Below are 57,671 nucleotides of genomic sequence, written 5' to 3'. Positions count from 1 at the left end.
CTGAGCGGTGTAGAAGATGATGGTTGAATGACAACTGTATTACCTGCCGCAAGTGCTGGTGCCAACTTCCATGCTGCTAATAACATTGGGAAGTTCCATGCAACTACTGCACCTACAACACCGATAGGCTCATGACGTACAATACTCATGACATCCTCGCTCATATCATTGACTGTTCCTTCATCTGTATCGATGACACTTGCGAAGTATTCGAAGTGGCGTGCTGCTAATGGAATATCGATTGTTGATGTTTCACGGATCGGTTTACCATTATTTAATGTTTCAATCATTGCGAAACGGTCTTTTTGTTCGCGTAATTTATCTGCGATTTGACGCAATAATGTTACACGTTCTTCTTTTGGTGTTTTACTCCAGCTGTCAAAAGCTGTTTGTGCAGCTTTTACTGCTTTATCTACATCTTTTTCAGATGCTTTCGCAACTTTTGTTAAAACTTCTCCTGTAGCTGGATTGGATACTTCAATTGTACTTCCTGAATCACTAGGTACAAAATCACCATTAATAAATAAATCATAACTGTCTTGGATATAATCTCTAACATTTACACTCATGATTGAAATCCTCCTCATAAAGTTGATTGATTTATAGCTCAAGGCGATAGAAATAAGACATTCACCTTGTTAAAACCGTGGGTAATTCGTTTTTCGTTGTATTTTTATTATCACATAACTAAATATGTTCGTCATATAAAGTGCTTACAAACTGAAATACAACGAAAAAACTCTGCCAAAACAGCAGAGTTTAAAAGTGTCGATCAGATTATTTAACATGTGTTAATTCTAATTGATGCACAAGATGTTTCAACATCGCATTTGTTGGTGTCGGAATACCGACTTGTTCGCCATAAGCTTCGATTTGACCGTTAAGGTAATCTACCTCTGTAAGACGGCCGCTGTATAAATCTTGGTGCATTGACGGATGATGCAAACCTTGTTTATCAGCTGGATACGCACCTTCGATTTTATGGATAATCGTATCATTATCAAGTTCAATACCTTTGGCTTTTGCGACCGCAACAATTTCACTTACAACAAGTTGCACCATTTCTCTTGATGCTTTGTATTGCGCAAACTCGATCAGATTTTTATCTAAGATCGTACAAAGTGGATTCAATACACAGTTCAATGCTGCTTTATACCATACTGACTGCATCACTTGCTGACTGATTTTAGGATTCAAACCTGCATCTTCAAAGACTTTATTGATTTCATGTGTACGTTCACTTTCTTTGCCGTCGATACGTTGGAAATCAATTGTACCTGTACCTTCTAATAACAATTGGCCCGGTCCTCTTAATCCGGCAGTCCACATTGTTACTGCAAGGTAGATTTGTTCTGGCGGTACTACTTTTGAAAAGCGTTCGTCATGTCCTAAACCGTTCATCATTGTTAAGACTGCTGTATCTTTTGTAATAGCACCTTTGTCTTTTAATTGCGTTAACATTTCAATTGAATGCATCGCTTTCGTTAAGATAATCACTAAATCATATGAATGTTTTACATCATAAGGTGTAATCATATTGGCATCTACAGTATACGTATCTGTTTCTGTTTGAATTTCAAAGCCGTTTTTTTGAACAGCTTCTACATGTGGTTTCCAATCATCGATAAATGTAACATCATAACCTGCTTGTTGAATTTGTGTCCCTACACGGCCACCCATAGCGCCTGCTCCGGCAACTGCAATTTTCATTTGAATCTGCTCCTTATTTTGTTATTTCGATAGAAACATTTCTATCGAATCTAATGGTGTTCATTTACATTTTAGCACAATCATTTTACTTTGTTAGAATTTTATGACAACTACAAGTTAAAAATAAGCCGGCATTTTGCCGGCTTAACCCTACTATTTATTAGTTATTTTGTTCTTTCTTCTTCGTATAATAATAGATTGGAATACCTAATAATGTAATCACAATACCGATCATCGCAAGTAATGTTTGTGTGAACAGTGTATTGATTAAAACAAAGATACCGGAAACAATTGCGATTAAAGGTACAATCGGATAAAGCGGTACTTTGTAAGGACGTTCCATTTCAGGTTCTCTTCTTCTCAACAGAATGACTGCCACGAATGCCATTGTGTAGAATGTCCAGATTACGAAAATCAACATATTCGTAATTGTATCGAACGCACCTAATGACATCATAATATAAGCAATAATCAATTGTACTAAACCACTGGCCCAAGGTGCTTGGCCTGGTGTTAATTTTAAGAAGAAGTTTTTGAACGGCAATCCATTACGTTCAGCCATTGCATACGGTACACGCATACCTGTCATTAAATAACCGTTAAGTGCACCATAAACTGACACCATAATACCGATTGTGACAATCTTGCCTCCGCCGTCACCGAAGATCATTCTTGATGCTTCACTTGCAGCGTTTAAGTTGCCGCTGATTTCTGATACCGGCAATGTCATTAAGAAGACAGCGTTGATTAATAGATAAACAACCATTACTGCCCCTAGTCCGATTGTAATCGCACCCGGCAAGTCGCGTTTAGGATTCTTCAACTCTCCTGCAATTGTTCCGACGTGCATCCAGCCGTCATATGCGAACATTGTTGCAAGCAAGCCTGCACCTAACGCTGTAAAGAAGCCTTGATGCTGACCTGAATCAATCGGGAAAAGCGAGAATTCAACTGTCGTATCTTGGAAGAAGCCTACGGCTACAATCAAGATAATCGGAATCAATTTGATTACGAGCGTAATAGACTGAAGCATTCCGCCTGCCTTTGAGCCTAAGCAGTTAATGAAATAAATCGATAACGCCGTCAACATTGCGACAGGAACGATTAAACTGTCTTTCATATCAAACAAGTTTACAAATTGTGTCGCAAAGACGATTGCTAATGCTGCAATATTGGCCGGGAAATAAATAAATGCTTGCGCCCAGCCTGATAAATAACCCCAGAAGTTGCCGTAAGTATACTCGATGTATTTGATAAGTCCGCCTGTTTCTGGGATTGCGGCTGCTAATTCAGCTGCTGTTAAACCTGCACAAATGGTCACCAAACCACCCAGCAGCCATACAAACATTGCCATACTTGTTGAGCCTGTCGCTTCGGCTACACTGGAAACTTTGAAGAAGACACCTGCGCCTATTACAGTTCCCATTACTATAGAAATCGCTGAGAAGAAACCTAAATTTCGTTTTAGCTCATTCTGATTACTCATTTCTATCTATCCTCCATTTACTCATACATGATAAGCAACTAGAGAGACGCCTTACATTATTAAGACAGTATGTCGCAGCAAAAATAAAAGACCGCTCGCACAACTTCTATCCGATGAAATAAGATCGATACCATCTGTTGTGTTACACAGCCGCTCATTTTACTAACCCCGTTGAATTCGCTGTTATACTGAAAAATAACTCCTATTTGTCTCTGGTTACTTTTTCCCCTTCTATAATGTGTGAACAACGCATTCTTTTACAGTTTAACGTACGCCAGTATAAACGGCAATAACAATATGTTTAAACCTATTTCAATCACATATCATTAACATCTTAATACTATATCGCCATCCATTTTATTTGTTATTTTTTCATCTCCTTTTAAAATTGACGGCTTTTCAAATTTCTTACACAGGTTGTATTTCCACTTATCACGACATATTAATCACAAAAATTTTTATTTCACACATATAAAATGAAGGCACCCTCTGCTGCACAAGCAATTGGATACCTTCACTTTCGGTTATATTTTATTTTCTAATGTCGCAGCTTTTTCTTCTTTCACCGCATAGTTATTCAATACCATCGGATATAAGGTATTTCTTCCGACAATGATTCGAATGTAAGGGAAGAAAGACAAGACAATCGCAAGTCCCACACAAAAGCCTAACGTAAAAATAGTAGTCAGCGGGAAGAAGAGCACTGGATATTTAACAAATGATGCTAAGCCTCTTGAAATATGTTCTACAATAATCTGATGCGACAAGTAAATGAAAAACGATATCTCACTGATCATATAAAACGCTGTTAAGTGGAAGCGTCCCAGCATTTTCGATAAAGCAACCACAAGCAAGAAGAATGCGACTGTAAAGATAAATAAGTCCGCACGATTCGACTCGTTTAATTTAATTTCCAAATAGAAGAAGTCAAATGCAATCACTAACGCGCTGAGCACGAGTATTAAAACAACATACCAAATTTTAGCTTTGACATAGGCCATTACTGTATCGTAGTACTTTCCTAAATAAAAGCCGACAACAAAATAAAAGAGCCAGTTTAAAATAATCGTACGATTATACGGCGGATAAAACTGATCCCAAAAATGCAAATACGCTGTACTGTAATACATTAGTACTGCATGAGTAAAACTGATAATCAGCGATATCACTATCGGAAGTAATGGTTTCATCTTGTTTAGAACTTTGTAAAACAACATGTGCAAAACAAAGAATTGGAAGATAACCAACACAAACCATCCGAAGAATTTTCCTTCCAGCAATATGTTAATCAACAAATATTTCAGTGTGAAATGCTTGCTCGGGTCAAAATAAATTTCAAAGATGACAAACAATGCAAAACAAAGATAAGGCACTAAAATAAACTTGATGCGTTTGGTCAAAAAGTTCTTGGGTATGTAATTAGAGTAGCGCATACCCAGCAGCATCTCAGATAACATGATGAAACATGGCGTTGCACTTAACAAAATCACTTGTGTATAGCTGACGGCTTTCTTTTGAAATTCAGAAATATGCGGATCATTGATAAAGCCGGTCATCGCATGCACAATTACAATAATCACACAGAAAATGGTCCGTGCATAAGTCAGTTCTATTTTCTTCTTCACTTTGACGACTCCTTCGTTCAAATTTTTAAAACGCTTTCTTATTTCAGCACATAAAAAAGCCTTTAAATATCTCCAATGAAATATTTAAAAGGTGCTTACTTCTATCAAATGTACATAATCCTCTTTATTGTATGTAAAAATCAAAGTTTCCGCAATATAAATCGCAATATTATTAAGTTCTCTTCGATTTTTAAAGCGCATTAAAAAAGGCTTGCACTCACGTACAAACCTTTTAGAAAAATTTATAGTAAATCATATAATTCTTGCAGCGCAATTTCATTGTGCTTTTGACCTTTAAACGTTTCATATGGCGGAATTTGACCATTCATAAAGCTCTTAATACTTTCACCTACAGCTGTCGGTGTATTCTCCGTCAACATTCCGAAATCACCATATCTCAATACATATCGGTTAGCCGGAATGTTAGAAGCCAATGTATGCACACCGATTGTCAACGCTTCAAGCAAGACCATAGACTGTCCTTCATAATGCGATGTTAACGCAAATAAGTCACATTGGTTCATAATATTGAATGGATTGCGTTTTTGCCCGACTAAGAACACATGCGCTTCTAAATCTAATTTGGCGATCAGCTTTTCCAATTGGCCGCGCAAAGGACCATCGCCTAAAATATAAAGTTTCGCATTTGGATTTTCTTTTACCGCATCCGCAAAACCTTCAATTAAAATATCGAAGCCTTTCTCAGGTGATAAGCGCCCCATTGCCATCACTTTAAAGTCTTCTTCATTAAACGGCACACTCGCAATTTCACCCTTGTTTAAATAAGCTAAGACCTTTTGTCCTTTATGCATAAAGAAGTCTGTTGCTTCATCTTTTAATTGATTAATGCGTGTCAGGTTAATGGTATTCATCGCTGAAGTAAATTTATCTTTAGTTTTGGATGTGGCCAAGCTTTCTTTATTAATACGACATGTTTCTTCAGATACACTCACTAAATAATCAAAGCGATTGTAAAGACTGATGACACCTTTTAAATTTTGATAGTGAGGACGGACACCATTCACCGTACGATTCATATCGCTCTTAATATCACTGTGCAGATAAATCAGTTTTCTCTTAGAGTTTGTGGCTAATAAAATCTTAGACCAAAACATAGAGTATCCGCTGAAATCAATCACATCATCAAACTCTGAAATACCAAAAATCTTTCTGAACTCGCGTTCAAATGCCTCATCAGGATAAACCGCTTCTTCCAACACTGACTTAACTCCTCTGTTCTTCACAAAGGTATCTCTGTACTTCTCAAGTGTAGTTGCTAATAAAGGTCCTTTTCGTAAAATAATACGAACATTCTCATTCACTTCTTTTAAGTTGCTGATGATTTCACGGTTTTTCGTATTGTTTAAAAAGATCGTCACGTCGTAGACATTGTAATCAATGTTCTCAAGCAGATTTATCGCTGAAGTCGTAATACCATTATTCTTCATTCCGCCTGGATACATTAAAATTTTCTTTTTGTTATTGATTTGATTGCTGGTAATCGGTTGGAACATCTTTTCAACTAAACGTTGTGTGACCTTTCCATCTTCATAAGGAACATAAAGTGATTTGAAGCGTGCATATTTGTCGCGATATACCGCTTCGTTATCTTCTGCCGCATTTACCGCAGATACTAAATCTTCCACATTATAAACAGAAGGGCCTGGTAATAAATCCGTTTCAATATATAAACCGCGATCACTGTGATAATCTTCATAGTCTGGCGCATAGAAGACAATCGGCTGATCTGTAACTAAATAATCAAAGAAAATACTAGAGTAATCTGTGACTAATAAATCTACTGCACCAAGTAATTCATTCGTATCAAAAGCATCCGGTACTAAATACGGTTTCAATTCTTTATATTTCAAGGCTGTTCGATATACAAACGGATGTACTTTCACAATCACTTGATAATCTGTTTGTTTTTCAAGCTGCTGTACCATTTCATAAACATCTGCGACACTGTCTTCTGGTTGATTTACATTAGTACCGCGCCAAGTAGGTGCGAATAATAATGTCTTTTTCTTCTTAAGTTTCAAGCCGCTTTGTTTCAATCGCTTATGCACAGCTTTTTTATCACTATTTAATGTTAAGTCAATACGCGGATAGCCGATTTCAGCTAAATCTCCGTTATATAAACCTTTTAGACTGAACGCTCTTTTGAATACTTCAGTCGTATGCGGATTAGGACTGATTAAAATATCCGAACTCAAGAAGTTCTTAATGATATTTTGAGAACCGACTAAATTATCTTCTACATCAAGCCCCATTGCTTTAATCGGTGTCCCATGCCATGTATTCACATACACTTGATTCGGCTTTTTCGTAAAATAAGCCGGAAACGTTGAATTGTTAATAATATATTTAGCAGTTGTCAGTGCATCTAAATATTCATCACTTTCCTTAACAATAAAACGGACATGCTTCAATGATTTATATTTTTTCGTATACTCTTTTTGTTTCTTTTGTGAATCCACGACCCAAATATGCTCAAGCTTTTTATATCGCTTATCTTGAAGCAAATACTTGAATACCGCATAAGGACTATCTGTCATACTCTTGCCGTTTCTAGCTTGATACAACACTTGATAATCCTTCACTTCATTCTTCTTATAGAAATTGGCATATTTTGTTGTTTTTGCCACATACTTGCTTTTCAATTTTGACCTTACCGGCTGCTCGATAAACTTATATTTCCTTTTCGCTTGATTAAGTATAAACCCACTGATTTTATTCAATGAAAACACCTCTATCTCTCTTTATGTTCATATCATCGAAAACATTTGACTTGATACCTAAAAACATATGTAAAATATTAAACCCTCATGTTTTTTTGAAAATACATTAAATTTAAGAATACATCTTAAATTTCACTTAAATCATAGTTTCTTTCATAAAATTATAACACTTATTGAAAGCATTTACATTCAATTATAAAAAAAAAACTCTGCTTAAAATTTGCAAGCAGAGTTCATTATCTGGAATATTATTTTAGCAATTGATAAAACTGTTCAATCGCTTCTTTATTATAAGCTTCATAGTTGAATGCACCGTACTCTGGCACTTCATTTTTAATAAATGCTTCAATATTTTCAGCAACAGCATCTGTCGTATTTTCTGTCAGTAAACCTAAAGCACCATCTTGCAAGACATATCTATTAGCTGGAATATCAGATGCGATAATATGTTTGCCTAAAGTCAACGCTTCTAACAGTACCATTGATTGTCCTTCATAATGCGATGTAAGCGCAAATAAGTCACACTGCTTCATAATATAGAAGGGATTGCTTTTCTGTCCTAATAAAAATACGCTGTCTTGCAAGTCGTAACGCTCAATTTGTTTTTGCAGTTCATTTCTAAGCGGACCTTCTCCCAGTATATAAAGCTTGCTGTTTTGATTTGTCTGATTCACTTTGTAAAATGCAGAGATTAAGATATCAAATCCTTTTTCAGGAGATAAGCGTCCCATCGCCATGATTTTAAAATCAGTTTTATTGAAAGGAACAGACTTCACTTCAAGATTTTTTGTATATGCTAATACTTCTTCGTTATTTTGAGTAAATAAGTCACTATCATCATTTGATAATTCATGAATCTTTTTCAAATTGATCACATTCATTGCCGAAACAAACTTGTTTTCAGTTAACGGCGTACTGATTTTACTTTGGTTAACCCTTTTCGTTTCTTCTGAAACACTTACCAGATAATCAAATTTGTAATATAAACTCATGACACCTTTTAAGTTTTGATAATGTGGTTTGACCCCGTTTACAGTTCGGTTCATATCATTTTCCATGTCACTATGGAGATAGATTAATTTTTTACGAGAGGCAGTACCTAAGAGTATTTTAGACCAAAACATTGAATAGCCGCTGAAATCAATTACAGTATCAAAAGCGACTCTTCCAAAAATCTTTCTAAACTCTCGTTCATATAACGCTTTTGGATAAACAGCTTTTTCAATATCAGTTTGAAGCCCTCTATTTCTTACAATAGTATCTTGGTACTTTTCGAAAGTCGTTGCTAGTAAAGGACCTTGTCTTAATATGATTCTCACATTAGAGTTGACTCTTTTCAGGTTATTCAATGTTTCTATTTTATTCGTAAACCCTAAGAATAATGTCACATCATATTTTGTGTAATCAATATTTTCCAGTAAGTTCAACATCGATGAAGTAATACCGTTATTAATCATTCCGCCAGGATAAATTAAAATATTTTCCTTCTTCTGCGGTCTATGGACAGGTTGTGTTTTGAACATTTTCTCTATCAATTTATCCGTAACATTCCCATCATCATACGGCACATATAATTCTTGGAAGTTTGCATATTTATCTTGGTAATTACTTTTAACCGCATCAATATCTTTAACCGCTTCGATAAGCTGTTTTGCATTGGTTGTAGTAGGACCAGGCAATAATTTTGTATCAATATAAAGCCCTCTATTATGTTTGTACGCTTCAAAATCCGGTGCATAAAAGATGATTGGATTGCTTGTTACAAGATAATCAAAGAATATACTCGAGTAATCCGTCACTAATACATCTGTGACACTTAATAATCTGTTTGTATCAAATGCATCAGGTATCAAATACGGTTTTAACGGTGCATATGATTTTGCTTTATCGTAAATAAAAGGATGCACTTTGATAAGCGGTTTATAGCGTGTTGTTTCAGATAATGATTCTATAATCTTATAAAGATCCTCTAGGCTGTCTTCAGGATGATTATTATCATCACCACGCCAAGTAGGCGCAAATACTAAAAGCTTTTTACCCTCTAGTTGAATGCCATATTGTTCAAGTTCTTCAATCACTTTTGATTTATCGCTGTTAATTGTTAAATCTATTCGCGGATAACCGATTTCTGCGATTTCACCGTTATACAAACCTTCTAGTTTGTATGCATTTTTAAAAATATTAGTTGTATGTGTATTAGGACTTACTATAATGTCTGCACTTAAAAAGTTTTTAATGACATTTTGAGATGCAAGCAAGTTATCATGCATGTCCAATCCCATTGCCTTGATAGGAGTTCCATGCCATGTATTGACATATACTTGGTCTGGTTTCTTTGAAAAATAATTTGGGAAAGTAGAATTATTAACGAGATATTTTGCAGTTGCCAGCATTTTGAGGTAAGCATCACTGCCCTTAATCACGTACTTAATCGTTTGCTTATCTGAATTCAACTTTTGCTCAAATTCTTTTATCTTTTGTTTAGAATCTGCCACCCATACATGCGTTAAATCTTTATATTCATGTGATGAAAGCAGCTTTAAAAAGACTGCATAAGGGCTGTCGGTCATGCTTTTACCATCTCTTGACTCGTACAAAATCAATGATTTATTCGTATCAAAATGCTTATAGTAAAATGCATATTTTGATACCTTAGAAACTAAATTGCTTTTTAGTTTTGCTTTCAAAGGATCGCTTATAAATTTATATTTGCGTTTAACTTGGTTCTTTAAAATTTGTTTTAAACTATTCACTTTTACACACTCCTGATGTCTTATCTGTTCAATGTTTTTTCTGGTGTTTATTTTTCTTTATTTTACATCCTTGCCATAAAGTTCCCTTTTGATTTGAGTTGTTGAAATACCTTCTGTACGTTTTAAATAAATGACTTCGCATTGGTCTTTTAAGAAATCGAATTCACCTTCCCAATCATGTCCCATGATAAAAGTATCGACTTCATATTTTTCAACATCTCTGGATTTTTGACCCCATTCATTTTCAGGGATGACCAAGTCTACATATCTGATAGACTCCAACATCATTTTTCTTTGTTCATAATTATAGTATGATTTCTTATTTTTAAGCTTATTAAATTCATCTGTCGAAAGTGCGACAATTAAATAATCTCCCATTTCTCTTGCTCTTCTTAATAATTCGATATGGCCATAATGCAGTAAGTCATATGTTCCATAAGTAATTACGCGTTTCATATTATCACTCTCTCATTTGTTGTTCGCTTATCATTGCTCAAAATTTAATAAATACTATCTTTTACAATTCCTTTACAAAATTATATCACTATATGAAATGATGCTCCACTCTCTTTTTGCCAAAAAATAACGACGCACCTGTTCTCCACAAATGCGCCGCTTGCGTTTAACAATATTCACTTTCTACTGCTTCGATAACTTCTTCAAATGCCAGGCCTGTTGAGATGTTGACACTGGCTAAGAAACTGCCTTCAACGATAGGTGCTTCTACTTTTTCTACACGATATGCGCCTTCATACATTTCAATGGCCATATCTAAATTCATTTCGGCTGAGCCTAAATCAAAGAAACAAATTGCGTCGTCTTTTAAACCTTCTATTGCTTGTTGGATGGGTTCGAAGGATGTTCCGATAGTCCCATCGCTTCCGCCTACTGGAATAACTTGTACACCATCAGCCATTTGACCGATTAACTTTTTGATGCCGTTTGCAATTTCTTCGCTATGACTGACTACAATAAGCGTTGTCATTTACTTATTCATCTCCTATCAATGCATTTAAAATATATACACTGCTTTGTGCACCAGGATCCGTATAGCCTCTAGATGCTTCTTTGAAGTAGGCTGCGCGTCCTTTTTTTGCGACCAAATCTAATGTGTTGTCTGCTAATGTCTGCAAGTAAGCAATATCGACTTTTTCGCCTTCTTCAACAGCTTGTCTCGCTCTTTCAATGACATCGTACATTGTCTTCTCATCTAACTCGACTTTACCTCTTTGATGTACTGCTTCAGAAAATGCTTTTAATAATTCCGGTAAATTGTCTTCAGTAATTTCATCTTGTGCAACTTGAGCCATTTTAACGAAACTAAAGCCGTATAAAGGACCAGATGCCCCTCCGATCTTAGACATTAATGTCATACCTGTTGTTTTAAGTATATCTTGAACCGTTGTTTTGTCTTCCAAAGCATCAGGCAGCGCATTAAAGCCTCTGACCATATTGACACCATGGTCTCCGTCGCCGATTGCTCGGTCTAACTCAGTCAGTGAATCTTCTCTTTCTTGGAATGTTTCTTTTAATTGTATTAAGCGCTGTTTCAGCGTTTCTGCATTCATAAAAAATCCTCCTTGTGTTTATCCGAAATAGCGGCTTTTTGTCGGTGCTTGTAATGCGGCTAAGCGCTCATCATTACTTTCAAGCAGTGTTAATGAGAAGCCTTGCATATCTAATGAAGTCATATAATCTCCGACAAACCAATGTTTGACCGCAATATCATGATCCGCAAGCACTTCATTCACATATTTCGCAGTAATATTTAATTCAGATAACGGTGTACCTCCCATACCATTGACCATCACAATCACTTCAGATGACTGGATTTCTTGTTGGAGAGCTTGCACTAATTCCGTCACAATCGTTGTAATCGGTTGTACCGCTTCTCGTTTTAATCCGCGTTCGCCATGAATCCCGATACCGATTTCCATATCCCCTTCTTCTAAATCAAAGCCGTATTTGCCAGTAGAAGGTACCATCGGCGGTGTTAAAGCCATGCCGATTGTACGCATATCAGTAAGCAGCTGTTCTGTTTTCTTAACAATGGTATCTAAATCTTCCCCTTGCTCAGCTAAATAGCCTGCAAATTTGTGCACAAAGACAGTACCTGCGACACCGCGGCGCATATCATGATCTTCTACAGCAATATCATCGCGTACAATCACTTTATTGACTTTAATGTCTTCCATTTCAGCCATTTCTTGTGCCATTTCAAAGTTCATGACATCTCCGGCATAGTTTTTAATAATCAACAAGACACCGTCGCCGTTATCTACTGCTTTAATCGCATCTAAGATTTTATCTGGTGTCGGAGAAGTAAAGATTTCTCCGCATACTGTCGCATCAAGCATACCTTCTGCGACATAGCCTGCATGTGCCGGTTCATGACCGCTGCCGCCGCCTGATACCAAAGCCACACCTTTTTGTTTTTTATCTTTACGTACTACTACTGTTTCTGAAATCACTTCATTGTCTGCGTTTGATAATGCGAAGCCTTCCAGCATATCTGAAAGTATTGTCGTTTTATCTTGAATTAATTTCTTCATCATCCACAACCCCTTTAATGTAAAGATACTTTCTTTAATTTCATGTATACACTTCTATTATATAGTTTGAAGTAGCATTATTCATGCAAAAAGAAGTTAATGTCTCGTTTTCATCTTTTAGTATTCATGTTATATTACAAATAAGACAAAATTTAAATTTTGTATCAATCGGAGGTGCATCACAATGAAACATTATGCGATTCAACACCCTGTTGCTAAACGTATTGCGGATATCATAACGATTGTCAGTTTTATCGCTATGATTGCACTGATTGCATTCAATTTTTACTTCCATTCGCATGCTGACGGTTTTAGTGCTGGTTTCCAATTGAATAGTACGGCTCAAATCTCATGGCTCATTGCACTATTAGTAATCAGTATAGCCAGCGATATTGTCAGCACGATTTTAAAACGTCAAAAACTTCAAATGATGTAAACAAAAAGGACAACCTCTTGTTCATATGAAATGAATAGGAGGTTGTCCTTTTTAAATACTGTTATTTGATTTTCTTTACGTAAATGGATTTCAAACCGATTTGGCCGAATCCTGGAATTTTACAATCGATATCATGCCCATCATCAGGGTCCACTAAGCGGATACCTTTTACTTTAGTTCCTTGTTTGATTACATTTGAAGCACCTTTTACTTTCAAGTCTTTAATGACTGTGACCGTGTCTCCGTCTTGTAATTCTTGTCCGTTGGCATCTCGGACTTTCAAAGCTTCCTCTGCTTCTTCCACTGAATCTTGTGTCCATTCATGTCCGCACATCGGACATACAAATAACGCACCATCTAAATACGTATATTCCGAACCGCAGCTCGGGCAATTAGGTAATGTTTGTTCCATTTTCTCCTCCATGATCAATAATAGCCCTCTTAATCTAACATATTTCTCACTAAAAAGATATATCCTTTAATAGAATCAGATAGATTTGGATTGACTATAACTTAGATAATCAGCCAATATCTTTGCGTTTGAATCCAATGACTCCGAATACAAGCAGCAGCAATGCGATAGCCAGCATGACCAACGCTGCCGGCCAATCCATATCCGCAATCGGCAAACGCGGCACATGGCCAAAAGGTGTTAAATCTTTCATCCACTGTTTCACATTGAGCAGTTGTCCAAGATAAATAACGAAGAAGGTATAACCTAAATATAAATACACTAATAAACTTGCCTTTTCAATCCAGCCGATAACCAACACAGCTAAACCTAAGAATATTAAGATAGCAGGAATAAAGACCCAGCCTGCATACATAATCTTTTCGAAAGCAATCGGGGTCTTCATACTGGATGCTGCACCAGCATACATACCTAACGCAGCAAAGCTGATCATCGCAATACTATTGAACAGCCCAATCCAAATAAAACTCATCACATAGCGTACGCGTGAAACTGCATGCGACAATACAATTTCCGTATGGCTTAAGCGCATTGCTTTGCGGATTTTAAATACAGCCATTAAGACCGGTATCGTAGATACCATTCCCATAATTGCCATTAAAATCGGTACAAATTGTTCGGCATAGTTATCTCCTTTGCCTGTCAGCATGCGCTGCAGCATCGGATTTGTCTTAAAGAAGCTTTCCAAGTCTCCAAAGACCGAACCATAAGACAATCCTAAGACCAGCATGCCGATACTCCATACAATCAATCCTGTACGCTGTAAGCGCAGTTGAATCCCTAAGGGCGACTTCAATAATGAAGATGCATGCGCATGTCCTTTACGTTCAGGCAGCAAACCTGCTTGTGCATCACGCTGTCCGTTTAGGACAAATGCTGAAATACATAACACTGCAGCTAATCCCAGCAATGCAAAAACCGGCCACCAATTGTTCTCGCTGTAAACAGCAGTTTGCGGAATCCATCCAAGCGGCACAACATCAGATAACCAAGACAGAGATACATCTCCAACAGCACGAAGCAAATACATGATTAATAACAAGCCCATACTGATCCCCATCGTTTGGCTATACGTTGAAGCCAGCTGAGCGATAACTAATGTCATCATGCCCAGCATAAAACCGGATGCAGTTAAAGATAAACCGTAAAGCCAAGCACCTTCAGCTGTAAAATGATCAATACCGGTAAACATCAGTCCTAATGCAATGACACAGCCTAATACAACGTTAATCAAGACTTGTTGGAACACCGTACTTAAAATCACTGCATGGCGTCCAATCGGCAAAGCACTTAGTATTTCTAAACGTCCGTCCTCTTCGTCGCCTCTCGTATCTTTCGACACAAACAAGATATTCATTATGCCGACTAAAATTACTGTAAACAGCTGCATTTCATAACCGAACATGGTCGCAAGATTGACTTGGCTCAAATGCGCTTTGCCTAACATCGCTTCCATCGCAGGGCTTTTAAACATTTCAAATACAGGAATCAATTCCTTCTCATTCGGGTATAAATTCGCAAATGATTGCGGAATAATCAACGTTAAAACAATTAAACCCAGCAGCCAAAAAGCCGTTTTCCATCGATTGCGCTTCAAATAAAACTTCATAAGTTTGAATGTATGATACGTCGCTTGTTTCATTTTATTCACCTTCTTTAAGGCTTTCTCCATAATGACGCATAAACAAGTCTTCTAATGTCGGCGGCTGGCTTTCTAATTTCTTAATATTAAAACGGCTTAAATATTGAAGCACATCCGCTGTTTTATCAGCATCTACTTGGAAGCGATAGACACCTTGTTGCTCACTCACATCATGAATGCCCTCTTGTGCCTTTAGCTGTGTAAGTGTTTCATCTGTTTCAACGGTATAACGCATACGTGTTAAGTGGCGCATTTCATCCAGTGTGCCGACTTCTACTAATTCGCCTTTTCGTATAATACCGACTCTGTCGCACAGCTGTTCAACTTCTGACAAGATATGACTGGATAATAAGACCGTCTTGCCCCGTGCTTTACACGCTTTCACATGTGATTGGAAGATTCTTTCCATCAATGGGTCCAAACCTGATGTCGGCTCATCGAAAATATACAAGTCCGCTTCCATACTCAACGCCGCAACCAGCGCTACCTTTTGTCGATTTCCTTTTGAATAGGCACCGCATTTTTTGCGTACATCTAACTCGAAGTCTTTTATCAATGCTTGTTTGCGTTCATGATCAACATGCTTTTGAAGACTCAATAGAAAGTCGATTACTTCTCCGCCAGTCAAGTTCGGCCATAAATTCACATCACCGGGTACATATGCAATACGTTCATGAATTGAAACCGGCTTCTTAAATGCATCTTGACCAAACAGTTGCACACTGCCTTGACTTGGTTTCAGCATACCTAACAATGTCTTAATCGTTGTCGATTTGCCGGCACCATTCGGTCCGATAAAGCCAAAGATTTCTCCCTCATGAAGTGTCATATTTAAATGCGATAATGCTTCAAACTTCCCAAAACGTTTTGTTAAATCTTCTATCTCTACTACATATGACATTAGAACCACCTGCCGATTTTCTATTTTTAAAGCGTTTTCAATAATTAACTTGACTCCATTATACACCTCGCATTCAAAGTTTGCAAAGGGACGTAAAACCAGAGATACACGGATTAAAATACGTCAAACTAAACATTGTTTCCATCGTTTCAACAACCTGCTCAAACATTAATGACAAACTGAAATAGAGCAGAAAAGCAAAAGAGCTGAGATCATCTCCCAGCTCTTTCATACACATTATTTAAATGCACGTGTATCAATTTGTTCGTCTTCCACAAATCCTTTAATCTTTTTTTGTTCTCTTTCACTCATCGTATCACTGCCTTTTGCGATATCGCCGATTTCTTGTTTAGACAGACGTTTGCCTTTTGAAGCAGCTAAAGCATTATCAATCTTTTCATCGATATCTCTTAAATACTGATTAGATGACATAATATAACGATTGATTTTATGCAATTTGCCGTCGTAACCTTTAGGCATTCGATTTTCATTAATATAATTGGCAAAGTTGTTATCGTTATCACCTGCTAGTTGGCTTGCTTTCTTCAGCTGTTTAGCATCTTCTTTAGACAGTCCCTTATCCGAATGCAGTTTTTGTTGGTAATGTTCGTAGATACGTGTAATATCATGATCCGCATTCAAGTACGTTTGAATATCTTTTTTCATTTCTGCTTTAGATATTGTTTTGTTCTTCACATCTTTTTTAAAGATTTTCGGATTTAAATCGAGTTTGCTGTCTTGAGGTTCTGATGAGACTGCATCTTCTTTTTGTTCTTGTCTTTCAGGCGATGATTCTGTCTGTTTCTTTGTCGGCGCTGTTTGTTGAGCGCATCCTGCAGATGAAAACACTAAGAGTGCTGCGATAAGTGAGGATACGATTTTCTTCACTGTGACATTCTCCTTTTTGTCTGATTCACTCGAATTCAACTTTTCTCCCAAAGTACGATTCATAACACTATTACCCTAATTCAGAGCTGCGAAAGGTCTTCATTAAGAAAAATTTAAAATATAAACCGCTTTCATTTACATAATATTTAGAAAAAATTAAAAATAGACACGCATCTCATTAAAGTTAGTGTATAATACTTCCATACACAGATTCTATTCCGTGCAACATAAAAAGAAAATAGATGAAATGCAGCTGAGCAGTTTTCCTGCACGCCATCCATTCTCTGCATAAACTACAAAGAGGTGTAACATCATGGAAAACAATGATTTAAAACGCAGTATGACAAACCGGCACATTCAACTGATTGCCATCGGGGGCGCTATCGGTACAGGACTCTTCTTGGGGGCCGGGAAAAGTATTGCGTTAGCTGGACCATCTATCTTATTAGCCTACATCATTATCGGGTTCTTCTTATTCATTATGATGCGTGCATTAGGCGAATTGCTGCTGTCTAACAGCGAATACAATTCCTTCATTGACATTGCTGAAGATTACTTAGGCCATATGGCCGGCTTCTTCACCGGTTGGACTTATTGGTTCTGCTGGGTCGCAACAGGTATCGCAGATATCACAGCCGTAACCAAATATATTAATTTCTGGTGGCCGAATGTTCCGCCGTACTTAACTGCCATTGTCACTGTTATTTTATTGCTTGCTTTGAACTTAATGACGGTTAAAGCGTATGGCGAAGTCGAATTCTGGTTTGCGATTATTAAAGTCATTGCGATTTTATTCTTAATCGTAATCGGATTGTACCTTATCTTTACAGGTTTCCAATCACCGAACCATATTCAAAGCGGTTTTTCTAACCTTTATTCACACGGCGGCTTCTTCCCTAACGGGGTCATGGGCTTCTTGCTTGCCTTCCAAATGGCAGTATTCAGTTTTGTGGGTATTGAGCTTGTCGGTGTCACAGCACGTGAAACCAAAGATCCTGAACATAACTTGCCGAAAGCCATCAACAGTGTCGGTATTCGTATTATCATCTTCTACGTCCTAAGTTTAATGGTAATTATGAGTATCACACCTTGGGATAAATTAGATCCTAAAGAAAGTCCTTTCGTTAACTTGTTTGTATTAGCAGGTATCCCAGCAGCGGCAGGTATCGTCAACTTTGTGGTCTTGACTTCAGCTTCAAGTGCCGCAAACAGCGGTCTCTTCAGCAATAGCCGTATGGTTTATGGTTTAGCTGTATCAGACAGCGCACCGAAATCACTCGGTAAAGCCAACCGTCATGGTGTACCTTACAATGCCTTGATTTTCTCTGGTGTGGTATTATTCTTAGCTGCTTTATTAAACTATGTGATTCCAGATACTGTATTCACAGTTGTAACAACAGTTGCGACTATCTTCTTTATCTTTATTTGGACTATCATTTTAGTGTGTTATATCAAATATCGTAAACAGCATCCAAAATTGCATGCCCAATCAAAATTCAAAAACTTCTTCGGTGTTACTGGATCATATTGTACCCTTGCTTTCTTCGTGATTGTCATTGCGGTATTATTCCTTGCTGAAGATACAAGAGTTGCTTTATACTTCTCTCCATTCTGGCTCATCCTGTTATGGATTGCTTATAAAGCAGGCAACTTTAAAAACCGCGGTATTAAAAACTATCATTCCAACAATTAAAACGATTAGCTTACCCTCTCTGCTCAAATTGCAGAGGGGGATTTATTTTATGTATAACAAAAAGGCGAACCAGCATATACTGATCCACCCTCTATATATTAAAATAACTTCGACTCACGATTGATTAGTTTAAACGTGTAGGTGTGTCGCCTTTTGTAATCACATTTAAAGCTGCGTTTAATCCACCTTCAACTAAGTTTCTTACCGCTTCATCAGAGAAGAATGCGATATGCGGAGTTAATTGGATTTTTTCGTTTTCGATTAATTTTTTGAACGTTTCATCTTCTAATGCTTTACCTGTCCAATCAAATGTGAAGTAAGGCATTTCGAATTCGTAAGTGTCTACAGCTGCACCTGATAATTTACCGCTGTTAACAGCATCGATTAAAGCTTCGGTATCGATAACTGCACCACGTGCTGCGTTGACTAATACTGCGCCGTCTTTGAATTTAGAGAACATTTCTTTATTGAAGATGTGGTGGTTTTCTTTAGAAGCCGGCATGTGTAATGAAACGATATCTGCATCTTTGATTGCTTCTTCAATTGTATCTTTGTACTCTAAGAAATCTAATGAATCATTTGGATATAAATCATAGCCTACGACTTTAGCGCCGAATCCAGCAAAGATTTTACCAGCGAATGCACCGATACGACCTGTACCAAGAATTGCTACTGTCATATTTTTAACAGGTTTCGCCATAATTGAAGATTCCCAAGTGAAGTTGTAATCTTGAACACGTTTTTCAATTTGCGGGAATTTACGCACTAAGTTAAGTGCTGCTGCTACCGCATATTCAGCAATAGTTTCAGGAGAGTAGCTAGGAACGTTTGACACGATGATGCCGTGTTTTTTAGCTAAATCTAAGTCGTACATGTCAAAACCTGCAGTACGTTGAGCGATTTGTTTGATACCCATTTCTTCTAGTTTAGGATAAGCTTCTTTTTCTAGTTTGCCGAATTGCATTGTTGTTACACCATCAAAACCTTCAAGTTGATCTAAAGTATCATAGCTTAAAAAGTCATCTGAGAATGAAACTTCTACATTATTCTCTTTTGCCCAATTCAATGCTACATCTTTCTCATAATCGCGTGTACCGAAAAATTTAATTTTAGTCATAATTACTTCCTCGATTCTAAAAAATTGATAAATTTGATTAATTCTTATCTCACTTAGTATTCTATGTGAATTATTTCACAAAGTCAAGGGGTTTATTATAATTCTGAATAATCTGTTAACAATTATTATTATACACTTTTTGTGCTCATTTGCACATAAAATTATACCTCTATTAGATATTTTAATAATTAAGCTTCTAACATATAGTGTTGTCTTCACTTCATTGCAGAAGCAACTCATATTTTCCTGGTCCTAGACATCAGTCTTTATACAATAAATTTATATGATACACTCAACATGAAATGGAGGTTGAATGATGAAGAGAAAGAAATTTTATCTCAAAGCAATTTGGTTTCTATTATGGTTTACCTTCTTTCTGATAACAGATTCTTATCACTTTGGTATCCGTACTGTGATTGTTTTAGTAATTGTGTTTGGCGGTTATCTGTTGATTGACAGCTATTTCTATCGCAAAGATAAAGCACAAAAAGAGAAACATACGCATGAAAAATAAAAATGAACGACTTTTTCAGTCGTCCATTTTCTTATAGCGTATGGTCGGTTGGCGATCGCCCTTTTTGAATGCTTCGGTTGCTTTCCGTCTGCGCTCTGCACGTAGTTTGCGATTTTTTGCGGCTTCTTTTTTGTTATAAGCAATATTTAATGATGCGCCTTTTTGTGTATTGTCTTTCATATACATATAGGAACCGACATTGTACGCTGTGCGTACAATCATTTGACCTGCTACAGGTGATGTCATGTATAAAAAGAGAATTGTTAACAGTGTTCTGACACTGAAATAATCTCTTGTAAATAAAAAGTAGATAAAGACACCGATTAATGATAATAGCACAGATAATGTCGAACTCTTAGTTGCGGCGTGTGCTCTTAGAAAGATGTCTTTGAATTTCAAAATACCTATTGCACTGATTAAAGCAACGATAGAGCCTAGCAGAATAAGGACAGCAGCAAATAAACTAGCGATTTCGCTCATTATCAAAGATTCGTCCCCCTTCTACAAAGCGTGATATACCGATGGTACTCAAGAAGGCCAAAATCGCAATGATTAGACTCGCATCTAAGAAACTCAAACTGTCTAATACGATACTTAATAAACCTACAATCGAAATAATCATCGCACCGATACTATCAAATGCGACAACGCGGCTGGGTGTTGTCGGTCCTTTGATGACACGAATCAATGAGATAATCACCGCAATCCCGAAGATAATCAAGGCCGAACGAATCATCCAATCTATTATGATTTCAATCATTTGAGCACCTCCCATATCAAACGTTCATATTTCTTAATCTGTTTCGTCAAAATAGCTTTGTCTCTTTCTGAAACATCAATCGCGTGAATAAAGAAACGACTGCCGTCAGGCGACACCCTCAACACTAATGATCCCGGCGTCAGCATAATCAGTAATGTTAATAAAGTAATCGCCCAGTCTCGTTTTAAAGATGTTTCATAAATCAATAATCCCGGGTTCATATCATGCGACTTGAATAAAATGTATACAATCGTTGAAAGACTGGAAATCAATAACTGTACGTTATACACCACTATGAATTTGAAGATGACCCAAACTTTCTTTAAATAGAATACGCGTTTAAAGAAGAATCTGTGAATCAAATACACAATCATAATACCGATGATGTATCCGGAAATAAATGTAGATAAATGAAACTTATCTTCGTCTTGGAAAAGTGTCCATAAAATCGCGATTAATATATTCAACGTTAATTGGGCTAACATCAGTCCACCTCCAAATGAGGGACTACCGCTTCTTGATAATCACCTGGATTTAAATTCATTTCTGCTGCTTGATGAGCAATATCTAAGAACCATTCTGCACCAAACCCCATCACTATCGTCGCAATGGTCAATAGCAGCATTGCTGCGATTTTATGCGGTAAAATAGTTTGTTTCTGCACTACAGGCATCCCTTCTCGACCAAAATACATATAGAAGAATACTCTGAGCAAGCTATACATGGCAATCAAACTGGTAATAATCATCACCACTACACCTGCAACATAACCTTGTGCAAGTGCACCTTGGATAATCAATAATTTCCCAGGAAATCCGCTGAATGGCGGCACGCCGCCAATCGATAGTGTAAGGATAAACAACACAATACCTAAGGACGGATGGGTGTGAATCAAACCGCCCATTTCTTTATAGCTTCTTGTTTGGCAGATTACCACGAACACACCCATAACAAGGAATAACAGTGTTTTAATGATCATGTCATGGCCTGCATAGAAAATGGCACCTGTGATACCGGCTTCATTAAGTGCGCTGATGCCTAATACTGAAAAGCCGATAGATAAAATGACTTGGTATGCCGCAATTTTCTTCACATCTTCATACCCTAACACACCGATTGCGCCGATAATCATTGTGATAATCGCCATATAATACATTAATTGGTGTGTCACATCCGGCTGCTGATCAAAGAGCAAGACCATTACACGTATCAACGCATAAACACCGACTTTGGTCATTAATCCCGCAAACAGTGCTGCTAACTCAGTATTGAGTGCTGCATAAGCTTTCGGCAGCCACATAAACATTACGAGTGCTGCCTTGCCTCCGAAGACAAATATCATAATAATAGCGACCATGGTCATCGCCGGAGGCTGGTTGCTCTCTGTAATACGCATCGATAAATGTCCAAAGTTCAGAGTACCTAATGTGCCGTATAAATAAGCAATACCGATTAAGAAGAACCATGAACTTACTACGTTCATCACTACATAAATGACACTGGCACGCAATTGTTCAAGTGTACGTCCAAGTGTTAATAGCACAAATGATGAGATCAGCATGATTTCAAACATGACATACAAGTTGAAAATATCTGCTGTTAAAAAGCTGCCTGCCACACCTGTTAACATAAATAAAATGAATGACGGCAGGAAATAGCGGTTGGCTAAATGTTCGCGTTTACCAAAGCCGAAGAAAATCACTACTGTGACTACTAAGTTCGCAATCATCACGAAAAACAGTCCTAATGTATCTCCGACAAACTGGATACCGAATGGCGGCTGCCAATCACCAAAGTTGATGACCAGCGGGTTATGTTGGTAAACATACACTAATAAATACACAGAAATCAGTGTATTAATCACTTGTACAGTGATAGCAATACGTCTTGTGACCATTAAACGTTCTTTGAAGAAGAACAGTACGAGTCCGGTAACTAAAGGCAGCAGCAATGGTATAAGCAATAAATTATTCATCAACATCATCATCCTCACCGCGCAATGCCTCAATTCGGTTGACTCTCGTCACTTTATAAGTTCTGTACACCAATACTAATAAGAAAGCAGTTACCGCAAAACCAATCACAATCGCTGTTAAAATCAATGCTTGCGGTAAAGGATCCACATAGTTCTTGCCTTCCCCGTTAATAATCGGGACATTCGTTCCATCAAAACCGCTCATAGCCAATATGACTAAGTTTGCGACGTGCGTATAAATCGCAGTGCCTAAAACAATACGGATTAAGTTTTTCGATAGAATCATATACGTACCTGCAAAAGTTAAAATGCCGATAATGGTAATAAGTATAATATTCAACTTTTATCACCACTTATCGCAAGCATAATCGTTGTGATTGAACCGACCACTGTTAACAAAATACCGAATTCAAACAACGTCACACTCGAAAGGTGTATCTTCTCTAAATAAGGCAATGTCACATAAACATCTTCATGCGAAAGCATAGGGTGACCAAAGAAAATAGGCACAATCGCTGTAGCAATAGATAATAAACAACCAGAAATTGTTACAGCACGAAAGTCGATCGGCAGTGAACGTACAACCTTTTTCACATCGAAAGCTAAAAACATTAAGATAAAGGCTGAACTGAATACTAAACCGCCGATGAAACCGCCGCCTGGATTGTCATGTCCGGCTAAAAAGATATAAGAACCGAACGTTAAAATAATAAAGACTGCGACTTTCGAGATGGTCTCTAATACAATGTCATTTTCTTTCATTTGAATCACCCTTTCTAATATTGAATTTGATTAAGGAATAAATTCCTAAACCGACAATCATAATCACTATACCTTCAAGCATAGTATCTAATGCTCTGAAATCTCCTAATATCGCATTGACGATATTTTTAGATCCAGCAAGCTTATAACTATTTTCATAGAAGCTGGAAATCTTTTGGAAAGCTTGTTCTTGCTGGGCAATAATCACAAACGTCACTACAAACGCTGACATTAAAAAGGCAATAACCAGCTTAAGTGCTTCTTTGCCTTTATGTGCTTTATCTCGTCTGACGTTCGGCAAATGATAAAAGACCAGCAAGAATAATATCGTTGAGATGGTTTCAATGACTAACTGTGTCATCGCTAAGTCCGGTGCTTTCATCAGCACAAAGACAATCGCAATCGTATAACCGATAACACCATTGATAATAATCATAGCCATTCGTTCGCGCAGGAAAACCAGCGCAATTGATAAAAAGGCAATATTTGCCGCAACTAAGATTTCAAACCATGTGACAGGTTTGATTTCAAAACCTTCCACATTAATCCATCCCACTCGAATCAATCCGTAAGCCATCATACAGAAGAACATGAAATAAATAACATGCAAGTATTGGTTCAGTTTGTTATTCATCATGCCCTGCATACCGAACTTACTTGTACGTTCACTGACATTTAACATGCCTTGATACAAACTATTGATGGATAAGCCGGTTGGAATTTTGTTATAAACCTTCATCCAACGTGTACGCCATAATAACAAGACACCCAGCACATAAATCGTAAGTGTAATCCATAACTCAGGACTTAACCCATGCCATGCCGTAATGTGCGGAATGTATTTCGATACATAATCTGTTTGGCCTATGTCGCGTAAAGCAGGCTCAATCAAGTACGTACCTAACACGTTAGGAATGATAAAGAACAACGGCATGCCTAATGTAATGACCACCGGCGCAATATAAAGACCTAATGGTTCATGGTCCGGCAGTTGCGGCAGCTGATCTTTCTTCAACTTTCCGAAAAATGTATCTTTAACCAAACGCAAGCTGTAAATAAACGTCAAGATACTTGCGATGACTCCGATAACCAGTGTCACTGTCGCAAAGACTTGGTCAAAGACAGAAAGCTGTTTGGCACTTACTAATGTCGCAAAGAACATTTCTTTTGATAAGAAACCATTGAATAACGGCAACCCTGCCATTGCCATGGCACTGATTGTCATCATGACTGCAGTAACCGGCAGTACTTTGCGCAATCCGCCTAAACGCATTAAATCACGTGTCCCTGTCTCATGGTCTACAATACCGACACCCATGAACAACACACTCTTGAACATTGCGTGGTTGATTAAATGGAAAAGTCCCGCAAATAAACTCACCACATAGAAAGCTTGGAAGGCTTGTGCATGATAACTGTAAGCCAGCATTCCGAATCCGACCATCGACATAATCATGCCGAGTTGACTGATAGTAGAATACGCTAACAAACCTTTTTGGTCTCTTTGGCCGACGGCCACAAAAGAACCCACCAGCAAAGTCGTAATACCGATAGTAATCACAATATAAGCAACCCATGATTCATATCCTAAAATAGGTGTGAAACGAAAGAGCAGGTATAAGCCGGCTTTTACCATCGTTGCGGAATGCAGATAGGCACTGACGGGTGTCGGTGCTTCCATCGCATCCGGCAGCCAAATATGGAATGGAAACTGAGCAGATTTAGTAAATGCACCGATTAAGATACAAATGACTGCTAAGGGGAACCAAGGAGACTGATATAACATTTGACGCATCGGAATTTGAACAAGTTCCGAAATCGTATTTGTCCCTGTAATGTTGAACATTAAAATAAAACCGACCAGCATGAACATACCGCCGAAAACGGTAATTAAGAAGGATTTCATCGCACCTGCTTGACTTGATTTTCGGTTATACCAATAAGCAATCAGCAAGAATGAAGCAATGCTGGTCAACTCCCAGAACACGTACAGCAATATAGTATTATCTGCTAACACTACCCCTAACATCGCAAACATGAACATCAGCAAATAAACATAAAACCTAGGCAAATCATCATGTGCTTTAGAAAGATATGCGTTGGCATATAATACGATACCTGTACCGATGATCGTTATCAGCAAAGCAAATATCAGTGATAATCCGTCTAATCTAAAAGTGAAATTGACGTCGATGGAAGGCATCCAAGGTATCACCACTTCTAATACCTTGCCCGATGCAACACGAGGAAGCTGAGTTATAAAGTATATTGCACTGACTAACGGCGCAAACAAAGCAATCCACCCTGCTTGTCTGCTTAATAACGTCCGATACCTGCTTGTATTATGTGTAATTTCTGTTTGCGCCTGCTCTGAGGCTGTGGTTAATCCAGCCGAGCGGCTGGGTAAATTCGTAATGAGCACTAAAAGCATAATGAGGATAATAAAGGCAAACAGCCAAATGAGGCTCATAAGAAATAAGACTCCTTTCTATTTGTGAGTTTGATTTTCTTATCGTTCTAAATATCTAATTGAATCGTAATCGTACGTTCTTGTTTAGGAATATCTATAAATTTAAGTGTCTCAGACAACGTCTGATGACCGAGGTATTTTTGTATCACAGTAAGTGGTGTACCTGATTGATACGCATGATAAGCAAACGTTTTGCGCAGCGACTGCAAACCGATATGAGAAAGACCATTGCGGACAGCGGCATCATGAATTATACGATAAGCTTGTTGGCGAGATAAAGCGCGCTTCGTCTTCGCAGACTTAAACAAATAATCTTCAGGACCGATACATTCAGATTCTATATAATGTGCCAATGCTTCACACAAATGTTTTGAAAGCGGCACTACAATTTCAGATTCTTTTTCATGCGGCCAAACTTTGATAATCGCTGGGTTAGAGTCACTCTCCATAACATCTAACCCCTTTAGATCAATCAACGCACTGATCTTGATACCCGTATGTATCGCTAAACGAAATAATAAATAGTCACGCTGATTATGCTCTGACAACGTTCGGCACATCGCTTCAATTTGTGCTTTATCTTTAATAGGCAACACACATTCCAAAAGCAGCCACTCCCTCAATTAATTTAAATATCCTAATGATACATAAATATTATAATTCATATTTAAGTAACATTAAAGACAGAAAGCCTAATTTTAAAAATTTTTTCACATTTACTTATTTTCAAAAAACAAAAAGCGAGCCGAAGCCCGCTTCCATTAATCTAATCTAATAATTGGTTGACTCTCATTATTACCCAACACAATCTTGCTCGCCACTGCATTTACTTGTGCTTTAGGAATCCCTTGTTTCTCCAAATCAGAAACTTTGAATTGACTTGCGTTCCCTTGATTAATTTCATCGTTATAATTAAGCACCGCAGCTTGAGTACCGCCAATGATTACGTATTCACGTGAAATACCAACATAAGTAACGTAAGGCCCGCAAACTGGACTCACTTCATAAAAATCCATTCCATTAGGTGCACCTGCTATATTAAGTGCTTGTTTTCCTTTAATCAATCTAATTTCATTTACCTTGAATGTATGTGTTTGACCTTGCATTATTCCAGTATACTTACCTTCTAATACTTCTTGTCCTCTAATAAAGCGCTTATTTAAATTTGGATTTAACAACATCAAAGCCACATTATGCTTTATTTCTTCTTGTGTTAAAGGTCCTATTTTAGTTTCAGTTTTTGTTTCTTGTTTAACATTTTCCTTTTTCTCTTCTTTTTTACTGTCTTCAGCTTTCGCTTTATCTTTATCAGTTGTTTTAGTTTCTTGTTTCGGCTTTTCTGTTTGTTTACTCTCTTCGTCTTTATGTCCGCACGCTGAAAGTAATAACACTAACAAACTTGTAATGGTGATGATTCTTAGTTGTTTCATGGCTTATCTCCTTAATTTTCAGGTACGTACTGTAAAGTATGCGGTGTTACTTGGTAAACATGTTTTGCCAGTGCGTCTACTTTAGCTTGGTTTAAATTTTGTTTCTCTAAATCTTTCACTTTAAAGATTTGTGCTCCCGGTTGTTCAGTAAAAGATCGGTAATCTAAATCTACAGTAGAAGTACTACCTGTTTGAACTTCATCTTTTGTTATTGTACCTATCACTACCTCATCATTCGAAATACCGATGAGTGTGTATTTATAGTCGTCTTTAGTGTGTGTGGAAAAATAAAAATTCATATCTTGTGGCCCATTCACCACTTTTGGTACTTGTAAGGAACTTAGTAATACTAGGTTATATATATTGACGTCTTTTCCTTTGAATGTCTGGTATTGTTTTTTCTTTATATCTGATGCAGTAATATAATAATTATTTAATTTAGGATCCATCAACATCATCGCAACATGTTTTCTCTCTAATTCTGCTTTTGGACCTGGCGAAATTTGTGATGGATCTTTGCCTTTTAATTCTAAAGATGGTTCATTATTGTTTTGTGAAGATGTGTCGGCTTTTTCAGATGTTTGTTTGTCAGATTCGCTTTTTTGATGATCTGTGTTTGATTTTTCTTTTGTTGTTTCTTTTGTGTGTGTTTCTGTTTTTTCTTCTTTAACTACAACTTTTTTCTCTTGTTTCGTATTGTCGTCTTTGTTAGTTTGGTTTTGGTCATTAGATGTTGTGTCTTGTGACTTGGATTCGGTTGATTGTTCTTTTTGATTATCTGCTTGCTTGTGCGTATCTTCTTTATGGCCGCAGCCGGCTAATAAAACTGCAAAAGCAAGCAAACCTGTCATCAAATGATGTAATTTCATGATGTTACCCTCCAATACATTTTGTTAATTATATATTACACAATTTATATAATGCGCTCAACGCTCATTTCTTAGCTTAATCCCCTTTTTACTAGGTTTTATAATGCATTTATATGGGAAGTTAATAATAATGAAATTTGAAATGAAATAAAATTAAATTTCACTTTCTACACTTTTTAAATAGAAAGGAGGCAGCACATGACTGAAATAAAAGTCGGTATCATTGCGGCACCCGGTTTTCCTATGCAGTTATCCGAAAAACTATCAGTTGATCTTCCCTCTACTTTGAACCGAGCACTAGAACAAGACATCACTTGGAATTTCCAATGTGTCGAAAATCCGCTCATCGGTTCAGCGGAAGATGTTAATAAGAGCTTAGACTTTGCGAAATCCATCAAAGATGAACATCAATGGGACTATGCGATTGTCGTAACAGACTTACCTATTGTAGAAGGGAAAAAGGTAGTTGTCGGAAATTTAGATGAACCGATGGCAACAGGTTTGGTTTCGATACCTGCCTTAGGTTTTATCAGGGTGAAACAAAAGCTTAAACAATGTCTGCTTTACTTTGCGGAAACGGTTTATCTTTACCATAACGAACAAGATAAAACCAAACGCAATTTGAACTTGTCTTTATTTACCCGCATCAAACCCGAACATACGATACTGGATGATAAACAAGAAAACGATATGTTAACGGAGGATGAACAAGAAGAAGGCGATCAAAGCTCTCATTCTAAAACTACGACTAAATTTATCTTAAGTCCTCTGATAATCAGCTGGATTTTACTCTTAGCAGGAATGATTAGAGCGAATCAGCCTTGGAAAGAAATCCCCAATTTCAAAAAGATTATTTCACTCTCTTTTGCGACCGCAACTTATTTAACGATTTTCTCAACACCTTGGCAATTGAGTATTGAATATTCTAATTTACGCTTTATTTTCATGACCACGCTGGCCATCGGCGGTATGGTCTTATGGATTATGTATGCCCATTCGTTATGGGGATATCCTACTACAATGACGACAAGAACCTATCGTACTGTTTATAACATCACAACGGTGTTTACACTGCTCATTATTATCGTATTAAGTTATTTAATTCTATTTGCACTCTTAATGATCAGTGTCGCATTGTTCGTGCCTAATGATTTATATAACATGAGTACATCCAACGAAGGTACACGTACGATAGCTCAGTTCTTATATCTGACATGGTTTGTGACATCACTTGGATTCTTAGCAGGTGCACTCGGTGCTTCTGTAGAGAACGAACAAAAGATTCGTGCAATGACTTATTCTTATCGTCAACGTGCACGTTACGAAGAAGCTAAAAGATGGGAAGCTTCGAATTACTATTCATCAGATGATACAAAAAACCAATCACAATCTCATAATTAAGAAAGGAGGCCGCATGTTATGCAAGAGCTTGTAGTAGGTATCGTCGCAGCGCCGGGTATCGCAAATCAGCTTTCGCGCAAACTTGTGGATACTTTGCCTCAACTTCTGCAGGATAATATCTCTTCGCAATTCCAATGGAAAATCGAAGTCGTTGTTGATGAGTTGACCGGTTCAGCTGAAGAAGCTGATTTGGCTTACCAAAAAACAGAAAACTTCTTAGATAAATATAACTGGCATTATATTATCAGCTTAACGGATTTGCCTTTGTTTCATGATAACGAATCCGTTATAGCCGTCGATATCAACGAAGAAAACGGCGCAAGTATTATTTCTATCCCTGCATACGGATGGCGTCCATTGACGAAACGGTTAGAAAAAACCGTCATCACCGTGATACATGAAATCAATGTCCTGTTTCGCGACCATCCGAATCAAAATAATAATCATGAAAATCATCAAGATGCTTACCGCAACATCTTCCCTTTCTCCAACTTAAGAAAGTTGAGAACCTATACCGATGATACGCATACGATGCACATTCGTTATATTGTCGCTTCAAAAGCTTCAGGGTACTTCCGATTATTAAGCGGTATGACGTTTGCGAATAACCCGTTGCGATTAATGAAAAGTATGAATAGTGTCATCGCTATCGCCTTTACAACAGGTGCTTCCGGACTGATCTTCTCTACAATGTGGCAGCTAAGCAATACCTTTACCACATTAAGACTGACGATTATGTCCTTGCTTGCGGTATTCGGTATGATTCTTTGGATTATATTGGCTCATAACTTATGGGAAAGCGAACGCTATAGTGAAAATAAATTAATAACCAGGCTGTATAACTTAACCACATTGACGACACTTACGACATCAGTATTAATTTATTATATTACCTTGCTTATTATCTATTTAATTGCATCACTGATACTATTGCCGCCAAGCTTTTTAGGCAATGCATTAGAGCTTTCGCATCCAGCACCTTTCACACTTTATTGTTCTATCGCATGGTTCGCAGCTTCACTTTCAACCATCGCAGGTGCAATCGGTGCAGGTATGCGCAACGAAAAATTAGTGCGTGAAAGTACCTATGGCGCAAGACAGCAAATGAGAAAAGCACTCTTTAAAGAACGACATCATATGCAATAATCACTTGAAAGAATCAAGATCAGCTGTGTCTTGATTCTTTTTCTTTATCTTTTTCTACAAGGTAAGCCTTCGGGTTGTCTGAAGTCAGACCCCTCTACCCTCTTAAAACCCCATTAAATCAATGTTTTTAAAAGTTATGCGCTATCTCTGCTTGTGGTACTGACTTGAAAGGAAATAAATGTTACCGTTTACACTTAACGGTATAGGCTATGCTATAACTAAGGGACTTAAAGAGGGGGAAAAGAGATGAAATTTAACAAACAACATATTAACCGCGTTGACTCAAGTCAAGCCAAGAAAAGTGTTGTCGCAACCGGTATCGGCAATGCGATTGAGTGGTTTGATTTCGGTTTATACGCACAGATGGCTGTGATAATCAGTGCTAACTTTTTCGGTAATATGCCAAAAGAAATTCAACTCGTTTCAACGTTCGCAGTCTTTGCCTTTGCGTTTATCGTCCGGCCGATCGGCGGTATCTTCTTCAGCCATGTCGGAGATAAACACGGAAGAAAAGCTGTATTGTCTTGGACCATTATCTTGATGGCCGGATCAACATTGGTATTAGGACTGCTGCCTACCCAGCACAGCATTGGGATATGGGCACCTATCTTATTGCTCATTGTGCGCTTAGTTCAATCATTTTCAACTGGCGGCGAATATGCAGGTGCGATGACTTATATCGCAGAAACTTCACCTGATCGCGCAAGAGGCAAACTCGGGAGCGGTCTTGAAATCGGCACACTTGCCGGTAATATTCTCGCTGCTGCGCTTGCAGGGATTATGTATTCGTTACTGACAGATGACCAAATGGCTTCATGGGGATGGAGAATTCCATTTATCATCGCCGCACCGCTCGGCATTGTCGGTGTGTTACTTCGTACACACTTGGATGAAAGTCCGGCTTATGAAACATCGCTCGAAGATGAACAAGACCAAACTTATACTTACAAGGACATCTTTAAATATTATTGGAAAGACATCATTGTTGCCTTTACAGGCGTCGCATTCTTAAATGTCGCAAACTACATGGTTCTGTCCTATATGCCGTCATTCCTAAACTCAACTATCAACCTTGGCGGTACTGTCGGCAGTATTCTTAGTACATTGACAATGGCCGTGATGATTCCGTTTGTCTTCTTCTTCGGCTGGTACAGCGACAAAATCGGAAACAAACGCACCGTTATGTTCGGCTTAATCGGCTACAGTTTATTCTCTGTTGTCGCATTTTGGCTGATGACCAACCCATCGATTCCTATGATAATCGCAGGTCTGATGCTTATCGCGTTATTCATGTCAACGTTTGAAGGCGTGATGCCTTCAGTCTTGCCGAGCATGTTCCATACTAAAATCAGATTACGTTCATTATCACTTGTTTATAATATCGGTGCCGCAATCTTCGGCGGTTTGACACCATTTATCCTGTCACTGCTTGTCGAAACGACAGGACAACGCATTGCGCCGTCATACTACCTGACACTCATCAACGTATTAGGATTGATTATTTTCGGTTTAATGTTCAAATCCACATCCAACAAGTCATTAAGAGGTTCTTACCCGAACGTCGCTTCACAATCTGAATACCAAAATGTAGTAGAGAATCCTAAAGATGCATTATGGTGGGAAAGTGAAATGAAAGACCGCGAACAATCTTAACTGCTTCATTTAACTTTTAACTAAAGTCAGCACGCCCTAACAAATTACATTGTTAAGGCGTGCTGTTTCATATTATCTACATTCCACAATGTGCTTAATTTTGTATGCATAGCTCGCACACTGGACGTTATATCACTGCATAACCTCCAATGTGCAGTTCTGTTAATCATTTTCCAAATCTAATGCATATTGTAATAACTGTTGGACTGCTTGATTTTGTATGTTGTAATAAGCCATCTTTCCTTCTTTCTCAAAAGCAACAATGTCTTTTTTATACAAAGTACGCAAATGATGAGAAGTAGACGCAATACTCATATTCAATAACGTCGCAAGATCGCATACACATAGCCTTTCTTCTTTAAACAAAGCCAATAGAATGGTCAGCTTCTTACTGTCTCCGATAGCACTGAATAAATCCAGCACCTCTAAAGTATGCGGTGTATTCAGAAAAGCTTTTGCGTCTTTGACTTTATCTTCATGCACGTATTTCATCTCGCATTGATCTTCTGCCAAGTTATTTCACTCGCTTTCTAGAAAATGAAACTTAATATTGTTTGAATGGTTCTGTTTTCAATAATGATATATAGGCCTAAACCAATATAGATGACAGCCATAATCCAACGATTATACTTTTCAACCGTTTCTCCTATTCCCGGTACTTTTGATAATTTTTGCGCTGAAAGGACCAGCAAGTAAATCATGATCACAAATACAATCAGTGTCACAATCAACTTAGGCAGCGTTAAACTCACAAAATAAGGGACGAATAATCCAATGTTATCAGCGCCGCAACTGGCAAGTGTTACCAGTGCGACAATACCTATAAGTTTCGACATCCCTTTTTCATCCAATTCTTTTTTCGCACGTTCTTCCCCTTCACAATCATCAAACAAGGCAACTTTAATTCCTAAATATAATGGAATCAAACCTAATAGACCTAACATCCATTTTTCAGGTACGTAATGCAAGACAAAAGCAAAGAATAAACTAATAACAATCAATGCGCCTGAACCGAGAAACTGTCCGATATAAATATCTCTGTATTCTTTTTTCGTATGCGCACGTGCAAAATAAATTAATAAAATGACCAATAAATCTAAGGCTGTGGCGGTATAGAGTACCACCGCAGTCAATGTGGTTTGAAACATCTCTCCACCTCATTCAAATCTGTATTTGAATATAGCATAGCACTTTCAAGTTTTACATTCAAATTTATTTTTGAATGTAAAAAAGACTTTCGCATCCGCAAAAGTCTTTTAAATCTATTATTTCGTTAATAATGCTTTGACAGCTTGTGCAAATGCTTCAGGTTGTTGTGCATAACCATAATGTCCGCCTGGGACTTGTGCCATCGGTGCTTTTAACACGTGACTGAAATAACTTGCCGCTTCATAACCTAGCGATCCTTTCGAATCTTCTCCTTGTACCACGATAATGCTTGTAGCTAACGCTTTATCTTGTGCAAAAATAAACGAGTAATTCATATACTGTCGTAATTCATATTGAAGCCAGATTTCAGTAGAAGCCCTGCTTCGCATTTGTGCAGTATCTGGTGAACACACTGCACAAGGTGCAATTGTATTTTCTACCAGTACGTTCATATCTGTTTGCGTGGGCTGTACCATACTTTCATATTGACGCATCGCAGCGGGTACACCCTCTATCATAGCAGTCCGTACGATTTGTTCTGCCTGTGCTGCATAGGCTTCTGCATCTGGCAGAACTGACACATTCAAAGGCTCATGAAGCAATAAAGTTTCTATCCATTCTGGATAATCCAACGCAAACTGCAGTGCCGCTGCAGCACCCGTATCTGTCGCAAAGACTGTCACAGGCTGATCTGTAATCGACTCCAAGATAGCCTTCATATCCTGCACATCTTGTTTCAGCCGATACGTATCTTTCGGATTCGCAATAGAAGCCGGCAGTGGTGCAGTGAGTTCGCTTGCGCCGTAGCCTCTTCTATCCGGCAGGATGACCGTGTAATCATGTTTCAATGCTTGTGCTGCTTCTATATAACTGTCATTGATACCGCTGGCACCTGGAATAAAAAGCAAGATAGGCCCTTGCCCAATCATGTCATAACGCAGTACAGCATCTTCTGCTTCTAAAGCATACATTTCTCTCGTTCCTTTCGCTCTAGTCATTACTGCCATCATACCTTATTCGTCATGTTTATATAAATCAACCGCTTCACGCGTCTGACTCAGATGTTCTAAATGCGATGCATAGTCTTTTGACAAGTAAGAATAAAATAATGTATCAACTGTCATTAACTGCGCAATCAACGAACTCGTTGCGGCTAAACGCAAACTCCGTTCCGAACTCGCACCATGTGCTAAACAAATATCAGAAACCTGTGCTAGCTTTGAATCTAACCCGCTCGTCATACCTATGACCGGCACACCGTAGTGTTGTGCAACTTCAGCTAAGCGCAATGTTTCTTGATTACGTCCTGAATTCGATATGCCTATCATAAGTGTCTCATCATCTCCGCCTGCCAAAACTGTCGCAATAATATGTGCATCAGCACTCTGTACGACATGCATGTCTGCACGTGTAAACTTTTGAAAGATGTCTTCTGCGACAATATGGCTGGCGCCTACACCGAAGACCACCAGTTTCTTGCATTGTCTCAAGCGCTGTACTGCTTGATTCAGCACTTGGTCTTCCAATAAATCTTCTGTGGTTTTCAATGTGTATTCCGCTCTGGAAAAGAGCGTTCGTTTTATTTCAGACGGCGATGCATCTTGTGCTATTTCTTGATAGACATTTTCTTGATGCTTCGGCAAATCACGCGACAGCGCAAGTTTTAATTCCACTAAGCCTTTAAATCCTAATTTATGCACACAGCGGATCACTGTAGCAGAACTGGTTTTTGTTTGTCGTCCGATGGCTTGTGCACTCATAGCAAGCACCGCTTTTGGTGCTTCAACCATATACTTTGCGACCAGCTGTTCTTGTTTTGTCAGCTGCGTCATATGTTCTTGAATATAAATTAATATTTGATCACTGGCCATCTGTTTCACGTCCTAATCATCAATTTCTTGTGGTGCCGTCATTTCCTTCGTTGTCCCGAAGAAATAAGTCGCCGCAAAACCGCCTGCGTACGCTGCAAGAATACCTGCAATATAACCGAGATACATATTATCATAAATCAGTGGTATCAATGATAGTCCGCTAGGCCCGATTGCGACCGCACCGATATGACCGATGCCTCCGATCACTGCACCTCCGATACCACCGCCGATACAAGCTGTAATAAACGGACGGCCTAATGGTAAAGTCACACCATAAATCAATGGTTCTCCGATGCCCAAAATACCTGCAGGCAATGCGCCTTTTAATAAGCGGATAATTTTCTTATTCTTACGGCATTTCACCCATAATGCTAAAGCTGCGCCGACTTGTCCTGCACCTGCCATCGCAAGTACCGGCAATAAGAAAGTCGCATGATCTTGGTTGATCATTTCAATATGAATCGGTGTAAGCACTTGGTGCAAGCCGAACATTACGAGCGGCAAGAATGTCGCACCGAGAATAAAGCCGCTGAAGGCACCGCCGATATCTAATACCCACTTGATAATGCCTAATAGCCCTTCAGATACTACACCTGCTATCGGCATGATTAAGAAGATTGTGACCAGACCCATAATCAATAACGTAATGGTAGGTGTGACAATAATGTCCACCGCATTCGGAATAATTTTATGCAGGCGCTTCTCAACCATCGCAAGCAGCCAAACCGCAAAGATAACACCAATCACACCGCCTTGTCCCGGCGCTAATGCTTCGCCGTTAAAGATATTATGGAGCGGCTGTTCAGGCGTCATCCCTGTCAACATGGTCGTACCGCCGATAACACCGCCGAGTCCTGGTGTCGCACCGAATTCTCGTGCTGCATTAATTCCGACATAAATGACTAAGTACGCAAGCAAACCGCTCTTGATAATATCAAATACTAAAGTGAGCTGTTTCCATACTGCACCTTCTATCACACCCGCTGATAACATGTTCGTTAATACAGCCGCAATCCCGCCGATAAGTCCTGCACCGACAAAGGCTGGAATCAACGGCACAAAGATATTCGCAATCGTACGCAGTACTTTCTTCCATTTAGACTGCTTTTGATTCTTTTTCATCTGCGTTTTAAACAGCATCGCTTCTTCTTCTACGCGTGCTTTGTCAGATTGATGTGTATGATGCGAAATATCTTCTCCTAATGGCGTTCCGATTATCTCGCTCATTTCATTGGCCACTTTATTCACTGTACCGGGTCCGACAATGACTTGAAGGGTATCATCTTCAACTACACCCATGACACCATCAATAGCTTTTAAACCTTCGATATCGACCTTTGAATAATCGATAATATTCATACGGACACGTGTCATACAGTGAATCACACGTTCTAAGTTTTCTTTACCTCCTACATGCTTTAATATTTCCTGGGCAATCTTTCTCTCTTTTGTCATTGCGTTTCACGCTCCTTAAGTCCTTCTGATAAAACCATCTGCCTTTTTCAATCGATCTAATGCTTCCGCATATTTAATATCATGCAGCCCCATAACTATCGCAGCTTTAACATTGCCTCTGCTGCTGTAAAAGAGCTGCTTAGCTTGTTCTTCGCTGGCACCTGTCACTTCTGAAATGATATTGAAAGCACGCTGTTTCAATTTTTCATTCGTAGGTTTAACATCTACCATCAAATTTTCATACACTTTGCCGATACCGATCATGGCACCTGTCGATATCATATTCAGAACCAGCTTTTGTGCTGTACCTGATTTCAAGCGTGTCGAACCTGTTAAAATCTCAGGGCCGACTTCCACTTCGATAGCGACATCAGCTATCGCTCCGATTTTCGTATCCTTATTACATGCGATGGCTGCTGTATTGGCACCGACGGACTGTGCGTATTCTAAACCGCCGATAACATAAGGCGTTCTGCCGCTAGCGGCTAACCCAATCACGATGTCATCTTTCGTCAATTCGATTTCTTGCAAATCTTGTGCACCCAGTCCTAAATTATCTTCAGCACCTTCAATCGCTTCAGTCATAGCTTTAGAACCGCCCGCTATCAAACCGATAACATCATCTCTCGTAACACCGAACGTCGGTACACACTCTGCCGCATCTAAGACACCTAAGCGTCCGCTGGTACCTGCACCCATATAAATCAAACGTCCGCCTCGTTTAAAAGAAGCTATCACGTTATCAATCACCTGCGTGATATAATCCTGTTCTTGTGCAATTGCTTGTGCCACAATCTGATCTTCTTGATTCATCAAGGTCACAAACTCTGATGTGCTTAATTGATCTAAGTTTTTTGTTTTCTCATTGCGCTGTTCTGTTGTCATTTTCTTAAAGTCCATGGTCTTCCTCCTCTCTTCCTATTAATTGAAATGTTGTACCGGATGCGATTAAGTTGAGACAATCAATATCTTTCGGCTCAATATGCCCTAAGACATTTACTGCCGCATCTGCCGGCAAATCTGTACGTGTAATTTGAAGCTCATTCATATAACGCCCATACAGATGATTATCTAAAGTAATGGTACCTGTCGGACGCTCTACAGCATTTTGCGGCAAGACTTCATCTTTAAATTGACGTCGTGCTTCTTCTGCTCTGACCACATCACGCGCAACATCTAAACGGTTATGATACGTACCTAAATAGGGACTCTCTTGATTTAAGTCAGTACGTAATACCACTTTTCGTTGTTTGACGTAATGATTGAATTGCTTAATTAAAAAGGCATCGATTTGACTGTCACCGATACAAGCGATATCGCATAAATCACTTTCAAGTTCTGATGCAGCGGCTACAGGATGCATATTGCGATGGGCTTCAAGTGTCGGCAAGCCGCGATAAATCGGACCTCGCAGTTTTGTTCCTTGCACAAATGCCATAATTTGAATTTCCGGGAACGCACCTTTTAAGCGTTCATTGATGTGCTGGAAAAAAGAACGGTCTAAACCTGTCTCAGGTCGCGGATAATAGTTATGCGCTACAAGAATGTTCTCTTGTGAGATGGCACGGTCGCTCAGCGCTCTTAAAATACGAAAAGCATCCGTACTCGCATTCAGCATCACCGCATGTTTTTGTTCCACATAATCTGCCAAGACATCAAGCTCTTCCCCCTCATCCAAACGCACAATATCAATACCTGCATCTTCAATCCCTTGCGGGTCTTCTAAAGAAAGATCCAGACGCGCTAATGTATCTGTATTCACATCCGCAATAATACGTGCACGATGGGCATTGATTTGTGCCAATTGTGCTAAACGTGTTAAATACACTTTTTCATCTTCTTCAGGGATTTGGAGTGACGTAAAAATATAACGGCAGCCTTGATCTAGCATTGTTTCAATATAATCTTCATCAAAGGGTTCTCCTAAATATACAGAAAAACCTAATTCCATTTGATTCACCTCTTTTTAGATTCATTCATTACCCATGTACCCCAAAAATAGAAATAAGCATTTATGTAATCGCTTACATTATCACACATATGAAATAACATTACAATATACACATATAAATAACTTTATTTTGTAACAAAGTTCCAAACTTAATAATTATATAAAAAGCACGCCCCCTCTTAAAAAGGCGCGTGCTTAGAAATACATCATTGAATTTTAGTCGTGTTGTCTTAATTATTTTTGATAATCATAAGCTGTGATAATAATAGCTTTTAATTCACTGATTAATGGTTCTTTAGGGTTCGCTGTTGTACATTGATCTTCATATGCAAGTTCTGCCATACGATCTACTGTCGCATCTAACACTTCTTGTGTCACACCTTGGGCTTTAAGGTTCATTTCAATACCGACACTTTGGCCTAATTCATAAACTGCATCTGCAAGTGCTTCAACTAAAGCTTCTGTTGTTTTGCCTTTTAATCCTAAGAAGCGTGCGATATCCGCATAATCTTCGTCTGCTCTGAAGTAATCATATTTAGGGAATAACGCATGTTTTTGCGGATCTTTCGCATTATATCTGATGACATGCGGTAATAAAATCGCATTGGTACGTCCATGCGGAATATTGTATTCTCCGCCGATTTTATGTGCGATAGAGTGGCTGACACCTAAGAACGCATTCGCAAAGGCCATACCTGCTAAAGTAGACGCATTATGCATTCTTTCTCGTGCTTCAGGATCGCCGTCATTTGCGGAAGCTTTCAAATAATTAAAGACAATTTGTATCGCTTGAAGACTTAAGCCTCTTGTATAATCGTTGGCTAACACAGAAACATAAGATTCAATCGCATGTGTTAATACGTCCATACCTGTATCGGCAGTCACTGAACGCGGTACACTTAACACAAATTGCGAATCTACAATTGCGATATCCGGTGTTAATGAATAATCTGCTAAAGGATATTTCACATGTGTATCACTATCAGTAATGACCGCAAACGGTGTCACTTCTGAACCTGTACCAGAAGTTGTCGGAATACAAACCATTTGTGCACGTTGTGCCGGTAAAATTTTATACGTACGTTTGCGGATATCTAAGAACTTTTGTTTAGCGCCGAAGAATGATAAATCCGGATGTTCAAAGAATGCCCACATGCCTTTAGCGGCATCCATTACAGAACCGCCGCCGATTGCGATAATGACATCTGGCTGGAATTCAACCATCAGTTCTAAACCTTTATATACTGTATTCGTAGAAGGGTTCGGTTCTACATCGCTGAATATACGTACATCAGGCACGTCTGTTCTGCTCGCAAGCACTTCTTGTACACGTTTGGCATAACCTAAATTCACCATGCCTGCATCCGTTACAATCATGACACGTTCAATGTCTTTCATTTGTGTTAAATACAAAAGCGAATTTTTCTCAAAGTAAATTTTTGACGGCAGTTTGAACCATTGCATATTATTTCTCCTTTTAGCGATTGTTTTGACATTAATCAAATCGACTGCAGAAACATTATGAGAAACAGAGTTGTGTCCATAAGAACCGCAACCTAATGTTAAAGATGGAATCATTTCATTATAAATTCCGCCGATACCGCCTTCAGCTGATGGTGAATTAATCAATACACGGCATGCATTCATACGAATACCGAAAGCTTTTTGAAGTTCCTCATCTTCTGTATGCACTACTGCAGTATGTCCTAAACCGCCTAAATCCAGCATACCTTCGCATAATTCTAATGCTTCTTCACGACTCTCTGCTTTTACCATTGCAAGTACAGGAGATAATTTTTCGCGTGACAGCGGATAATCAGGACCTACACCTTCAAGTTCCGCAATCAGCATTTTTGTTCCTTCTGGTACTTTAATACCGACAGACGCTGCGATTTCTGCGGCAGGTTTTCCTACGATATTCGCATTGACTGCACAGCGATCTTCACGCATGACAATGCTTTCGAGTTTAGGTAATTCATTTTTCTTCACAACATAACATTGATGGGCTTCAAATTCTTTTTTCACTTCGCTATAAATTGCTTTATCTACGATAACCCCTTGTTCAGATGCACAAATCATACCGTTATCAAATGTCTTAGATACAATTACATCATTCACAGCACGTTTGATTTTCGCTGACTTTTCAATATAGGCAGGTACATTACCAGGTCCTACACCTAAGGCCGGTTTACCTGTAGAATAAGCTGATTTCACCATCGCAGCGCCGCCTGTCGCAAGCACTAACGCAATTTTATCGTGATTCATTAATAATTTAGTGGCTTCCAATGAAGGTTGTGTGATCCATTGGATAACATGTTCAGGCGCACCTGCTTTAAGTGCTGCTTCATAAATTACTTCTGCCGCAAGTGTTGAAGATTGCTGTGCACTTGGATGGAACGCAAATACAATCGGATTTCCTGTTTTAATCGCAATCATCGCTTTGAAAATAGTAGTAGAAGTCGGATTGGTCGTCGGTGTTACACCGCACACTACACCTACCGGCGATGCGACATACGTTAAACCGCGTTGTTCATCTTCTTTGATGACACCGATAGTCTTGTTGTATTTGATAGATTCCCAAATGTACTCTGAAGCATAGAGATTCTTGATTGCTTTATCTTCATAGATACCGCGTCCTGTTTCTTCATATGCTGCTTTGGCTATTTCCATGTGTTTATCCACGGCTGCCATTGCCATCGCATGTACAATCTTATCAATTTGTTCTTGATTCAACTTTGCTAATTGATGCAACGCACGCTGACCGTTATCTGCCAGCGTATCAATCATTTGTTGTGTCAGGTTCACTTCTGTTTCTGGTTTTTCATTCTGAGCTTGTGTTGATTCAGTCATTTCGATTCCTCCTCAAAGTTCAAATCCGATTGTTTTTAATTTGTGAATTATTTCACAAACAGAATAGCTTAATTTCCTCAAAGAGTAAACGAAATTCTATTTATTTCCTTTCAATTTCCAACACTTTTGTGAACGCGTCATTTTATGAAAAACCGTTGAGATTAGCAACCATGCATATGTAAGCGTATTCTAAAAATAATTTGCAATATAAAAAAACTTCATCCTGCACTTAAGCAATATGAAGCCTGATTTATAGTTTGCGGATTATTGCCATTAAAATAAATTGTAACGGCAAACGACTATAAAGTGCCCATTTAGGCGGCTGTATATCCCCTAGCGGCAATTGTTTACGTGCCATATAGATGTTAGCCGGAAAGACCGCAAGCAAAAAGGCATTTATGCCTTGTTTGAATTTCTGACTTGGACGTTTGATGAACAGTACTGCACTGATCCATAACTCGATGATGCCTGTCACAACTACTGCTGTTTTGCGTAAAGGCAAATACTTCGGCACAATACGTGTAAAACCTTCTAAACGTATGAAGTGCATGATTCCTGCTAAACCAAACAACCCTGCCAAACCATAACGCATTACCTTTCTCAAGGAAGTCACCTTCTTCTTTTTATTTTCGATTTTATTATTTCATATTCACCCTGTTCTTAACAAAATATTAAAAACTTTTACAAAAATTCTGAATATTTGGTTTAAAATGTAACTTTTTGGGAATAGTAATTTTAGTCAGAATCATTCAGTCACAAATTATTTCGGCAAGGGGGTAGGCATATGCCTAAGAAATTATTTAGTGTGGATTTGAATAAGAAAATGGATCAGCAAGCGCATCCCGGACACAACCGATGGCATCCGGATATTCCGGCTGCATTTTCAGTTGAGCCAGGAGAGTCATTTCGTATGGAGTGTTTGGACTGGACCGATGGTCAAGTTTCAAACAATGACGACCCGAGCGACATCAAATACGTCAATTTAAACCGTGTACATGTATTAAGCGGTCCCGTATATGTAAACGGCGTAGAACCTGGCGATTTGTTAGTCGTTGATATTTTAGATATCGGTGCATTCCCAGAACATGAATGGGGCTTTAACGGTATTTTCGATAAAACCAATGGCGGCAGTTTCTTAGTCGACCATTATCCGAATGCTCAAAAGTCCATTTGGGATTTCAACGGTATTTATGCGACAAGTCGTCACGTACCCGGCGTAGAATTTGTCGGGTTAATCCACCCAGGATTAATCGGCGTTGCGCCATCACAAGAAATGTTGGATGAATGGAACCGACGTGAACAAGCATTGGTAGATACAGATCCGAACAGAGAACCGGTATTAGCCAACTTACCGGAAGAAGATGCTGTAGTGCTTGGTACGTTAGAAGGTAAAGATTTCGACCGTGTTGCTAAAGAAGGCGCAAGAACCGTCCCACCAAGAGAAAATGGCGGTAACTGCGATATTAAAAACTTATCTAAAGGTTCGCGTGTATATTTCCCTGTCTTCGTTGAAGGCGCGAAATTATCTGTAGGCGACCTGCACTTCTCGCAAGGCGACGGCGAAATCACATTCTGCGGCGGAATTGAAATGCCGGGATGGATTGATTTACGTGTCAACGTGATTAAAAACGGCATGGAAAAATATCAAATCAAACAAAACCCAGCTTTCAAACCTGGACCAGTTATGCCGAACTACACAGATTACATTGTATTCGAAGGTATTTCGGTAGATGAATTCAGCGGCAAGCAGCAATATCTCGATGCGAATACTGCATATCGCAACGCGTGCTTAAATGCTATTGAATTCTTGAAAACACGCGGCTTTACAGGCGAACAAGCTTACATGTTGTTAGGAACTGCTCCCGTTCAAGGTACTGTTGCTGGTATCGTTGACGTTCCGAACGCATGTTGTACTATCGCAATCCCGCGTGAAATCTTTAAAGATGATATCGTCCCGAGTTTGGAGCCTGATGAGTAATGCCGAATTACACTTATGCATGTCCTGATCACGGAGAATTTACCTTAAATCAATCTATGAATGATAACCATGATTTTGCAGTTTGCCCTGACTGCCATCAAGATGCAAAACGCGTCTTTGTCCCATTTCATACTTCAAAGATTGATTCAAAATTAAAAAAGAGAATCGAAGCCGGTCAGGAACCGCGAATTGTTTCTAAAGATAAACTCCCAACCCAGCAGAAACGGCGTGTTCCGAATAACCGTCCTTGGATGATTTAGAAAAAACCCATATAAATCAATGATACGAATTACATTGCATAAAATACCACAGCCCGATTTTATGCAAAAAAAGAAAGCTCATATTTGATACAAAACAGGTACATTCGTCCTATCGTTGAGTAATAACCCTCCTCAATGAAATGGCATTCGATGTTCCATAAAAAAATGGCATAAGAAAGTTGCACAGATCAAACCCCAATGATTAATTGAAGATGTTAGCGTGCAACCACACTGGATAATTTTAACCTATCCAATCACTGCCAATCATAACATTAACCTGTCATACACGTATCACCGTCTATTGTCTCCCCTTCGTTTTCGGTGATACGGACAGGTTTTAACCTGCAAAAGAAAGACACATGCGACCATTTTTTGGCGCATGTGTCTTTTATTGTCTATCAATTAAATGTTAGGTCCATATAATCTCGGTGTATGGTCCACAGTTTGACCTTCAATCAGCTGCTTTAATTCGTGCTGCCATGATTCTGGTGTGTATTCGCATTCCATTAAACGACGCATTAAAGGTACATTGTCAGTATGATGATATAAGACATCATTCATTTCAGCAATCGACCATTTTGGACAAGGCCGTTCTACTAATTCAAATGTATCGCCTTGTTGAATACGTCCTTCTTCTAAGACACGAAAATACCAGCCTGTACGTCCTGTCTCTTGAATACGTCTGCCGAACTCTATCCAGCCGACGCGGCGTCCCGGTTTCCAGCAAGGTCTGCGCGGCTGCGACACTTGTACGAGTGCTTCTCCGACACGATAAATATCTCCGATACAAACTGAAGTTTCGTCCATATCAGACACCGATACATTTTCTCCATTCGTTCCTGCGTCGAATGTTGTATCAGGATATTCTTCTCTCCATTTCTCATAATGTATTACACTATAGGCAAACAAGGCTTTTTCAGGCCCTCCATGATGTTTCTTATCTCCGACATCATCGCCTTCTAATCCAGTATGAGTCAAAAATACCGGATTTTTCATCGGCTTTTTAAATGCAGCAGTCATCCATTGTTGTTCTAATTTGTTCACAGCATCCGCATGGCCTACTGTTTCAACACCGCCTGCAAACAAAGTTTCAATTGTACGCATCTGCTTCACCCTTTCTACTTTCCCTTGTCCTCATTGTAACTTAATTTCACTCTGATTGAATATAACTAAGACGCATTATGTCCTTCTTTGTTATAAATTTTAGGATAATTTGTATCTTTGTGATTTATTTTTCAAATGTGAGTTGAAGCATTTGCGAAATCGGCTATTTTTTACCATACTATAGATGAAAGAGATATAGCATAATGCGAAAAAGAGGAGTGTCAATAAATGAACCAAGAACAATTTGACAAAATTAAAAATGGTAAAGGATTTATCGCAGCATTAGACCAAAGCGGTGGAAGTACTCCTAAAGCGCTTAAAGCTTATGGCGTTGAAGAAAATGAATACTCAAACGACGATGAAATGTTTGACCTTGTACACGAAATGCGTACACGCATCATCACTTCACCTGCTTTCAACGGAGACAAAATCTTAGGAGCTATCTTATTCGAACAAACAATGGATCGTGAAATCGAAGGACAATACACAGGCGATTTCTTAGCAAGCAAAGGCATTGTTCCATTCTTGAAAGTCGACAAAGGTTTAGCTGAAGAAAGCGAAGGCGTTCAAGTCATGAAACCTATTCCTGACTTAGACAAATTATTGAAACGTGCTAACGAACGTCATATCTTCGGTACTAAAATGCGTTCTAACATTTTAGAAAACAACAAAGAAGGTATCGAAAAAGTTGTTAAACAACAATTCGAAGTTGCAAAAGAAATCATTGCGGCTGGTTTAGTACCTATCATCGAACCAGAAGTCAACATTCATTCAAAAGACAAAGAAGCTATCGAAGCAAACTTAGCTGAAGCTATCAAAGCTGAATTAGATAACTTAAGCAAAGACGAATTCGTAATGTTGAAATTAACTATTCCAACAAAAGCGAACACTTACAAAGCACTTATCGACCACCCTCAAGTTGTTCGTGTCGTAGCATTATCTGGCGGTTACAGCCGTGAAGAAGCAAACAAAATCTTGAAACAAAATGACGGATTAATCGCAAGCTTCTCTCGTGCGTTAGTGACTGACTTGAACGTTAAACAATCAGACGAAGAATTCAACAATAAATTACAAGATGCGATCGATTCAATCTTTGATGCATCTGTAAACAAAGCATAATAACAGTTAGACTGTTTAAGCGAATCTCTTATGAGGTTCGCTTTTTTCATGTCAAAAAGCCCGAGATACAAAATAAAGCTTATTTCATACTCTCGGGCTTTGTTCATTTATTTTTCAACTAAATAACGGTAAATGTCATCTCGAACTGGCGTATCTAAAGCAAGATGCATTGTGACTACATCTTTGCCATCCGGCATCTTCGTTTGTGCTTCAGTACCCGGCATAAAGCGAGCTTTACCTAAATAATAGAAGTCTGTTCCTTCACCATCTTCTTTCTTTATAAACAGATACATTGGAGTATTGCGTTCTTGATGCTGCATCACTTTTTTTACTTCATCAGAGTCCAACGTTCTCGGAGCACGTGTGAACCACTTTAATTCATTTTGATTGATAAATTGGTCTTCATACGCTGTATTGTCACTGATATCTTCTCGTTTATGATACGTGATAAAAATCGGCAATGTCTGATGTTTTTGTTTATAACCGTTAATCACTCCGGATTCATCATTATCCCAATTCATAATTTTTACAAAATCTTGTCTGGAATAACGTTCATATAGAAGCAGCTTATTTTGATTGCGATAAACATGTTCATGATTATATTTTGCTAAGGCAATTAAATCTTCCACATGACGTCGAAAGGCTTCATTACATAAGTTTGCTTTAAACTGCTCAGTGAGTTTAATTCGATTGGTGTCTTTATCCCATTCTACCAAGGGAGTACCATATCTCTCATCAATATTTTCACTGAAATACGTTTCGTCAAGTATTTTTAGACTGGTACGTACATCCGCTGGTTCAACCTCACTATCGCTTTGTCGCAGCTTATCTACTAATTGCTCAAAGCTTTCATCTTGTTTCATTAACAGTTCTAGTGTCGTATGATCTGTATGCTTTAAACCTTTTGCGAGTTCTCGAGAGATGAACGTTAGATTCTTAAAGGCATTTTCAGAGATACGTTCAGTAATATCTGTTTTTTCTATTAGAAATTCTTCATAATTTTTATACTTAGATAAAATCACTTGCGGAGCAATCGAGTGCTGATGAATGAAATCCATTAATTCAGGTGTTCGACCGATACGTGCTTTCACTTCTTTAAATGCTTTAAAAATAATACGTTTATCATTTAAAGTCGCACTTTGAATCGAATCAAAAATTCTCTTTTGAGCAACTTCTTCAAAATTAATTGTTGAAACACCTTTTAACGGTGCATAGTCTGAAATAAACTTGCGATATTTATCTTTATTATGAGTATAATCCCCTGACAGTGCTATCGGAATCATATAATTATTCTTATAGTTTCCAATGAAATCAATGACTGTCACAAAATCTTTATTCGCACTCTTACGAAGACCACGTCCTAATTGTTGTACAAAGATGATACTTGATTGTGTACTCCGTAACATCACAACTTGGTTGATTTCGGGAATATCGATCCCTTCGTTAAACAAATCTACGGTAATAATGTAATTCAAGCTTCCATCTCTTAATTGCTGAATCACTGCATTGCGATGTTTTTGCGAATCTGAACCAGTTAAAGCTTCTGTCGGTATGCCTTTGTCATTTAATTTTTGTGCTAAAGCTTTCGCTTCTTTTTTGCGGCTGACAAAGATTAAGCCTTTTAATTCATCACCAGAATATCCATAATAATGTGTTTTCTCTAAAATGTATTTCACACGGTCTTCAGATGCTAACAGCTTCAAATCTTTCGTATTATCACTCACAACTTGGCCTTCTTGAATATAATCTGAAACACCAAAATAATGGAATGGACATAAAATTTCACTTTCTAGTGCTTTTTGAAGCCTGATTTCATACGCTACATTATGATTAAATTGCGCAAAGACACTTAAATCATCGCTTCGTTCAGGTGTCGCTGTCATACCTAACATAAACTTCGGTGTGAAATAATGGAAAATTCGTTGATACGTAGCAGCTGCTGAACGGTGTGCTTCATCAAAGACAATATAATCAAAGGTAGTTGGGTCAAACTGTTGATAGATGTCAGGTTTGGACATCGTTTGAACTGTCGCGAATAAATACTTCGCATCCAAATGCTTCTCAGTCCCTGTCAGTTTCGCAAAGTCTGCTTCATTTTCATCTGCCAACACTTTGCGATACGCTGCCAATGCATCATTTAAGATGGTTTCACTATGCACAACAAATAAAAAACGCTTAGGCTTAAATGCACGGACATCTAACGCAGACATAATCGTCTTACCTGTTCCAGTCGCAGATATAATCAGTGCCTTATCTTCTCCTTGTGCACGCATTGCATCTAACCCTTTCAATGCTTCTACCTGCATCAGATTCGGTTCGATTTTAATCGCTTCATGTATTCTATTTTCTAACAGCGTTTGTTTCTGACTTTCTTCAAATAAACGTTGCGTCATTTGCGGCTGATAGACTTCTCGATATGCTTCAATCCAAGTTTCTGTTAAAGGTGTACTCTCTTCCCACAAGTCATTGAATTGGTCTTTTACTTTATGGACTAAGTCACCGTTTTGATGAGAAGATAATAAAATATTATGTTCATAATTGACCTTCAAAGCATTAGAAGTTAGATTCGAACTTCCTACGACTAACGTAGAATAAGCCTCATGATCAAAAATATAACCTTTCGCATGAAAACCTGAGACATCTGTCACACGTACTTCGACATTATCGAGTTTCATCAATTCTTCATACACTTTTGGAGTGTTGAAACCTAAATAATTGGACGTTAATATCTTACCTTTAACTCCGCGTTGTGCCATATCAAACAAATGCGACTTCAGACTTTGCAGACCGCTTGGTGTAATAAAGGCGACTGAAATCATAAACGACTGACATTTTTCCAACTCATCAATCAGTGTTGCCAGGACATTCTCTTCTCGATTATTAAGTACCAGTTTCGGTACATGATGTCCTTGATGTACAAGAGAACGATCAATAAACCCTTTATGAAGCGATTGGGTCAAATCATCAATTAAATGTTCCATAAGCATTACCCTTGTTCAACAAGCAAGTCGACTGCAGGAATATCTGCTGGCGCCCATTCTAATTGATGTAAATCCGCAGGTGCCAACCATTGAATTTGGCTATGTTCAGTTAATGTCGGCATTGTTTTCTGCAAAGTACAACGATACGTTGTTAATTCGATAATCGCAAAATCATATTCATGTGTGGTAGTAGTTACCTTTTCTCCTACTTCTAAATCACATTTCATTTCTTCTTGAATTTCACGTTTTAACGCTTCAATATCTGTTTCGCCTTGTTCAATTTTACCGCCTGGAAATTCCCATAATAACGGCAAACTCATTTGTTCACTGCGTTGTGCACATAAAATTTTACCTTGGTGTTCTATCACTGCACCTACAACTCTGATTAACTTTTTCATATGTATCCTCCGCTCACAAAAATATTTCATTACTTATATGCAGGATCTCATTTTTTATAAAAGATTGCCACACAATTGCAGCAATTTTTTAATTTTTTCATAAAAAATAGACAGGCATGACCTGTCTAAACACGAGTGCTTTAATCTGTTTCCTTCGGATAGACTACTTCACCGTCATCTTCAATAATCGGCATTGCGCCCCATTGTCCCAGCTTGTGTGGTGTTGCAATGATTTCTCCCTTGTTATTCTGCATAATATGATACACATCCCAGCCATGCGCAGCTAAATAGTTGCTGACGATGAGACGATGACAGCGTGCAGGATGATGTTCTGAGCACATATATGCAACAGGTTTGCTTTGTGCAGTTTTCTCTAATGCTTGAATACCGGATTTAAAATCATCTGTTAACGTATAATCGGCATAATTATGAAAGGATTCATTCTGCCATCCGCTGTTTAAACTGCGGCCTACTGTTTCACTCGGCTGTCTGCGTCCGCCTAATAACGGGAATTGCTGATAAGCGATGCCTGCTTTGCTCAGCCATGCTTTCATATTGTCATCTTTAAATTGCGGATGTTTGCGGCTCTTTGTAAATGCACGTATATCCGCTAAGACCTTAATATCATACGCTTGCAGCATCTCTAAAAAGGCAGCCTCATCATGATTAGAATGCCCGATTGTATAGATAACTTTTGTTTTTGTGCGGCTCATAACTTTCACCTCATACTTACTATAGCCCCAAATAGGTCTATCAACGCAAAAAAACTGCCCCAAAAGGACAGTTTTATGCTGATGACTATTCTTTTTCAATTCCTTCATGAATCATTTCGCCGATATATTTTGATGCTTGACCGTTTTCAATACTGCAGAAACGATTATAGAATGCATCGATTTTATCTTGATATTGTGCTTCAACTTTCGGCAAGTCTTTCAAACTTTCTGCTAAGGCATGCGGATCTGTACAGATAGGACCCGGCAAGTCGTTTTTATAATCCATATAGAAACCGCGCAAGCCTTTATCATATTTTTCAATATCATAGGCAAAGAAGAATTGCGGACGTTTTAAGATACCGTAATCGAACATCACAGATGAATAATCCGTAATCAAGGCATCTGAAATCAAGAAGACTTCTGAAACATCATCATAGTTAGAAACATCTATCGCAAAGTCTTCATAACCTGTTAAGTCTAAGGCATTCGCAATCAGATAATGCATACGTAATAAGATGACATAGTCGTCGCCAAGCTGTTCATAAAGGTTCTCTAAATCGATTTTAAGCTGGAACGTATACTTGCCTTTTTTGATAAATTCATCATCGCGCCATGTCGGTGCATACGTAATGACCTTTTTACCTTTAGGAATATTAAGTTTCTCGCGAATTTCTTCGATATATGCTTTATCATCATGACGATTCACGAGGACATCGTTACGCGGATAACCGATTTCAAGAATACGCTCTCTATCCATCCAGAATGCTGATTCAAAGATTTCAGTAGAATAACGGTTCGGTGAAACTAAATAATCCCAACGTTCTGTTTCTTCTCTGAAATTACGTTTATAAGCAGGTGTTGTTGTACCCGGCATACGTACGACTTTCATATCATTTGCCAAACGTTTTAAAGGTGTTCCGTGCCATGTTTGAATATAAGTTTGGTTTGCTTTTTTATTCAAATACAATGGTGTTCTGGCATTTGCGACCCAGTAACGTGCTTTAGAATACGCTTCATAGTATGCTTTTGAACCCTTTTTAACTTTTTGTGCATTACCAGGCACATAAGTTTTATCTGGATTTTTCAATACCCATACATAGTTATAGTACGGATAATACTTCTGCATATATTCATAAATATATTTTGGACTATCGCTGTAATTCTTACCGCCGAATGTTTCAAATACAATGGTTTGATCAGACACATTTTCTTGCTGGTCTGTTAACTGATACATCGAGCGGTTTTTGCTTTTATTTCTCAGTACAATATTTTTCACATGGCGCAGCATACCGCGATATTTATTCAATGAATAAGCAAAGTCAGGCTGATTAAGCATCAAAGCAAGCATTTCTATTTTAAATAATGTGCCGCCTTCATTTAACAATGACCATTTTGATTTTTTCGCAAGACGAATCAATGTATCTTGATGCGCTTTGTAATGCTTTATATTCTCTCTGTTCGCAGGGTCGAAACCTTTGCGGATTCGAGAAGATAATTTCTTAGTCATAAATTGGCGTACTTTTTTATTTTTGGTTTTGCTTATTGTTTGAAGATAAGCATCCGCATAATCTTCGAATAACTGATCAAAACTTTGCTGCGTCAGCTGTTCAGTTTCAAACGGATCATAAACTTCCCCTCTGAAGTAGAATGGGAAACCTAAAATACGCACAAAGCGCTCTGCATAATTGATGTAATTCACAACAAATGAATTATCAATATATGTCTTCAAACTTTCATCGAATTCAATGTGATGTGCACGTACAATCGATGTTTTGAATAAAATATTACATGCAGTGTTCTTTCTTAAGAATGAATTCGGGTTTGTTTTCGTGTTCATATATTCTAATCTGATTTTATTCTGATCAATATATTGCGGCTGATTCAATGTAAAGTTATTAATCGGCGCAATCAGTGCATCTAAGCCGTTCACGTGCTTAAGATAATATTGAATCGCATAAGATGCTAATTCATCATCCGCATCTAAGAACATAAAATAGGGTGTTTGTACATGTTCCATTGCGACATTACGTGCATGGGCATGTCCTTGGTTGTTGTCAAAATCAATAACTTGAACGTTCTTGTCATAGTCTTTCAATGCTTCGTCTAAAATAGCTTTAGAACCATCTTTGGAACCATCATTGACAATAATAATATCAAAATCTTGATTGCGTTGGTGTTTCAAGCTGTCGATACAAGCTTGAATATACTCTTCTTTGTTGTAGTATGTGATAATTACCGTTAACTCATTCATGGTATTAGGAACTCCTTACTTTTTATCTATGTGTTCTGTCACATTTCTACGCATAACGTTTTGTGATGCATATTTTTTTCACACGTTTTCTATTTTACCAGAGCTTGGAACAATGCTTCAAAATTATTTTTTGCGGCTTCTGGTGTCAACTTTTCCCGCGTGTGCACAGCTTTGAGCGGCTGATCTGCTGCCTGCATCATTGCTTGTGCTAATTGTTTTATATTATTGGGCTCTATTAAATACCCGTTCTCGCCGTCGATAATCACTTCATTCGGACCATAACGGACATCATAAGCAATCACTGGACACCCTTCATTAATGCTTTCCATCATCGCTAAACCGAAACCTTCATACGTACTTGTTAAGAAGGATGCCAGCGATTCTCGAAAGACTTGGTTCGGGTCAGACGTGAAACTTTTGATTTCAACCTCTGTTTCCAGCTGATTGTCTTTAATGCATTGTTCAATTCTATCACGTTCTGCTCCTGGCACTGCACCATAAAGCTTTAATTTTGTTGAATAACCGTTATCTTTAAAGGTTTTAAATGCTTTAACAATATGGTCGATTTGTTTTTCTTTAGAGAAACGCCCTAAATAAACAAACTGATCTTTCCTTTCAACTTCCTTCAGTTCACTCGCTTCGATAAAGTGCGGCATAACTGCAATCTGATTTTTCGGCACATCAGTTTCAGCAAGAATATCTGCTTTCTGCTGCTCTGTCAGCACTAAATAATAAGCGACGTGCTGAGGATTCAGAAGTGCTGTTTTGAACGATCCCTTTATGTTCCCTTCTTCTGTTAAATGCGTACTGTGAAAGACCATTAAACGTTTAATATCATGTTGTGTATCAAGCAGCGGACGATCAAGCAAACGCGCATCATTAAAGACAATGTCCCCATCTTTGAACAAGGCATTATAGAAATAAGCAAAGAGTGCTTTATCTGATTTGAAACTATGCGTAATACGTCCTTGATGCAGCAGCAAAATCGTATGTGCTTGATGCGGCTTGCTGGTTTCAAAGAATTTTTGGCAATAAGCATTGCCGTCCAAATCATACAGTGTTTCTGAAACTTTTATATTGCTTGCGGCTGCATAACGGCTTTCTTTATGCAAATAACCGTACGGGTTATATTCATAGCGTATCAGCTTATGTTTCGTATCTGGCGACATCATATCTTCAAACTTCACTACATCTGAGTCTTGGAAATACTTGCGATACATTAAATATGTTTCTGCCTTTGCATCATAATAACGCACAACGTCGCCTGTTTTATTCGTCTTAGAGGTATATCCAGATAAACGAACAGGCTGTTCAGCATATTTAAATTCACGTTTAAAGCGTGTTTTTGGAATATTAAACAAATTAAATCCAGACAGCCAGTCATAAATATTAATAACTTCGGTTGCTGAATTCAAAGCCCCCTGTGCTCTGAATTCTGATAATACTTGCGGATATTCTATGTTGTAATTCGTCGTTAAGATCGTTTGTTGAATCCCTAATTCTTCATAGAGAAACTTAATTCTTTTTAACAATGCTTTCGTCCTGCCTCCATGATCCGGCGGCAATGTTGAAGTGATTGTATATAGCATAGTATCCTTCTCTCTTTCTTGATTACCCAATGATATTTTAAGGAGAATTATATCATGATGCTATTAAGTTTTGAAACGAACACAAAAAAGCCGGCCTGCAAAGGCCAGCTTTTAATAAAATGGTTTGATTTATACAAGGCATTCTTCTTGTTCTAATGCTTGTGATTATCTTTGTCCATGAATTGTTTAATGATTGCGTTCATCTCGCTGATATTTCGGTTCTGACTTTGAAGCAAGTCATATAGTGCTTGCTGCTCTTGTGAATCCTTGTTCATGCTCGGTGCTGCTGTCGGTTTAGGATGTACTGTGTCAGACTCGCTCGCAAATCTATGATAAATGTCTTTATGATGCGTTTTCGCATACATTAATAACGCCGCATATAACACATCATCTGAGTTGGATTGCTGACGCAATGCATTGTAAAGTTCGTGTGTTTGAGAGGATGCTTGAGACATTACTGCAGAATTATGCTGCGCTTGCGATGACTGTTCTGGCATATATGTTTCATGTGTCATCATAGATGATAAAGCATGTCCTTCAATATCGAATTTCGGCAAGATACGGTTCAGCCATGCCGGCAGATACCATGAAGCTTTGCCGAAGAGTAATGTCAATGCCGGAATAATCATCAATCTTACCACAAAGGCATCAAACAGTACCCCGAAGGCTAAAGCAATACCCATTGTTTTAATCATCACATCTTCTTGTGTCACAAAGGCTAAGAAGACACTGAACATAATCAAGGCTGCAGCAATAATAACCGGACCGCTTTCTTTCAATCCGACTTTGATCGCATGCACATTATCGCGGGTTCTGCTGTATTCTTCATGTACTCGAGACATTAAGAACACTTCATAGTCCATCGCAAGTCCGAATAATATACCGATGACAATGACTGGCAAGAAGGCCAATACCGGTGCTGTTTCATGAATACCGAATAGTTCTTTCATAAAGCCGTCTTGCATCACTAATGTCGTAAAGCCGAGTGTGGCAGTTAAGGATAAGATGAAACCGAGTACCGCTTTAAGCGGAATGATAATCGAACGAAAGACGAGCATTAATAATACAAATGCTAATAAGACAATAATGCCCGCAAAGACTGGAATTGCGTCATTAAGTTTCTTAGACATATCAATGTTGATTACATTGGTACCTGAGATTTCAGTTAAGAAACCATATTTATCTTTCGCATCATCATTATAATCTCTTAAATCTTTTACTAAGTCATCTGTACTTTTTGCTTGCGGACCATTTTTTGGAATAATTGTAATTAAAGCATAGTCATTATGCTTGCTCATTTGCGGCGGTGAAACTAATTCCACATTGTCCATATCATTGATATCGCCCATAAGCTGTTTTAAATCCTTCTGCATAGCTTGCGGATCATCTTTTTTATCTTTCACATTGATAATCATCGGAATTTGACCATTAAAGCCTTCTCCGAATTTATCACTCATAATGTCGTAAGCTTTCTTTTGTGTCGTGCTTTCAGGTTTAACTCCGTCATCAGGAATTCCTAAGCGCATATGCGATACAGGTACAGAAACTGTAACTAAAATAATCAAACCGATCAGCACTGCAGCTAATGGACTTTTGACTATAAATTTAGACCATCCTGTATCGGCTGATTTACGGCCTTGTCCTTCGATCTTAGGACGAATGTATTTATGGAATAAACTGATCAATGCAGGTACCAGTGTCAATGCACTTAAGACCGCAAAGAGTACACTGATCGCAGACATATAACCCATAATACCTAAGAACTTGATACCGACTAAACCAAGACCGCAGACTGCGATAATGACAGTCAGTCCTGCGAAAATAACAGCTCCGCCGGCTGTCCCTAGTGCTAATCCTACCGCTTTAGGAACACTGGATTCATTTTTAATAATTTGTCTGTAGCGGAAGAGAATGAAGAGTGCATAGTCGATACCGACTGCTAGTCCTATCATTACCGCCAATGTCAATGTGACATTCGGCACATCTGTAAAATGCGTCATAAAGCCGATAATACCGACACTTGTGACTAAACCAAGGACCGCAGAAATAATCGGCAGACCTGCTGCGACAAAGGAACCGAATGTAATCAGAAGCACAATAAATGCCACAACAATACCGATTACTTCTGACATACCGCCGACTTCGACATTGCCGCTCATACCATTGCCTGTCAATTCCGTTTGTATATTATGTTTATCTTTTAAATCATCTAAGTGATCTTTGACTTTATCTATGTTTTTATCTTGAATGGATGTCATGCTTAAATCATATTGGATATCTGTAAACAAGGTCGTTTTATCTTTGCTGATTTGTTTGTTCTTATAAGGATCTGCAACTTTTTCAACATGTTTGTCATCTTTCTTGATGTCATCTAGTGTTTGTTTCACATCTTTCATGACACCTTCTTTAACGATGCCGTCTTTAGTATGAGATTTCATGACAACACGTATGGTTGCTTTTTCACTATCTATATCGAAATGCTTCTCAATTTTTTTATTCGTATCTATCGATTTCAGCCCGGTCATTTTGATATCGTTATCAAATTTCGGCGCGTTGAATGTCATCGGTACGATAACAGCCAACAAGACTACAATCCATGCGACTATGGCCCACCACTTATGTTTTGCGATAAATGACCCGAGTTTATAAAGAAAATTTGCCAATTCATTGCCTCCTTCTCAAATATACAGTATAGTTTAATCTACACAGTAGTTTATTTATAATTCATATTGTACAGGCTGAGCTGTAAATTTCTAGCTATAATTCAGCTGTTCTATATACTTAGACGACAAGATAAAGGAGATGTAGATTATTTATGAATCAAAATGATTTGCGTGTTATAAAAACCAAACGTGCATTATCCCAATCACTCTTTCAATTGCTTGAAGAGAAGATGTTTTCAAATATCACTGTAAATATGATTTGCCAAACAGCACTGGTTCACCGCACTACTTTCTATAAGCACTTTTATGATAAATACGACCTATTAACCTATTTGGTGAATGA

The 57,671-nt window shown here is 38.3% G+C and carries 51 protein-coding genes (2 of these 51 cut by a window edge); 10 read left to right on the top strand and 41 right to left on the bottom strand.

Annotation, left to right across the window (positions count from 1 at the left end; translation table 11 throughout):
• The 10 genes from DVJ99_RS12245 to dhaK all read right to left on the bottom strand — a co-directional run.
• Positions 1 to 569 carry the 5' end (the start) of an aldehyde dehydrogenase family protein gene (locus DVJ99_RS12245; RefSeq protein ID WP_114604452.1) on the bottom strand. The gene continues 919 nt to the left of window position 1, outside the view, so the window shows 569 of its 1,488 coding nt (coding positions 1–569); it begins with the start codon at positions 567 to 569; its stop codon lies beyond the left edge, outside the window.
• A gap of 208 nt (positions 570 to 777) precedes the next feature.
• Positions 778 to 1,710 (bottom strand): ketopantoate reductase family protein, encoded by a 933-nt coding sequence (locus DVJ99_RS12240; protein WP_114604451.1) that lies wholly within the window; start codon positions 1,708 to 1,710, stop codon positions 778 to 780.
• A gap of 160 nt (positions 1,711 to 1,870) precedes the next feature.
• Complete coding sequence (locus DVJ99_RS12235; RefSeq protein WP_114604450.1) at positions 1,871 to 3,196, bottom strand: APC family permease; 1,326 nt, start codon at positions 3,194 to 3,196, stop codon at positions 1,871 to 1,873.
• Positions 3,197 to 3,720: 524 nt separating this feature from the next.
• Positions 3,721 to 4,821, bottom strand: a complete 1,101-nt coding sequence (locus DVJ99_RS12230; protein WP_114604449.1) for an acyltransferase family protein — start codon at positions 4,819 to 4,821, stop codon at positions 3,721 to 3,723.
• A 242-nt stretch (positions 4,822 to 5,063) separates the two neighbouring features.
• The gene (locus DVJ99_RS12225; RefSeq protein ID WP_114604448.1) at positions 5,064 to 7,562 is read right to left on the bottom strand and encodes a glycosyltransferase; all 2,499 of its coding nucleotides are present in this window, start codon (positions 7,560 to 7,562) and stop codon (positions 5,064 to 5,066) included.
• Between the two features lie 248 nt (positions 7,563 to 7,810).
• Positions 7,811 to 10,315 (bottom strand): glycosyltransferase, encoded by a 2,505-nt coding sequence (locus DVJ99_RS12220; RefSeq protein WP_114604447.1) that lies wholly within the window; start codon positions 10,313 to 10,315, stop codon positions 7,811 to 7,813.
• 57 nt (positions 10,316 to 10,372) lie between these two features.
• Entirely contained in the window at positions 10,373 to 10,771 is a 399-nt protein-coding gene (gene tagD / locus DVJ99_RS12215; protein ID WP_114604446.1) for a glycerol-3-phosphate cytidylyltransferase, read from the bottom strand.
• Positions 10,772 to 10,937: 166 nt separating this feature from the next.
• Entirely contained in the window at positions 10,938 to 11,300 is a 363-nt protein-coding gene (gene dhaM, locus DVJ99_RS12210) for a dihydroxyacetone kinase phosphoryl donor subunit DhaM (protein WP_114604445.1), read from the bottom strand.
• Between the two features lie 4 nt (positions 11,301 to 11,304).
• A complete protein-coding gene (dhaL, locus tag DVJ99_RS12205) occupies positions 11,305 to 11,883 on the bottom strand; it encodes a dihydroxyacetone kinase subunit DhaL (protein WP_114604444.1) in 579 nt (192 codons plus the stop codon).
• 18 nt (positions 11,884 to 11,901) lie between these two features.
• Positions 11,902 to 12,867 (bottom strand): dihydroxyacetone kinase subunit DhaK, encoded by a 966-nt coding sequence (gene dhaK, locus DVJ99_RS12200; protein WP_114604443.1) that lies wholly within the window; start codon positions 12,865 to 12,867, stop codon positions 11,902 to 11,904.
• Between the two features lie 184 nt (positions 12,868 to 13,051).
• Between dhaK and DVJ99_RS12195 the strand changes: the two genes are divergently transcribed.
• On the top strand, positions 13,052 to 13,303 hold the full coding sequence (locus DVJ99_RS12195; protein WP_114604442.1) for a M48 family metallopeptidase: 252 nt from the start codon (positions 13,052 to 13,054) through the stop codon (positions 13,301 to 13,303).
• A 61-nt stretch (positions 13,304 to 13,364) separates the two neighbouring features.
• Here the strand turns inward: DVJ99_RS12195 and DVJ99_RS12190 are convergent, their stop codons facing one another.
• The 4 genes from DVJ99_RS12190 to DVJ99_RS12175 form a co-directional block, all read right to left on the bottom strand.
• A complete protein-coding gene (locus DVJ99_RS12190) occupies positions 13,365 to 13,715 on the bottom strand; it encodes a zinc ribbon domain-containing protein YjdM (RefSeq protein ID WP_114604441.1) in 351 nt (116 codons plus the stop codon).
• A 109-nt stretch (positions 13,716 to 13,824) separates the two neighbouring features.
• A complete protein-coding gene (locus DVJ99_RS12185) occupies positions 13,825 to 15,417 on the bottom strand; it encodes an ABC transporter permease (RefSeq protein ID WP_114604440.1) in 1,593 nt (530 codons plus the stop codon).
• A 1-nt stretch (position 15,418) separates the two neighbouring features.
• On the bottom strand, positions 15,419 to 16,318 hold the full coding sequence (locus DVJ99_RS12180) for an ABC transporter ATP-binding protein (protein ID WP_114604439.1): 900 nt from the start codon (positions 16,316 to 16,318) through the stop codon (positions 15,419 to 15,421).
• A 237-nt stretch (positions 16,319 to 16,555) separates the two neighbouring features.
• Positions 16,556 to 17,206 (bottom strand): NDxxF motif lipoprotein, encoded by a 651-nt coding sequence (locus DVJ99_RS12175; RefSeq protein ID WP_162912212.1) that lies wholly within the window; start codon positions 17,204 to 17,206, stop codon positions 16,556 to 16,558.
• A gap of 313 nt (positions 17,207 to 17,519) precedes the next feature.
• Here DVJ99_RS12175 and DVJ99_RS12170 point away from each other — a divergent pair, with 313 nt between their 5' ends.
• On the top strand, positions 17,520 to 18,899 hold the full coding sequence (locus tag DVJ99_RS12170) for an amino acid permease (RefSeq protein WP_114604437.1): 1,380 nt from the start codon (positions 17,520 to 17,522) through the stop codon (positions 18,897 to 18,899).
• Positions 18,900 to 19,023: 124 nt separating this feature from the next.
• Here the strand turns inward: DVJ99_RS12170 and DVJ99_RS12165 are convergent, their stop codons facing one another.
• Positions 19,024 to 20,016: a D-lactate dehydrogenase gene (locus tag DVJ99_RS12165; protein ID WP_114604436.1), complete on the bottom strand. Its 993-nt coding sequence runs from the start codon at positions 20,014 to 20,016 to the stop codon at positions 19,024 to 19,026.
• A gap of 316 nt (positions 20,017 to 20,332) precedes the next feature.
• Between DVJ99_RS12165 and DVJ99_RS12160 the strand changes: the two genes are divergently transcribed.
• On the top strand, positions 20,333 to 20,530 hold the full coding sequence (locus tag DVJ99_RS12160; protein ID WP_114604435.1) for a hypothetical protein: 198 nt from the start codon (positions 20,333 to 20,335) through the stop codon (positions 20,528 to 20,530).
• 15 nt (positions 20,531 to 20,545) lie between these two features.
• Here the strand turns inward: DVJ99_RS12160 and DVJ99_RS12155 are convergent, their stop codons facing one another.
• The 10 genes from DVJ99_RS12155 to DVJ99_RS12110 form a co-directional block, all read right to left on the bottom strand.
• Positions 20,546 to 21,016, bottom strand: a complete 471-nt coding sequence (locus DVJ99_RS12155) for a Na+/H+ antiporter subunit G (RefSeq protein WP_105994137.1) — start codon at positions 21,014 to 21,016, stop codon at positions 20,546 to 20,548.
• Positions 20,994 to 21,290, bottom strand: a complete 297-nt coding sequence (locus DVJ99_RS12150; protein ID WP_105994136.1) for a monovalent cation/H+ antiporter complex subunit F — start codon at positions 21,288 to 21,290, stop codon at positions 20,994 to 20,996. The genes DVJ99_RS12155 and DVJ99_RS12150 overlap by 23 nt, the downstream gene beginning before the upstream one ends.
• Complete coding sequence (locus DVJ99_RS12145) at positions 21,287 to 21,775, bottom strand: Na+/H+ antiporter subunit E (protein WP_114604434.1); 489 nt, start codon at positions 21,773 to 21,775, stop codon at positions 21,287 to 21,289. Before DVJ99_RS12145 ends, DVJ99_RS12150 begins: the two co-directional genes overlap by 4 nt.
• Entirely contained in the window at positions 21,775 to 23,271 is a 1,497-nt protein-coding gene (locus DVJ99_RS12140; RefSeq protein ID WP_415918792.1) for a Na+/H+ antiporter subunit D, read from the bottom strand. The genes DVJ99_RS12145 and DVJ99_RS12140 overlap by 1 nt, the downstream gene beginning before the upstream one ends.
• On the bottom strand, positions 23,258 to 23,605 hold the full coding sequence (locus DVJ99_RS12135; RefSeq protein ID WP_105994133.1) for a Na(+)/H(+) antiporter subunit C: 348 nt from the start codon (positions 23,603 to 23,605) through the stop codon (positions 23,258 to 23,260). The genes DVJ99_RS12140 and DVJ99_RS12135 overlap by 14 nt, the downstream gene beginning before the upstream one ends.
• Complete coding sequence (locus tag DVJ99_RS12130; protein ID WP_114604433.1) at positions 23,602 to 24,027, bottom strand: monovalent cation/H+ antiporter subunit B; 426 nt, start codon at positions 24,025 to 24,027, stop codon at positions 23,602 to 23,604. Before DVJ99_RS12130 ends, DVJ99_RS12135 begins: the two co-directional genes overlap by 4 nt.
• Positions 24,014 to 26,497 carry a DUF4040 family protein gene (locus DVJ99_RS12125; RefSeq protein ID WP_114604432.1) on the bottom strand — a complete coding sequence of 828 codons (2,484 nt, stop codon included), beginning with the start codon at positions 26,495 to 26,497 and terminating at the stop codon, positions 24,014 to 24,016. Before DVJ99_RS12125 ends, DVJ99_RS12130 begins: the two co-directional genes overlap by 14 nt.
• A 47-nt stretch (positions 26,498 to 26,544) precedes the next feature.
• A complete protein-coding gene (locus tag DVJ99_RS12120) occupies positions 26,545 to 27,093 on the bottom strand; it encodes a tyrosine-type recombinase/integrase (RefSeq protein ID WP_240430862.1) in 549 nt (182 codons plus the stop codon).
• 165 nt (positions 27,094 to 27,258) lie between these two features.
• Positions 27,259 to 27,927 carry a hypothetical protein gene (locus DVJ99_RS13195; protein WP_162912211.1) on the bottom strand — a complete coding sequence of 223 codons (669 nt, stop codon included), beginning with the start codon at positions 27,925 to 27,927 and terminating at the stop codon, positions 27,259 to 27,261.
• 11 nt (positions 27,928 to 27,938) lie between these two features.
• Positions 27,939 to 28,796 (bottom strand): hypothetical protein, encoded by an 858-nt coding sequence (locus tag DVJ99_RS12110; RefSeq protein ID WP_114604429.1) that lies wholly within the window; start codon positions 28,794 to 28,796, stop codon positions 27,939 to 27,941.
• A gap of 198 nt (positions 28,797 to 28,994) precedes the next feature.
• Between DVJ99_RS12110 and DVJ99_RS12105 the strand changes: the two genes are divergently transcribed.
• The 3 genes from DVJ99_RS12105 (at position 28,995) to DVJ99_RS12095 (ending at position 32,996) form a co-directional block, all read left to right on the top strand.
• Positions 28,995 to 30,197 carry a hypothetical protein gene (locus tag DVJ99_RS12105; protein WP_114604428.1) on the top strand — a complete coding sequence of 401 codons (1,203 nt, stop codon included), beginning with the start codon at positions 28,995 to 28,997 and terminating at the stop codon, positions 30,195 to 30,197.
• An 18-nt stretch (positions 30,198 to 30,215) separates the two neighbouring features.
• Positions 30,216 to 31,343, top strand: a complete 1,128-nt coding sequence (locus tag DVJ99_RS12100; protein ID WP_114604427.1) for a 5,10-methylene-tetrahydrofolate dehydrogenase — start codon at positions 30,216 to 30,218, stop codon at positions 31,341 to 31,343.
• 246 nt (positions 31,344 to 31,589) lie between these two features.
• Positions 31,590 to 32,996, top strand: coding sequence for an MFS transporter (locus tag DVJ99_RS12095; protein ID WP_114604426.1), 1,407 nt, complete (start codon positions 31,590 to 31,592; stop codon positions 32,994 to 32,996).
• A 162-nt stretch (positions 32,997 to 33,158) separates the two neighbouring features.
• Here DVJ99_RS12095 and DVJ99_RS12090 read toward each other — a convergent pair whose 3' ends face one another.
• The 9 genes from DVJ99_RS12090 to DVJ99_RS12050 all read right to left on the bottom strand — a co-directional run bounded on the left by DVJ99_RS12090 (position 33,159) and on the right by DVJ99_RS12050 (position 42,864).
• Complete coding sequence (locus DVJ99_RS12090; RefSeq protein ID WP_240430857.1) at positions 33,159 to 33,509, bottom strand: ArsR/SmtB family transcription factor; 351 nt, start codon at positions 33,507 to 33,509, stop codon at positions 33,159 to 33,161.
• 17 nt (positions 33,510 to 33,526) lie between these two features.
• On the bottom strand, positions 33,527 to 34,144 hold the full coding sequence (locus DVJ99_RS12085; RefSeq protein ID WP_114604425.1) for a CadD family cadmium resistance transporter: 618 nt from the start codon (positions 34,142 to 34,144) through the stop codon (positions 33,527 to 33,529).
• 117 nt (positions 34,145 to 34,261) lie between these two features.
• On the bottom strand, positions 34,262 to 35,152 hold the full coding sequence (locus tag DVJ99_RS12080; protein ID WP_240430856.1) for an alpha/beta fold hydrolase: 891 nt from the start codon (positions 35,150 to 35,152) through the stop codon (positions 34,262 to 34,264).
• A 6-nt stretch (positions 35,153 to 35,158) separates the two neighbouring features.
• Positions 35,159 to 36,016: a MurR/RpiR family transcriptional regulator gene (locus DVJ99_RS12075; protein ID WP_114604424.1), complete on the bottom strand. Its 858-nt coding sequence runs from the start codon at positions 36,014 to 36,016 to the stop codon at positions 35,159 to 35,161.
• A gap of 12 nt (positions 36,017 to 36,028) precedes the next feature.
• Positions 36,029 to 37,471, bottom strand: coding sequence for a PTS transporter subunit EIIC (locus tag DVJ99_RS12070; RefSeq protein WP_114604423.1), 1,443 nt, complete (start codon positions 37,469 to 37,471; stop codon positions 36,029 to 36,031).
• Between the two features lie 15 nt (positions 37,472 to 37,486).
• On the bottom strand, positions 37,487 to 38,371 hold the full coding sequence (murQ, locus tag DVJ99_RS12065; RefSeq protein WP_114604422.1) for an N-acetylmuramic acid 6-phosphate etherase: 885 nt from the start codon (positions 38,369 to 38,371) through the stop codon (positions 37,487 to 37,489).
• Positions 38,361 to 39,422, bottom strand: a complete 1,062-nt coding sequence (locus DVJ99_RS12060) for a MupG family TIM beta-alpha barrel fold protein (RefSeq protein WP_114604421.1) — start codon at positions 39,420 to 39,422, stop codon at positions 38,361 to 38,363. Before DVJ99_RS12060 ends, murQ begins: the two co-directional genes overlap by 11 nt.
• Positions 39,423 to 39,656: 234 nt before the next feature.
• The gene (gene adhE, locus DVJ99_RS12055) at positions 39,657 to 42,272 is read right to left on the bottom strand and encodes a bifunctional acetaldehyde-CoA/alcohol dehydrogenase (protein WP_114604420.1); all 2,616 of its coding nucleotides are present in this window, start codon (positions 42,270 to 42,272) and stop codon (positions 39,657 to 39,659) included.
• Positions 42,273 to 42,522: 250 nt separating this feature from the next.
• Positions 42,523 to 42,864, bottom strand: a complete 342-nt coding sequence (locus DVJ99_RS12050) for a DoxX family protein (RefSeq protein ID WP_114604502.1) — start codon at positions 42,862 to 42,864, stop codon at positions 42,523 to 42,525.
• Between the two features lie 192 nt (positions 42,865 to 43,056).
• Here DVJ99_RS12050 and fmdA point away from each other — a divergent pair, with 192 nt between their 5' ends.
• Together fmdA and DVJ99_RS12040 are read left to right on the top strand one after the other, a co-directional pair.
• Positions 43,057 to 44,250, top strand: coding sequence for a formamidase (gene fmdA, locus DVJ99_RS12045; protein WP_114604419.1), 1,194 nt, complete (start codon positions 43,057 to 43,059; stop codon positions 44,248 to 44,250).
• On the top strand, positions 44,250 to 44,510 hold the full coding sequence (locus DVJ99_RS12040; RefSeq protein WP_105994117.1) for a zinc ribbon domain-containing protein: 261 nt from the start codon (positions 44,250 to 44,252) through the stop codon (positions 44,508 to 44,510). The genes fmdA and DVJ99_RS12040 overlap by 1 nt, the downstream gene beginning before the upstream one ends.
• A 402-nt stretch (positions 44,511 to 44,912) precedes the next feature.
• Here the strand turns inward: DVJ99_RS12040 and DVJ99_RS12035 are convergent, their stop codons facing one another.
• Positions 44,913 to 45,614 carry an MOSC domain-containing protein gene (locus tag DVJ99_RS12035; protein ID WP_162912210.1) on the bottom strand — a complete coding sequence of 234 codons (702 nt, stop codon included), beginning with the start codon at positions 45,612 to 45,614 and terminating at the stop codon, positions 44,913 to 44,915.
• 228 nt (positions 45,615 to 45,842) lie between these two features.
• Here DVJ99_RS12035 and DVJ99_RS12030 point away from each other — a divergent pair, with 228 nt between their 5' ends.
• Positions 45,843 to 46,733 carry a fructose bisphosphate aldolase gene (locus DVJ99_RS12030; RefSeq protein WP_114604417.1) on the top strand — a complete coding sequence of 297 codons (891 nt, stop codon included), beginning with the start codon at positions 45,843 to 45,845 and terminating at the stop codon, positions 46,731 to 46,733.
• Positions 46,734 to 46,840: 107 nt separating this feature from the next.
• On the opposite strand, the gene DVJ99_RS12025 is transcribed toward DVJ99_RS12030, so the two are convergent.
• The 6 genes from DVJ99_RS12025 to DVJ99_RS12000 all read right to left on the bottom strand — a co-directional run bounded on the left by DVJ99_RS12025 (position 46,841) and on the right by DVJ99_RS12000 (position 57,328).
• Positions 46,841 to 49,714, bottom strand: a complete 2,874-nt coding sequence (locus DVJ99_RS12025) for a DEAD/DEAH box helicase (protein WP_162912209.1) — start codon at positions 49,712 to 49,714, stop codon at positions 46,841 to 46,843.
• 5 nt (positions 49,715 to 49,719) lie between these two features.
• Positions 49,720 to 50,112, bottom strand: a complete 393-nt coding sequence (locus tag DVJ99_RS12020; protein ID WP_114604415.1) for a (deoxy)nucleoside triphosphate pyrophosphohydrolase — start codon at positions 50,110 to 50,112, stop codon at positions 49,720 to 49,722.
• 140 nt (positions 50,113 to 50,252) lie between these two features.
• Positions 50,253 to 50,825: a DUF488 domain-containing protein gene (locus DVJ99_RS12015; RefSeq protein WP_114604414.1), complete on the bottom strand. Its 573-nt coding sequence runs from the start codon at positions 50,823 to 50,825 to the stop codon at positions 50,253 to 50,255.
• A gap of 85 nt (positions 50,826 to 50,910) precedes the next feature.
• The gene (locus DVJ99_RS12010; RefSeq protein WP_114604413.1) at positions 50,911 to 53,076 is read right to left on the bottom strand and encodes a bifunctional glycosyltransferase/CDP-glycerol:glycerophosphate glycerophosphotransferase; all 2,166 of its coding nucleotides are present in this window, start codon (positions 53,074 to 53,076) and stop codon (positions 50,911 to 50,913) included.
• An 89-nt stretch (positions 53,077 to 53,165) separates the two neighbouring features.
• On the bottom strand, positions 53,166 to 54,665 hold the full coding sequence (locus DVJ99_RS12005) for a glycosyltransferase (RefSeq protein WP_114604412.1): 1,500 nt from the start codon (positions 54,663 to 54,665) through the stop codon (positions 53,166 to 53,168).
• A 152-nt stretch (positions 54,666 to 54,817) separates the two neighbouring features.
• Positions 54,818 to 57,328, bottom strand: coding sequence for an MMPL family transporter (locus tag DVJ99_RS12000; protein WP_114604411.1), 2,511 nt, complete (start codon positions 57,326 to 57,328; stop codon positions 54,818 to 54,820).
• Between the two features lie 152 nt (positions 57,329 to 57,480).
• Between DVJ99_RS12000 and DVJ99_RS11995 the strand changes: the two genes are divergently transcribed.
• Positions 57,481 to 57,671, top strand: partial view of a TetR/AcrR family transcriptional regulator gene (locus DVJ99_RS11995; RefSeq protein WP_114604410.1) — the 5' portion only. Its footprint extends 379 nt past the window's final position; the window shows 191 of its 570 coding nt (coding positions 1–191); its start codon is at positions 57,481 to 57,483; its stop codon lies beyond the right edge, outside the window.

Origin of the sequence: Staphylococcus sp. EZ-P03 (assembly GCF_003344575.1) — a bacterium.
Taxonomy (GTDB): domain Bacteria; phylum Bacillota; class Bacilli; order Staphylococcales; family Staphylococcaceae; genus Staphylococcus; species Staphylococcus simulans_B.
The sequence above is the reverse complement of the archived record's forward strand: the minus strand, read 5'-3'. Positions and strand labels throughout refer to the sequence as shown.

What these genes read in the sequence shown, in the direction of transcription:
- DVJ99_RS12240 (WP_114604451.1), bottom strand. Translation starts at nt 1,710, where the DNA reads ATGAAAATTGCAGTTGCCGGAGCAGGCGCTATGGGTGGCCGTGTAGGG.
- DVJ99_RS12235 (WP_114604450.1), bottom strand. Translation starts at nt 3,196, where the DNA reads ATGAGTAATCAGAATGAGCTAAAACGAAATTTAGGTTTCTTCTCAGCG.
- tagD (WP_114604446.1), bottom strand. Translation starts at nt 10,771, where the DNA reads ATGAAACGCGTAATTACTTATGGAACATATGACTTACTGCATTATGGC.
- dhaM (WP_114604445.1), bottom strand. Translation starts at nt 11,300, where the DNA reads ATGACAACGCTTATTGTAGTCAGTCATAGCGAAGAAATTGCAAACGGC.
- dhaL (WP_114604444.1), bottom strand. Translation starts at nt 11,883, where the DNA reads ATGAATGCAGAAACGCTGAAACAGCGCTTAATACAATTAAAAGAAACA.
- dhaK (WP_114604443.1), bottom strand. Translation starts at nt 12,867, where the DNA reads ATGAAGAAATTAATTCAAGATAAAACGACAATACTTTCAGATATGCTG.
- DVJ99_RS12195 (WP_114604442.1), top strand. Translation starts at nt 13,052, where the DNA reads ATGAAACATTATGCGATTCAACACCCTGTTGCTAAACGTATTGCGGAT.
- DVJ99_RS12190 (WP_114604441.1), bottom strand. Translation starts at nt 13,715, where the DNA reads ATGGAACAAACATTACCTAATTGCCCGAGCTGCGGTTCGGAATATACG.
- DVJ99_RS12185 (WP_114604440.1), bottom strand. Translation starts at nt 15,417, where the DNA reads ATGAAACAAGCGACGTATCATACATTCAAACTTATGAAGTTTTATTTG.
- DVJ99_RS12180 (WP_114604439.1), bottom strand. Translation starts at nt 16,318, where the DNA reads ATGTCATATGTAGTAGAGATAGAAGATTTAACAAAACGTTTTGGGAAG.
- DVJ99_RS12170 (WP_114604437.1), top strand. Translation starts at nt 17,520, where the DNA reads ATGGAAAACAATGATTTAAAACGCAGTATGACAAACCGGCACATTCAA.
- DVJ99_RS12165 (WP_114604436.1), bottom strand. Translation starts at nt 20,016, where the DNA reads ATGACTAAAATTAAATTTTTCGGTACACGCGATTATGAGAAAGATGTA.
- DVJ99_RS12160 (WP_114604435.1), top strand. Translation starts at nt 20,333, where the DNA reads ATGAAGAGAAAGAAATTTTATCTCAAAGCAATTTGGTTTCTATTATGG.
- DVJ99_RS12150 (WP_105994136.1), bottom strand. Translation starts at nt 21,290, where the DNA reads ATGATTGAAATCATAATAGATTGGATGATTCGTTCGGCCTTGATTATC.
- DVJ99_RS12145 (WP_114604434.1), bottom strand. Translation starts at nt 21,775, where the DNA reads ATGTTAGCCCAATTAACGTTGAATATATTAATCGCGATTTTATGGACA.
- DVJ99_RS12140 (WP_415918792.1), bottom strand. Translation starts at nt 23,271, where the DNA reads ATGTTGATGAATAATTTATTGCTTATACCATTGCTGCTGCCTTTAGTT.
- DVJ99_RS12130 (WP_114604433.1), bottom strand. Translation starts at nt 24,027, where the DNA reads ATGAAAGAAAATGACATTGTATTAGAGACCATCTCGAAAGTCGCAGTC.
- DVJ99_RS12125 (WP_114604432.1), bottom strand. Translation starts at nt 26,497, where the DNA reads ATGAGCCTCATTTGGCTGTTTGCCTTTATTATCCTCATTATGCTTTTA.
- DVJ99_RS13195 (WP_162912211.1), bottom strand. Translation starts at nt 27,927, where the DNA reads ATGAAACAACTAAGAATCATCACCATTACAAGTTTGTTAGTGTTATTA.
- DVJ99_RS12110 (WP_114604429.1), bottom strand. Translation starts at nt 28,796, where the DNA reads ATGAAATTACATCATTTGATGACAGGTTTGCTTGCTTTTGCAGTTTTA.
- DVJ99_RS12105 (WP_114604428.1), top strand. Translation starts at nt 28,995, where the DNA reads ATGACTGAAATAAAAGTCGGTATCATTGCGGCACCCGGTTTTCCTATG.
- DVJ99_RS12100 (WP_114604427.1), top strand. Translation starts at nt 30,216, where the DNA reads ATGCAAGAGCTTGTAGTAGGTATCGTCGCAGCGCCGGGTATCGCAAAT.
- DVJ99_RS12095 (WP_114604426.1), top strand. Translation starts at nt 31,590, where the DNA reads ATGAAATTTAACAAACAACATATTAACCGCGTTGACTCAAGTCAAGCC.
- DVJ99_RS12085 (WP_114604425.1), bottom strand. Translation starts at nt 34,144, where the DNA reads ATGTTTCAAACCACATTGACTGCGGTGGTACTCTATACCGCCACAGCC.
- DVJ99_RS12080 (WP_240430856.1), bottom strand. Translation starts at nt 35,152, where the DNA reads ATGGCAGTAATGACTAGAGCGAAAGGAACGAGAGAAATGTATGCTTTA.
- DVJ99_RS12075 (WP_114604424.1), bottom strand. Translation starts at nt 36,016, where the DNA reads ATGGCCAGTGATCAAATATTAATTTATATTCAAGAACATATGACGCAG.
- DVJ99_RS12070 (WP_114604423.1), bottom strand. Translation starts at nt 37,471, where the DNA reads ATGACAAAAGAGAGAAAGATTGCCCAGGAAATATTAAAGCATGTAGGA.
- murQ (WP_114604422.1), bottom strand. Translation starts at nt 38,371, where the DNA reads ATGGACTTTAAGAAAATGACAACAGAACAGCGCAATGAGAAAACAAAA.
- DVJ99_RS12060 (WP_114604421.1), bottom strand. Translation starts at nt 39,422, where the DNA reads ATGGAATTAGGTTTTTCTGTATATTTAGGAGAACCCTTTGATGAAGAT.
- adhE (WP_114604420.1), bottom strand. Translation starts at nt 42,272, where the DNA reads ATGACTGAATCAACACAAGCTCAGAATGAAAAACCAGAAACAGAAGTG.
- DVJ99_RS12050 (WP_114604502.1), bottom strand. Translation starts at nt 42,864, where the DNA reads ATGCGTTATGGTTTGGCAGGGTTGTTTGGTTTAGCAGGAATCATGCAC.
- fmdA (WP_114604419.1), top strand. Translation starts at nt 43,057, where the DNA reads ATGCCTAAGAAATTATTTAGTGTGGATTTGAATAAGAAAATGGATCAG.
- DVJ99_RS12040 (WP_105994117.1), top strand. Translation starts at nt 44,250, where the DNA reads ATGCCGAATTACACTTATGCATGTCCTGATCACGGAGAATTTACCTTA.
- DVJ99_RS12035 (WP_162912210.1), bottom strand. Translation starts at nt 45,614, where the DNA reads ATGCGTACAATTGAAACTTTGTTTGCAGGCGGTGTTGAAACAGTAGGC.
- DVJ99_RS12030 (WP_114604417.1), top strand. Translation starts at nt 45,843, where the DNA reads ATGAACCAAGAACAATTTGACAAAATTAAAAATGGTAAAGGATTTATC.
- DVJ99_RS12025 (WP_162912209.1), bottom strand. Translation starts at nt 49,714, where the DNA reads ATGGAACATTTAATTGATGATTTGACCCAATCGCTTCATAAAGGGTTT.
- DVJ99_RS12020 (WP_114604415.1), bottom strand. Translation starts at nt 50,112, where the DNA reads ATGAAAAAGTTAATCAGAGTTGTAGGTGCAGTGATAGAACACCAAGGT.
- DVJ99_RS12015 (WP_114604414.1), bottom strand. Translation starts at nt 50,825, where the DNA reads ATGAGCCGCACAAAAACAAAAGTTATCTATACAATCGGGCATTCTAAT.
- DVJ99_RS12010 (WP_114604413.1), bottom strand. Translation starts at nt 53,076, where the DNA reads ATGAATGAGTTAACGGTAATTATCACATACTACAACAAAGAAGAGTAT.
- DVJ99_RS12005 (WP_114604412.1), bottom strand. Translation starts at nt 54,665, where the DNA reads ATGCTATATACAATCACTTCAACATTGCCGCCGGATCATGGAGGCAGG.